Below are 55,574 nucleotides of genomic sequence, written 5' to 3'. Positions count from 1 at the left end.
TGGTGGCCCCGTTCGGCTTCGCGCCGGGCAACCGGCATCTGAAGATCTGGATCGCTTCCCAATTCGGCTTCCGCGCCGACGTGCGCGCCCTGGAGGGCTGGCTGGTGGAGGAAATGCGGGCGCTGCGGGTGCCGAGATGAAAATTAGTCGATATATTTCAACGGTCTGAGACCGGATGTCAGAATGCAATACAATAAATTTCAATGACTGGCGCCAAATATGGCTCGAGCGTTGACTTGCCCGCAGGCTTATCGCGACCGAGGGTACGCGCACTGCAATCCACCACCTCTCATCGATCGTTGCAAGCCCGGCGACAGGAAGGTGGGGCAGAAGGGGCGTGAAGATGGGGTGGGTTGCCGTGTCGACGCTGGGATGCTGCTCGATGAGAAAGCTTCTGTTTGTGATCCCGCCCTATTTCAACGCGGCGGACTATCTCGACAAGACTCGCGCGGCGGTGCTGCCGGCGTTCACGGTTCCCTATGGCATCCTGTCCATGGAGGCCTATCTCACCAAGCATTGCGAGCGTCTTGGCGAACTGCGGCTGGTGGATCTCAATGTGACGCTGAAGCGCCTGGTTGAGGAGCGTTCGGTCGAGTCCTATGAGGCCGTGTTCCGGGCCGAGCTGCATGCGGTGCTTGATGAGTTTCGGCCCGATATCGTTGGCATTTCGGCGCTGTTCAACTCGTCCTTCGGCTATATCCAGACGCTGGTTCAGGCGACGAAGGACTTTGATCCGAACATCCTGACCATTGCGGGCGGCGGCTTGCCATCCGCTGCCTTCAAGCTGATGTTGGAAAGCTGCCCGGATCTCGATGCCATCTGCAAGGGCGAGGGCGAACTGCCGCTGAAAGCGCTGATCGACGCCGATGATCCCGCCGAGGTGCTGGCGACGCACAAGTCCTGGGTGACGCGGGCGACCGCGCAGGCCGGAAAGACGCCGGCGCACACGTTCATCGCCAATCTCGATGACATTCCGCAAATGAACTACGGGATGGTGAACCTCGATCACTACAACAATCGCGGGATCGACAAGAAATACACCGACCAGCCTAAGCGCGAGATGGCGATTCATACCTCGCGGGGGTGTCCGTTCCTGTGCGTGTTCTGCTCGAACCCGTCCCTGCATGGCCAGGATGTGCGCTTCATGTCGGTGGAGCGGATCATCGAAGATGTGACGCGCATGCGCGATGAGTTCGGCATGACCGTCCTCATGCTGGAAGACGACCACTTCTTCCATGACAAGGCGCGCGCCAAGACGCTGCTGCGGGCGCTGGCCGATCTCGGGATCCGCTGCGAATTTCCCAATGGCGTCGCGGTCTATGCCATCGACGAGGAGGTGGCGGAGCTATTTTCCAAGGCCGGGGTGTCCGCCGTGGCGCTGGCGGTGGAGTCCGGCTCCGATCATGTGCTCAACCACATCATCAAGAAGCCGCTGAAGAAGAAGCTGATCCGGCCGGCTGTGGAGGCGTTGCGCAAATTCAACGTGCGCTCCCATGTGTTCATCGTCACCGGCCTGCCGGGCGAGCAGGATGAACATCGCCAGGAGACGCTGGAGATGCTGATCGAGAACGGATTCGATTGGGTCCACGTCTATCTGGCCATCCCGATCTTCGGCAGCCGGCTGTATGATATCTGTGTCGAGAACGGCTATATCGAGAACACCAACAACGCCAACTTCGTGGCCACCAAATCGGTGATCCGCGCGCCCGGCGTCGATCCCGTGAAGCTGGAGGCTTATGCCTATGAGACCCAGCTTCGCGTCAATTTCCTCGAAAACTACAATATGAAGATCGGCCGCTACGACGTGGCGCTGCATTACATGAAGAACGTGGTCGCCAAGTATGAGGACCACGCCTTCGGCCATCTCTATGTGTCGCTATGCTATCGGGCCATGGGGGACGTTGACCTCGCCGCGCACCACGCCGCGGCGGCGCTGGAGGTCTTCGGGCGCGATCCCTGGTGGCGGTCTCTGGCCGAGCGCCATGAGGTCGACTACCTCTCCATGCTGTCCGCCGCTCACACCATGCCGGCCCAACTCGCGCATTATACGGCCTGAGGCGTCGCGCCTCCGGCCGTTCGCCTTCGCGGGGCGGGGGTCGCTTTGACACCCCCGCAGCGCCCGCCGGACAGTTGCGATCCCCGGCTTGGGAATCGCGGGCGCCCGCTTTAGGTTGACGGCATGAGCGAAGACATTCCTTTTGATCGCAAGTTTGCGGTTCCGGCGGGGCAGGTGGAGCAGGTGACGCCGCGGGTGCGGCGCATCGTGGCGCCCAATCCCTCGCCCTTCACCTTCACCGGCACCTGCACCTACATCGTCGGGCACGGCACTGTGGCGATCATCGATCCCGGCCCCGATGATCCCGGCCATGTGGCGGCCCTGCTGGAGGCGGTGCGCGGCGAGACCGTCTCGCATATCGTCGTCACCCACACCCATCGCGACCATTCCCCCGCCAGCGCGGCGGTGCAGGCGGCCACCGGCGCCCGCACGGTGGGCGAGGGGCCGCATCGGCCGGCGCGGGCGCTGCATATCGGCGAGATCAATCCGCTGGATGCCTCCGGCGACGCCGCGTTCGTGCCCGACATGGCCATGGCCGATGGCGATGTCCTGTCCGGGGCCGGCTGGACCCTGACCGCGGTCGCCACTCCGGGGCACACCGCCAACCATCTCGCCTTCGCGCTGCGGGAGGATGATCTCCTGTTCTCCGGCGACCATGTGATGGCCTGGGCCACCACCATCGTCGCCCCGCCGGACGGCTCCATGGGCGATTATGTGCGCTCGCTGGAAAAGCTGCTTCAGCGCAGCGAGCCGCTCTATCTGCCCGGCCATGGCGGGCCGGTGCGTGATGCCCCGGCGTTCGTGCGCGATTATCTCGACCATCGCCATGCCCGCGAGGCCGCGATCATGCGCGGCCTGGAGCGCGACGCGCGCACCATTCCAGATCTGGTGCGCGGCATCTATATCGGCCTCGATCCCCGTCTGGTGGGCGCCGCCTCGCTGACCGTGCTGGCGCATCTGGAGGACATGGTGGGCAAGGGACTGGTGGCCACCGATGGCCTGGCGGCCATCGACGGCACCTTCAGCCCGGTGCGCTGACATGTGCGGCCGCTTCGTTCAGCATCAGGCGCCGGTGTTCTATGCGGCGCAGTTCGGGCTCGACACCCGCGACGTTGCCCTGCCCAATGCACCGGCCCGCTTCAACGTGGCGCCGACCCAGGATGTGATGGTCATCCGCCACAATCCCGAGAGCCGGCGGGCGGAGCTGTCGCTGTTGCGCTGGGGGCTGGTGCCGTCCTGGGCCAAGGATCTGAAGATCGGCGCCTCCATGATCAATGCCCGCTCCGAGACCGTGGCGGAGAAGCCGGCGTTCAAGGCCGCCTGGAACAAGCCGCGCCGTTGCGTGGTGCCGGTGGACGCCTTCTATGAATGGCAGCGCACCGACGGCGGCAAGCAGCCTTATGCCATCGCCCTCAAGGGCGGCGCGCCCATGGGGTTCGCCGGCCTGTGGGAGGGGTGGAAAGACCCCGCCACCGGCGCCTGGGTGCGCACCTTCACCATTCTCACCTGCGCCGCCAACGCGCTTATGGCGCCGCTGCATGACCGCATGCCGGTGATCCTGGCGCGGGACGACATGGATCGCTGGCTCACCGGGCCAGACCCGCGCGATCTGCTCAAGCCCTATGCGCCGGAGCAGATGGAATTGTGGCCGGTGTCGTCGCGGGTCAATTCGGTCCGCAACGAGGATGCCGATCTGCTGGTGCCGGTGGCACTGTGAGCGGGGGCGGAATTACTTGCCCTTGTCCGCCTTGGTGAGTCTGGGCTTGGCGTCGGCGGTGCAGGCGAAGGTGGGCTCTGGGCCGCACAGCGTCTTCAACTGGCTGGCGCAATTGGCCACCGCGTCATTGCCGCAGACATTCTCGCGCACGGCATTGAAGCGGCCGGTCACATAGGGCGCCCGGCCTTTGTCCACGGCGCATTCATCGCCCACGGTGTCGCCGTCGATGTGGCCGGAAATCACCGTGCGGGTCTTGCCGGTGCCGGGATCCTTCTCCTTGGTGCGCACGAAGGCCACCAAGGTGGGCTTGGCATGGCCGGCGGTGGCCGGCAGCAGGATCTCGACCCGGTCCGCCTCGGCCTTCTGCAGCGCCGGCGCGGCGAGCGCCACGGTGAGGTCGTCCCAGGGCGCGCCGTCCGCATCACCGAAGCGCAGCACGCTGATGCTCTCCGCCTTGGGCGCGATGTAATAGGGCGGCTCGATGGCGCAGGAGAGCGTGCGGTCGGACAGATCCTGCAACAGCGGCGCGGCGGTGGCCGAGCCGGCCAGCAGAGGAACGAGAACCGCAGCGGCCAGCAGGGGGGCCCGCGTCATCGGGATCACAATGCGCACGGGGCGCTCCTTTCGGGATTGGGGACTCAGTGCTTGCGCCGTTCCGTGGTCAAATCGGACATCAGGCTGGAGATGCGCATGGCGTTCTCGCCCAAGTCGTGGATGCCGTAGCGCGAGCTGGAGCGCACATCGATGCGCGAGCCCTTCGGCGTCGGCCGCACCCGGATCACCACGTCATTGCGAAAGCCCATGAGCGGGGTGGGCGCCACCGCCTCGATCTGCCCGTCGCGCAGGCCGCCGCGCGGCGGCACCGCATCCAGGATGCGCCATTTGCGCTTCTGCACCAGGGCCAGCAGCGCGTTGAACGCCTCTTCCGGGGTGGCGTCCAGGTCCACCGGCTTGATGCCGGGATAGGCCTCCCGTTGCAGCGCGGCGGCGCTCTCGCCGGGATAGGCGAGGGGATTGGCGGTGCGCGGACGGGCAAAGCCCAGGGCGCGGAAGCGCGGGGGATCCAGCGCATCGGTGGAAATGTCGGTGAGGGGCGGCAGCATGACGCCGCGCGCCAGCACTGCGGCGGGGCCGGCCACCACGCCCAGCGCGATGGCGAGAGCCCCGATGGCCCGGCCCATGCCCTGCCAGCCGCTGTCCCAGATGGTGATGCAGGCGGCGATGGCCAGCAGGGCACCGAGGCCGGCGATGGCCAGGCCCGCGGCCAGCGTCACCAACGCCGGGCGGAAATCCAGCACGCCCATGCGGTAGAGCACCGCGGCGAGCACGATCACCGGCACGGAGAACAGCGCCAGCCGGAAGCTCCAGCGCGCCAGCGGCGATTCCCGCTCCTCCACATACAGCCGGCGTTTGATCATGGCTTGGGCGTGATCCTGCAACCTGATGGCGCCCCCACAGGGGCGACCCCGCGTCTTCGCGCAAATCGCGCCCGCTGCCAAGGCCCCCGTGCGAGGGGCGCGCGCGGGCAGGGCGCCATCATCGCGGGTGCGGCCGCGCTTGGAAAGCCCGGTGCGGTCACACCATCATGGGATGGGCGAGCCGCGCCGGCAGGTCGTCGATGCTGTCCACCACCAGATCCGCCGCGTCCACCAGATGGTCCACCGGTGCCGGGCCGGTCCGCACCAGGATGAATCGGGCGCCCGCCGCCTGCGCGGCCGCCAGATCATGGGCGCTGTCGCCCACCACCGCCGCCTCATGGGGCGCGATGCCGAAGACGTCCGCGGCGGCGCTCACCATGCCGGGGCCGGGCTTGGAGCCGAAGCCGCTGTCATAGCCGTGCACCAGATCGAGAAACGGACTGAGCCCGAGGGCGTCCGCTTGGAGGCGGGCATTGGCCTCCGCATCATTGGTCACCAGCCCCAGGCGCAGGCCGCGCCCATGGAAATGCGCCAGCATGTCCGCCGGTCGGCCCAGCGGGGTGAGCGAGCGCAGGCCCTCCCGGGAGAACAGCCTGTCGATCTCGGACAGGAAGGCCGCATCCGCCGGTCGCCCCAAGGCCAGCGCCCACGCCGGTCCATAATGGGCGGAGGAGCCGGCCACCAGAGGCGAGGAGGGGAGGAAGCGTTCCTCGTCCGGCAGATATTCGCTCACCTGTTCCAGCCGGTGCAAAGCGGCGGCATCGCTGCCCGCCAGTTCCCGCATCACCGCGCCTGCGGCTGGACCCCAGGTGCGGTCGAAGTGAACCAGGGTGCCGTCCTTGTCGAACAGCAGGGCTTTCAGTTCGTGCATGGGGCCTCTCAGCGGCGGGGCAGGTCGTGGGCGGGATGATCTCAGAGGGGCAACGCCGCTCGGGCAGGGCGCGACCGCGGAGCCAGGGCGGAAAAGGGCTGGAGGCCAAGCCTTTAACGGTATCCGGGGAGCGGTTCCGCTGCGGGCGAACCTCCTCTAGTATCACGGCCGACATGCTCCCACACCCCGCCGTTCCCCATCCGCCCGCGCTTCCGCTGTTCGCGCGACACCACCTGTCGCGCCGGGTGCTGGACCTGAGGGCGTGCGCCCGCCTGTCGGCTCGTCCTGTCCTGCTGCTTCTGTTCTGGGCGGGCTGCGGCCTGGGGCCGGCCTTGGCTGCGCCGGAGCCGGCGACCCGCCCGGCCGTGAGCGGCGCCACCGGGATGCGGCTGACCGGTAATGTGCCGCTGCCGCAGCCCCGGCCCGAGGATCTGGGCGAGGAGGAGACCGAGGAACGCGAGGAGGACGCGCCGGTGATCGCCCCCTTGCCGATCTACCCGCCGATGTATTCCGCGCCCGATCGCAAATCGCCGGCCCCGAGCTTCGGCGAGCCGCCGCCGCCCGGCACCGCGCCGACCCGCTCGGCGCCTTTCCCCGGGGTGGCGGGCACCGAGAGCGAGAAGGCCGCCCCCGGCGAATTGCCGGCCATGTGCGCGGCGCTGGTGGCGCAGAACAGGATCGCCGCTGCGCCGGCCCATGCGGTGGCCACCCGTCCCGGCTGCGCCTTGCCATCCCCGGTGCAGCTGAGCGGCGTGCGGATGAAGGACGGCACGATGGTCACGTTCGCGCCCGCGGCCATCCTGCGCTGCGAGGCGGCGGCGCATATCGCTCACTGGGTGCGCGAGGATCTGGGGCCGGCCGTCGCCGCTCTGGGCAGCCGCATGGAGACGCTCAAGGTCGCGGCCTCCTACGACTGCCGCCCGCGCAACCGCATCGTCGGCGCGAAGATGAGCGAGCACGGCCAGGGCATCGCCATGGACGTGGGCGGCTTCGTGCTCGAGGACAAAAGGGTGCTGGACGTCAAGGCCAACGGCCTGCCGTTCTCGCTCCAGGCGGCCATGAAGGCCTCCGCCTGCATGAACTTTTCCACCGTGCTCGGGCCGGGCTCGGATGGCTATCACGAGGACCATATCCATGTGGACATGGCCATCCGGCGGCTCGATATCAAATTGTGCCGCTGGGGCCTGAAGCCGCAGGGGGCGCCCATGGCCAGCCCGGCTGCGCCGGTCTCCCTGGGCGCAGCGGTGCGCGCCGCCGATACCCGTGACGTCCAGCCCCCGCCGGCCGCGGCCGCGCCGCAGGCGGAAGAGGAAGAGGCCGCGGCCGCGGAGGAGGCGTCCGAGGAGGCCGTCCCGGCGCCGCCCGCTCGTCCGGCCACCGCGGCCAAACCGGCGCCCAAGCCCGCCGCCAAACCTGCGGCCAAGCCGGCGTCCACGCCGCCCAAGCCCGCGCCCAAGCCCGCGCCCACGCCAAAGCCGGGCGCCAAGAGCACCACCGCCGATGGCACCAGGGGCGACCCGAAGGAACTCATGTGGGGACCGAGCGCGGGCGGCGGGATCTACGCGCCGCGTTAGCGCATTTCCCGCCGCTCGGGACGTTTGCCCGGAGCGGCGGCCTCGCGTCTTCCGCGCCTGCGCGGCGCTGGGCATGGGCCGCCGCCTGCGCGGCGGCGGGTGGGCACACGGTCACCGTGGGGCGGTGGCAGCGCGCGAGAGCGCGGTGCCCATGGATTGGCGCCGGCGCGGGGCCGACCCGATGCCGATCGCGCCGCCGAACGGCACAAAAAAAAGGGGCGCAGCCGAAGCCGCGCCCCTCTTGAACTCACCCGAGCCGGAGGCTCAGAGCACCACCACGTTGGAGCCGACCGGCACGCGGTTGAACAGGTCGATGGCATCCTCGTTCAGCATGCGAATGCAGCCGGAGGAGATCGCCTGGCCCAGCATTTCCGGCTGGTTGGTGCCGTGGATGCGGAACAGCGTGTCCTTGTTGCCCTGGTAGAGATACAGCGCGCGGGCACCCATGGGGTTATGCGGGCCGGGGCCCACATAAGAGGGCAGGCCGGCGATGCGCTGATGGATCTCGGCGGTGGGGGTCCAGCTCGGCCATTCGGCCTTGCGACCCACCTTGGCCTCGCCACGGAACGCCAGGCTTTCCTCGCCCACGGTCACGCCGTAGCGGATCGCGGTGCCATCGCCCTGCACGTAATACAGCAGCTTCTTGTCGGTATCGACGACAATGGTGCCGGGCTTTTCCTTGCCCTCGTAAGTCACGATCTGACGGGCAAACATGCCCTCAGGCTTGACCTTGGGATACGGCGCATTGGCAAGCAGTTGCTTGTCGCGCGGCTTCAATGCCGATTCAGGGGTGGGCTGGGGCGTCGAAGAGATGCACCCACCCAACAAAAGTCCCATCAGAACAGCCGCAACCGACCGCGCCGTCATGGCCGCCTCATAGTTTCAAGAAAGGGTTCGAATCGATGTGTCTGACTTGAATTAACTGAATGCCGGGCTGCCTTGAAGGGGCCACTTGGGCACCAGGACACTGCCCCAATTCCTGTTGCAAAAATGTCTCAGGATCTGACCTATCGGCACCCGTTAACCCGGCGTTGCAAGCTTGAGGCGATGCTTGACGGGTAAGACCTTGGACTCGTCTTGCCCTCTGCACAGTTTCGACGCAGTTGGCTCCCATCTCTCGAAGGGTCTTCACGAGAAAGCGCTTCTGCTTTAGGCAGCTGCGCCGTTGGAAGGAGAGTAAAGATGTCTACGAACCCAGTGCAGGAACAGCAGGCGCGCTTGGATGCCGAGCGCAAGCACTATGCCGGTCAGGCCGCCCAGTGGCGCGACATTGGCATCACCGCGGTTGCCGCTGCTGCCCAGTATTCCCCGGCCCGCGACGAGAAGGCCAAGACCGATGCCGAGCCCCGCAAGGTGGTGACCCTGCGCGATCTCGATTTCCTCGCGGCCTGAGATCCGGCGCGTGTCTCCGGGGCGCTGACGATCGCGCGCGTGCGCCGTCGGATCTGCGTTGACGAGGGTCCGGCACAGTGCGCCCGCACCGTGCCGCGAACGGGCCAGAGCGGTTGCGACCGACGCTGACACGCATGTGACGCTTACAGGCCTGTGTGGTGCCGAGGCGCCATCCCTTTCGGGACGGTTCATGCCCGTGCTAGGTGCAGTCCAGGGGCGCGTGCCCGGTCTGGACCGCAGCGGTTGGCCGGCGGCGAGACCCTTGGCGCGAACAAGCGAGCGGACGCATGCTGGTGGCTTATGTACCGGGCGGCGGTGCCCTGCGCGCTGAGACCATCGCCATGGAGGGGGTCGCTCCCCCTGGTGCGGTGTGGATGGATCTCATCACCCCCGCCTCGCTGGAGGACGAGATCGTCGAGCGCGCGGTGGGCGTCGAAATCCCGACCCGCGACGAGATGCAGGAAATCGAAGCCTCGTCCCGGCTCTTCGTGGAGCATGACGCGCGCTACATGACGCTGTCGGTGCTGTGCGGTGGCAATACCGACGAGCCCGAGATCACACCGCTCACCTTCATCCTGACCGACAAGGCGCTGGTCACCGTGCGCTACAGCGAGCCGCGCGCCTTCGGCATGGTGTCCGAGCGCTTGCAGCGGTCCTGTCCGGTGCATATCACCGGCGAGGTGGTGCTGATGGACCTGCTGGATACGGTGGTCGATCGCATCGCCGACATCCTGGAGCAGGTCGGCATCGGCATCGAGCGTCTCTCCCGGCGCATCTTCGAGCCCACCGCCAAGGGCGCCAATGCCAACCAGCTCTATCGCGCCATTCTTAGCCAGGTGGGCCGCAAGGAGGGACTGACCTCCTATGCGCGCGAGAGCCTGTCCTCGCTCGCCCGCATGCTGGCCTTCCTGAGCACGGACGGGGAGGGCACCCCGCTGTCGCCGGCCAGCCGCGATGCCATCAAGAGCATGACCCGGGACGTGACCGGCCTGTCGGACTATGCCGCCTTCCTGGCCAACAAGCTGCAGTTCCTGCTGGACGCCACCATCGGCATGGTGGGGCTGGAGCAGAACAACATCATCAAGATTTTCGCTGTGCTCTCCGTGGTGCTGATGCCGCCGACCCTGATCGCCTCGATCTACGGCATGAACTTCCAGCACATGCCGGAGCTGGCGGACACCTACGGCTACCCGGCGGCGCTGTGCGCCATGGTGGTGTCCGGCATCCTGCCCTATCTGTTCTTCAAGTGGCGGCGCTGGCTCTAGCGCCAGCGCCGGACCGGTGCGGGCAGATCAGACGTGCTGGCCGCCGTTGATCATGATCTCGGTTCCGTTCAAATAGGACGAGGTCTCGGTGCACAGCACATAGATGATCTTGGCCACTTCGTCGGTGGTGCCGAGCCGCCGCAGCGGGATCTGCGCCACGATCTCGTCGGTGCCGGGCGAGAGGATGGCGGTGTCGATCTCGCCGGGGGCGATGGCATTCACCCGCACTCCGCGCTGGCCGAAATCGAACGCCATTTCCCGGGTCAGCGCCGCCAGCGCCGCCTTCGAGGTGCCATAGGCCGCACCGGCGAAGGGATGCACCCGCGCGCCGGCGATGGAGGTGACGTTCACCACCGAGCCCTTGGCCTTTTCCAGCTCATTGATCAGCCCGCGCGCCAGCATGATGGGCGCGAAGAAATTCACCTGGAACACCTGCATCCAGGTTTCCCGCGCGGTGTTGATGGTGCCGAGCCGCTCCCCGTCCTTGCCCTTGGGAGAGATGCCGGCATTGTTCACCAGCGCATGCAGCTCCCCATCGGGCAGCCGGCGCTTGATCTCTTCCACCGCCGCCAGGGTGTCGTCCGGGTCGGCGAGATCCACCTGGATATGATCCTCGGGGCCGGCCGCCCACGGGCACTGCTCCGGGAAGGCGTGGCGCGAGCAGGTGATGACCCGCCAGCCGGCGCTGGAGAAGCGCTTGACGGTGGCGTGGCCGATGCCCCGCGACGCTCCGGTGAGCAGCATGATGCGGGGCGGCGTGTTGGGAGCTGCGACCATAATGTCCTCGAAGCAGGGCGGGCGTCCGGCGTGGGGCAGCCCGCAGTCATTCCGGCAGGCACCACATTCGATGCCGGCCGGTCAAGGATCAGGGGTAGAGCCGGGTCTTGTCCCACGCCGCATCGGCGGCAGGGCGGGTGAAGACCACGCGGTCATGCAGGCGGAACGGGCGATCGTGCCAGAACTCCACCGCCACCGGCTTGATGCGATAGCCATTCCAGTGGGGCGGGCGCGGCACGGTGCTGACGCCGAAGCGCGCCGTGGTGCTGGCCACCGCCGCCTCCAGCGCGAACCGCCCTTCCAGTGGGCGCGACTGCTGGCTGGCCCAGGCGCCGATCTGCGACAGCCGCGGGCGGGTGGCGAAATAGGCGTCCGCTTCCTCGGCGCTCACCTGCTCCACCGGACCGCGCACCCGCACCTGGCGGCGCAGGCTCTTCCAGTGGAACACCAGCGCCGCCTTGGGCACGGCGGCCAGTTCCCGGCCCTTGTTGCTCTCGCCATTGGTGAAGAAGGTGAAGCCGCGGGCATCGAAGCCGTTGAGCAGCACCATGCGGGCATCGGGCATGCCGTCCGCATCCACCGTGGCCAGGGTCATGGCATTGGGATCGTTGATCTCGGAGGCCTTGGCCTCCGCCAGCCATTCGGAAAACAGCCGAAACGGCTCTTCCGCGGCGGTGAAATCACCAGACGTTAAGGGGTTCTGGGCTTCCATGGTGGAATCGGACATGACAGGAGCCACTCGCGTGTCGCCGCATTCGACCATCGCACGGCGCGGCCATAGGATCTGGCGCCCATATAGGCCGAATGGCGCCGCGCTGCCAGCGGCACGTTACGCGGTTGCAACGCTGTTGGCGTTATCCCTTGCGGGATGCGCCGGCACGGGCCTGCGCGATGATGACGCATTGGTCACCGGTTCCATCAAACCCCTGCCGGTGTCGCTGCCGGTGTCGCAAGGCGCCGCTCCCGCCGGAATTTCCGCCGGTGACTGGATCCAGGCGCGACTGGCGCTCGACCAGGCCCTGGCGGCCAAGGAAGCCGGGGCGAGCATTCCCTGGGACAACAAGGCCTCCGGGGCGCACGGTACCGCCACCCCGTTGGGGGCGGTGAAGGACAATAAGTGCCGGGATTTCCGCATCGGCGTGGTGGACAAGCTGGGCGAGCATTGGATCCAGGGCGAGGCCTGCACCGATGCGGGCGGGACCATTCTGTCGCAGGTGCGACTGCTGGGGCAGGCCTGAGCGCGGCGCCATGTGCCCCCCGGCGCCGACGGCCCCGAAACACCGGTTTGGCGATCCTGGCGCAAGCCTCGGGTGCGACACCAGAAATCGATAGGTCGGCAGACCGGCGACGCCAGCAATGGCCGGCGCCAGCGCCGGGTTCTATCGGCGGTCGCAGCGATGCGGCCCGGGGGGAGACGGGGCATGGGGGCGGAGCGGGGACCGGTTCGCGGACCGGGAAATTGGGGAGGGCTTGAGTTCTCCCGTTGCAATCGGGCAACATCGCACCACATGAAAGGCGCGGCCGGCCGATCAGCGCCGGCCTCGAGGTAATTTGCCCATGCGCGATCCTTACGACATCCTCGGCGTCGCGAAGACCGCCGACGAAGCCGAGATCAAGCGCGCCTTCCGGCGCCAGGCCAAGAAACTGCATCCCGACGCCAACGTGTCGGATCCCAAGGCACAGGATAAGTTCGCCGAATTGAACTCGGCCTATGAGATCCTGTCCGACAAGGACAAGCGCGGTCAGTTCGACCGTGGCGAGATCGACGGCGACGGCAAGCCGCGGATGCACGACTATGCCGGCTTCGGTGGCGCAGGCGCCCGGCCCGGCGCCCGCGGTTTCAGCGGCTTTGACGGCGACACGATTTTCGAGAGCTTCTCCTTCGGTCCCGAGGGCCAGCGTGGGCACACGCGGCGCGGCCGGCCGGAGAATTTTGACGACATCGGTGATATTTTCGGCTTCGGGCGCCAGAAGCGCGCAGCCGGCGGCGGGTTCACACCCAGAGCAGGGGCCGATGTGGAACTGACGCTGACCATCGATCTGGAAGAAGCCGCCCAGGGTGCCAGCAAGCGCTTCACGCTGCCCAGCGGCAAGCAGGTGGATCTGAAGATCGCCCCCGGCACCGCCGAGGGCCATCGCATGCGCCTCAAGGGCCAGGGCGAAGCCAGCGTGGAAGGCGGCGCGGCCGGCGATGCCTTCGTCACCATCACGTATGCCCCCCATGCCAAGTTCCGCCGCGACGGCGACGATCTGCGCACGGATCTGGCGGTGTCGCTGGAAGATGCGGTGCTGGGCGCCAAGGTGCGGGTGCCGACCCTGTCCGGCGCGGTGGAGTTGAACATCCCGGCCTGGACCTCCGGCGGGCGCACCTTCCGCCTGCGCGGCAAGGGCATGCCCAAGGCCGCGGGCGCCCATGGCGACCTGCTGGTGACCTTGACCATCGCCTTGCCGGAAACCCGCGATGCGGAGCTGGAAGCGCTGCTGCGCAAGCGGCGGGACGCCGCGGCGTCCTGAGCCGATAGAGCGTCGAATCCGACGCGATGCAGAAGGCCGTTGCCGGGAGTCCGGGGCCTTTTGCAGCGGCGTGTCCGTCGTCGGCTCACGTTTCTGCACGCTGTGATTGACCGAAAAGTGTCTCCAGACAGATCATTTGTGGGGCTGGGAAACTTGCATCCCATCCTAAGCCATGGTCTCTTCCGGAGGTACTTTTTTCCCGCCGTTTGCTGGTGTTGCCGTCCGGGGTGGCCATGACGAATTTGAATATCCAGTTGAGTGCTGGAATGCAGACGCTGCTGCAGACGGCAGCGACGACCCCGATCCCGGGTGTCACCGGCAACGGAATCAACGGCTACGCGGTCTATTTCGACAGCAGCGGTGCGCCGGTCTGGAGTCAGTTCGCCACCAACGGAAGCATCTCCAACGGCGGCCTCACGACCGTTCCGCTGCCCAGCAGCTTCAACGGCGGCAAGGTCTATATCCTGGTCCAGAGCGAAGGGACCAGCGCGCTCAGCCAGACGGCGCTCGAGACCGCCATCACGCAGCAATCGGATATCAACTGGGCCAACGCCCAGACGTATTCATTCCGCTACGACAGCTTCGAAGTGACGCTGACCGGTGGTGGCACGGCCGCCATCAACGATGTGGGCAATCTGACATCGGTGGAGGGCTTCGGCTTCCCGATGGGGTTGAGTATTACCTACTCGAATGGAACAACCGCCACGCGGGGCTATAGTAACCCGAGCTCCACAACCGGCGCGGGCGACAGCATCTTCACGCAAATCGCGGCCACGAGCTCATCCCAGACCGTGTACGGTTTTGCCGACGGCTCGACATTGCTCGCCGCGAGCTACAATCGCGCGGCCATCTCGCCGACCCAGGCTGTGGGGCTCGTGCCGGCCAATCCAGCCTATTCGGCTGATCAGTGGGCCAACTACATCACGTCGATGGAAACACCCCAAGCGGCCGATGTCACCATTACCGGCTTCTTCAATGGTGCGAAGGACGCAAACGGAATCTGGCATAACGGCGGTTTCTACAGCTATCAATTGCAGTGGAGCGCAGCGGACAACGTGTTCTGGTTGATGCCCACCGCGCAGAGCCAGATTACCGGATACATCAAAGTTACGCCGCAGGATCTGCAGAATAGCATTTACTCGACCTTGGGCAATATTCAGGTGTTCGAAAGCCTGCCGACGGCATCGAACCCGGTGACGCCTTATGTGATTGCCTACAATACCAACGACAGCGGAAATAATGCCGACATCAACACTGGTCTCAATAACCAGTGGGGCAAGGTGATGTCGCAATTTTTGACGGGATTTACCGCTGGATTTTATGGTGCGATCGGAACCCCAGAAAATTCGAACGTGAATGCGATCGATCTCAATAAAAACTACAACTGGGATCCACGCTATTCGTTCAATACGCACGTCACATATAATGAGGGGATCAGTCCCTTCAATGATGCCTATTCCAAGGTGTTTTTCTATAGCTCGAATTCATACGGCTCCGGCTATTCCGATAGCTTGATGAGCCAGTACAGTGTCGGCGGGCCGCTGATCTCGGTCTATGATCCGGGCAACGGCTCCACGGTCAGCCCGGGGGATGTGGCGACCATCAACCTGACCATCTATGCGGATAATGAGCAGACCACCGGTTATGTGACGCCGGTGATCTACAATTACCTGGCTCCCACCAGCGGCGCTCAATATTCCGCTCCGACCGTTCTCAATACCTCCACATCCGTGACCTTGAATTTTGCCAATTTGGGCATGATTCTGAGCGAATCTGTCCCGATTTATCTGGAAATTCTAACGGGATATAATGCTGGCGTGCCCGTGTGGGACACGGTGCAACTCTCTCAGGCGGGTTACAGCCCGTGGCAGGAATGGGTGGTTTCAGGCACAAGCGGAGCTTATAGTGCCACGGTCGCGCCAGGAACCGGCCAAACCGCCGGAAGCTTGGTCATCAGCTCGTTTCCGACCGCCGCTGCGGCGGCAGGCGCGAATACGACGTCCTGGTACCGGATCGTCGTCGGCGATACGCCGGAACTGACCAAGACCTACAACCTCTACATCACCACCAATTCCAGCGGCGAGTTCGTCAACGCCGCAAACAGCATCGCCATCGACGGGCTGGCCACCTTCGCACCCGGTGCGCTCTATAACGCCAGCGCGATGCAGACCTTCAGCATCAATTTCATGCCGAGTTCGACGCTCACCTTCGATCCGGCTTTCGTGACGCAGGTCGCGGACTCCAACTACTCCTCCGGCCTGCTTCCCTTTGCGCCGGTCGCCGGCACGCTCTCGTCCGGGGCCTTCAGCTATATCGCCGGCCAGACCGCCGTGGTGAACACCGCCAGCAGCGCCGCGGTCGGCGAGGGGGATGTGGTCTTCGGCTGGACCGGCGATAATCCGACCGCCAGATCCGCGATCGGCGGGGTCACCAACAAGACCATGGGCCTCAATGTGGCCTTGCTCAGCTTTTCGCAGACCGGCGGCGCGCAGCTGCCGACGATCAACCCGCTGGCGGTGGGATCAGATCTGGACGGCCAGTGGCAGAGCGCTGTCCAGAGTTTCGGCAACGGCACCTATAGCGTCACCATGCGGGAATACGCGCCGGGCGACACGACCTATGCCTCGCCGCTCTCGCCATCCAGCAGCACTCTCACTCTGACCGTCAATATGGCCTCGCTTGCGCTGCGCTCCTCGGCGCACGCGGGCGGCATCGAACTGGTGGCCGATGCCGCGGCGCCCGAGACGAAGGGCAACTGGATTCATTTCCAGTCGCTGACCGATGCCCTGCCGTCCTCAGCCACCTTGCTGCTCTATGCCACCAACGCCGCCGGGCAGATGATCGACTCCAGCGGCCAGGTGACCACCAATCTTCTCGATGCGGTGATCGGGCACGTCGGATCCGTGAAGTCCGATGCCGGGCAGATCCTGCTCGACGGCAGCCACTCGGTCCATCTCGGCGTGGGCGAGGAACTGCACTTCGCCATGCAGACCGGAGGCGGCACTCCGGTGCAGCTCGGCAATGCGAATGTGGTCACGCTTCCCGATGGCTCGCTCTCCATCGACGTCGGCGGCCTGCACCTCACCGCCACCACCAACAATACCCTCTCGTCCGATGAGCAACTGGCCAGCGCGGCGCGCACCTACGACATGCCGCTGGTCTATGCCGAGCACGGCGCCTCGTTGAAGGTGGATGTGGTGGGCAGCAGCGCCAATGTGAACACGCTGGGCTTCGTCCGCTTCGATATCGACGCGCGCACCGGAGCGATCAGCGTGGATGGCGTGGCCTATGGCAATACGGCCGATTTCGACGCCGCCGTGCGCAGTCATCTCGATCAGGGCTATCAGTCCAGCCAGGGCGGGGATTTCAACGCCTCGGCCGTGTGGACCGTGGCCGGCGGGGACGGCTTCTACGCGCCGGTTCTGCTCAATGCGAATGGCGACGTGTTCGTGGTCGGCACCGGCAATTCCGATGGGTCCGAGCACATCCGCTCGTACGGTTCCAATACCTACGGCTTCGAGGATCTCACCGCGGCGCAGGGGTCGGACTTCGACTACAACGACATGGTGATGAAGCTGAGCTTCCTGTCCCACCCGGTGGCGTGACCGGGGCGGCGCAAAAAAAGGCCCCGCTGATCGGCGGGGCCTTTTTTGTGGGAACCGGGGCCGATCCTCAGACCGCGATGCGGTCCACCACCGCATTGGGCTCGCGCAGCACATAGCCGCGGCCCCAGACGGTCTCGATGTAATTCTTGCCCGCCGAGGCGTTCGCCAGCTTCTTGCGCAGCTTGCAGATGAACACGTCGATGATCTTCAGTTCGGGCTCGTCCATGCCGCCATAGAGATGGTTGAGGAACATCTCCTTGGTGAGCGTGGTGCCCTTGCGGAGCGAGAGCAACTCCAGCATCTGGTATTCCTTGCCGGTCAGATGCACCCGCGCGCCATCCACTTCCACCGTCTTGGTGTCGAGGTTGACGATCAGGTCCGCGGTCTGGATCACCGACTGGGCATGGCCCTTGGAGCGCCGCACGATGGCGTGGATGCGCGCCACCATCTCGTCCTTGTGGAACGGCTTGGTGAGATAGTCATCCGCCCCGAAGCCGAAGCCCTTCACCTTGTCCTCGGTATTGGCGAGGCCGGAGAGGATCAGGATCGGAGTCTTGACCTTGGCGAGGCGCAGGCTGCGCAGCACCTCGAAGCCGGACATGTCCGGCAAGTTCAGATCCAGTAGGATGATGTCGTACTCGTACACCTTGCCGAGGTCGACGCCTTCTTCACCGAGATCCGTCGTGTAGACGTTGAAACTTTCCGACTTCAGCATCAATTCGATGCTTTGGGCCGTGGCACTGTCGTCCTCGATGAGCAAGACGCGCATGGCAATCCCTTTCCTCGCAACAACCCGAATGGCGGGGTGCCGCCCTTCGCGTGCTCGGCCGACGTGTGATTCGCGGTACGTGTGTAGAATCGATAACCGAAACTGATTCCGCAGGACAAGAGTCCCGGCGAAAAACTTTGTGCATCGGGACGAAGACTGAGTCTGCGCCTCGAAATTAAGTTGTTCGCATTAACCTACACCGTATCGGCACACCGCCCCTCGAGCCCTTGGAAAATCCGGATCGCCCGCCGACGACGCACGCTCCGAACCATGGGGTCATCATTAACGAAGGGGGTAAACGATTGGTTTCCAACCGGCGCCTTTCGTCGATTTTCGCCACAAACCGCGGCGGCGGTAAGAAAGGGGCAACCCTATATGCCCATTCTCCAGGCCGAGTGGAGCCGGGCGTCCGGTTTCAGCGTTCCCGCGTGTGTCTCGGAGTGTCGCGTTCATGAAATCCCGTGAGCCCCTGATCCGTGCCAAGAGGTTCAAGATCGACGATGCCCGGCGCCGTCTGGCCCAGATCGACACCATGGTCGGCGAGTTCGACCGCATGGCGTCCGAAATGGAGCGGGACATCGCCGCCGAGGAGCAGCGCTCCGGCATTACCGATCCGCGCCACTTTGCCTATCCCCCGCTGGCGGCCTCGGCGCGCCAGCGGCGCGAGAATTTGGTTCGCTCCGCCGACGACCTGCGCGTGCAGCGGGCAGAGGCCCTGGCTGCCGTCAATGAGGCCGAGGCCGAGCTTGTGCTCGCGGAAGCGGCCGGCGAGCGCGAGCGGGCCTGCGAGGGCGATGCCATCGAACGCCGGGCCGCCTGGCGACAGGGCGAACCCGCCCGCCTCTGAGCGTCCTGCTCGCGGCGCGTGCCGGATCTGTCCGGCAGCGGGTGGCGACAACGGTCGTCACGTCGTCTAGTTTCGGCGCAGGCTGCGGGCGGGCATCGGGTTCCAGGGTTGTGGCGCGGCGCCGATGTGTGGGCCACGATGTCAGCTTGGCGTCGCAGGCCCGCGGAGAGGCATTTGTGCCGCGCGCACTGGGGTGCCGGTGGCGTCTCATCGTTCCGCCGGCCTGTGCCGCACCAGGAGATCAGAGGTCCCGTGACCAGTCCAAGCCCGCTGGCCCCGTTGCTGAGCGCCATCGCCAAGGGAGATGTGGACGCGCTGGAGCGGCTGTATCGCCTCTCCAGTCCCAAGCTCTATGGCTTGGCGCTGCGCATCCTGCGCCGCCCCGAACTGGCTCAGGACGCACTGAAGGCCACCTATGTGCGCATCTGGCGCGACGCCAAGCGCATGCCCGCCGGCATGGATCCGCTGTGCTGGGTGGCCACCGTCGCCCGTGATAGCGCCCTGGATATTGCCCGCACCACGGAAGATGCGGGCGAGGCCTGGGAGCCGTTCGAGGTCGAGGAGCCCGCCGAGGATCCGCTGGCCCGCGACGGCCATTCGGACGATCTGCGGCGGTTCCTGGGGTGTCTGGGCAAATTGTCCGAAGAGCGGCGGCGGATGATCCTTCTGGCCTATTATGACGGCTGGAGCCGCGAGGCCCTGTCGGTCTATTTCGATGCCCCCATGCACACCGTGAACACCTGGCTGAAGCGCAGCGTGGTGGAGATTGACGAGCACCTCGCCCAATGACCGTCAATGAGGATGACCGCCAGTTCGTCGCGGAATATGTGCTTGGCACCTTGCCCGCTGCCCTGCGCATGATGGTGCGGGCACGGTTCGACGACGAGCCCGAGATCGCCAAGCTGGCGCAGATGTGGCAGCAGCGTCTGGCGCCGCTGCATGAACTGGCCGTTCCCATTGCCCCGCCCCGCGATCTCTGGCCGGACATCGCCGCCATCGTCGCGCCACCGGACTATACGCCGGCGGAACTGGCCAGCGGCAAGGCCGCCGCATCGGCGGCGCTGCCGGAATTCGCCATCCCCGCCTCGGAGCCCGAAGACGGGGATGCCGACGGGCCATCGTTCTCGAAGCCCGGCGCTGCCGCATCGTCCGTCCTGTCCGCCGGCCCTTCGGGATCGGTCGGCCGCGGCTGGAAACGGGGCGCCATCCTCCTGGGCGGAGCGCTGGTGGCAGTGGGCGGCACCTTCGGCTATCGGGAGTTCGACCGGGCGCAAGAGCAGCACTATCTGGCGTCGCTTCAAGATTCGCGCGCCGCCGCGGTGCTGGTGCGTCTCGATCCCCGCACCGGCGACGTGATCGTGCGCCCGCTGCTGGATCCGGCGCCCGACGACAAGACCTATCAGCTCTGGCTGGTGCCCGATGGCCAGCCGGCTCGCTCGCTGGGAACCTTCAAAGGCGCGTTCGGCGCAAAATCCGATGCGATCCGCAAGCTGGGCGTGAAGGGGGCCGCCAAGGCCATGCTGCAGGTGACTCTGGAACCGGAAGGCGGCTCACCCTTCGCCCCCACCGGCGACGTGCTGTATTCCGGGCGCCTGTTGCCGGAGTGAGGTGGCGAGGCTGACCTGGGCCGCGCGACTGGCCTTGAGCTTTCGCCTGATGCTCCGGCCTGGAGCTAACGCATCGCCGACGGCTGGATGGTCGTATCCAGCGGGGGCCCCGACCGATGCCGCCCCGGCGAGGGTGCGGCCACCACGCGATTGCGGCCACCGTCCTTCGCGGCGTAGAGCGCACGGTCGGCGGCATCGATCAGGGCATCGATGGTTTCTGGCGGCACATCATCGGGTTCGAATGTGGCAAGGCCGATGGCGACCGTCACCTGCGTCGGATGCCCTGCCACCGTGGCGAGGCGTTCCTGCGTCCGCACCCGCAGCCGCTCGGCGATGGCAACCGCGTCCAGCGTGCGGGCTCGGGGCAGGATGAAGCAGAATTCCTCTCCGCCATAGCGGCCGATCACATCGCCGGGCCGCAGGCTGGTGCGGGCCACCTGCGCGAAGGTCTCCAGCACAATGTCGCCTACGCGGTGGCCAAAGCGGTCATTGACCTGCTTGAAATGGTCGAGGTCCACCAGCAGGACCGACAGGGCGCGGCCTTGGGACGTGGCCTGAGCGAGCAGATCCTGGCCTCGGCGCAGCAGCGCGCGACGGTTGCTGAGGCCGGTGAGTTCGTCCGAGGAGGCAAGGCGATCCAGCACCATGAACAGCGCGCCGTAGTTGAGCCCGACGCCGCACACCACACTGATCATCAACGTCACCGAGATCTGCTCGGCGAGAGGTGCGGCGAAGAAAGCCGAAATCCCCATCACCGCCGCTACCAGCCGCGCCAGATGCAGCGCACTGAAGATCGACAGAAACAGAGCCACGCCCAGCCGGGAGAAGGCCGGGCCCGTTGGCGGAACCCGCGCCAGCCGCCAGGCCGATGCGCCCATCCATATGACGGTGACGAACGAAAATATCCCTCCCCGCACCATCGCGGATTTGCTCTGCATCATCAGCACAGCGGCGATGGCGGCGCTCGCGATCACGAGGGCGATCAGCCAACGGCTATTGCGGTCGCGGTCGAAGGCGCGCATGCCGAGATAGGTCATGCCGGTGCCCAGCAGGAAACAGAAATTCACGCCGGCAAACAGCGGCTGCGAGGCGCCGCCGGGCGTGGCCATGATGGCCAATCCCACGGCAAACGTCACATTGGTCGCCGCCCAGATCGCCAGCGATCCTTCGCTGCGCACATGCAGCCATGCCAGCCACTGGACGCATCCCATCACGACGCCCAGAGCCGAGGCCGTGACGATGATCGTCGTGGGGTCAAAAATCATGGTGGGTCGCAATCATTCGCGAAGCGGAAAGTCCGATCGCCAGCTTTAAATATTTACCACCATCCCAGTCAGGAGGGATTGCGGCAAGAGCCAATCCGGAGAAGCGCGCCGCCACCGCAGCACTGTGCGGGCGCGCCGCCGTTTCTGCCGCCGGGAGGCGGCTTGCAGGCTGAAGCGTGAGCGACCGTGAAGGCGGAAAGAGGGCACTTTTGGCGGCGATGGATTTCATGCCTCCGCAGGCCATGGCATAAGCTCTCACGGTGCCCGGACGCTCCCATGCGGCGCGCGGCCCGGAGCGGCAGGACACGGAGGGAGCGCGCGGCGCTCCGGAGGGGATAAGCGGACCTATGACCGTTGCCGTCGTCGTCGAACAGGCCGTCAAGCAGTTCGGTCCCCACAAGGCCCTGTCGGGCATTTCTCTGACTGTCGCACCGGGCGAACTGGTGGCGCTGCTGGGGCCATCGGGCTCGGGCAAGACCACCTTGCTGCGGATCATCGCCGGTCTGGAATCCCTGGATTCGGGCCGGGTGATCCTGGACGGCACCGATGCGTCCCATGTGCCGGTGCGGCACCGGGGCATCGGCTTCGTGTTCCAGCAATATGCGCTGTTCCGGCACATGAATGTCGCCGACAACGTCGCCTATGGCCTGCGCTCGCGGCCCCGCGCCACCCGGCCGGCGGAGGCGGATATCCGCGCCCGGGTCGCCGATCTGCTGTCCCTGGTGCAACTGGACGGGTATGGCGGGCGCTATCCGGCGCAATTGTCCGGCGGCCAGCGCCAGCGCGTGGCCTTGGCCCGCGCCCTGGCCATCGAGCCGAAGGTGCTGCTGCTGGACGAGCCGTTCGGTGCCCTGGATGCCCTGGTGCGCAAGGAGTTGCGGGCCTGGTTGCGGGACCTGCACGACCGCACCGGCCACACCACCTTGTTCGTCACCCATGACCAGGACGAGGCGCTGGAACTGGCGGATCGGGTGGTGGTGATGAGCCAAGGGCAGATCGAGCAGGTCGGCACGCCCGACGATGTCTATGACCGCCCGGCCACGCCGCGCGTGTTCGGCTTCATGGGCGAATCCAGCCAATTGGCGGTGCAGGTCCGTTCCGGTGTTGCAGAGGTGGGCGGCACCGAGGTGGCCAGCCCCCTGGCGCCGGTGCCCGATGGGGAGGGGCTGCTGTTCGTGCGGCCCCAGGACGTGGCCATAGGCCTTGCCGGAACGCCGGGGCTGGACGGGGTGGTGCGGGGCTTCCGCCGGCACGGCGCCATCCGCCGTCTGACGGTGGAAGTGGCGGGCGCGCAGGTGGAAGTGGACATCTCCCCCTCGGTCCACGCCGCCAACGGCACCAAGGTGGCGGTGCGCTTTCAGCGCGCCCGGCTGTTTCCCGCCACGGGCGGCGGGGTGGATTGCCGGCCGCCGGCCGCCCACCAGACCGGCGAATATGCCATCTGACCCCGGGCCGGTGCCCGTCGACGACGATGTGTTTCTGCCTTGCGAGGTGTTCTGCCCATGACTGCTCCCGTGACCGCTCCCCTGACCGATCCCTTGGCTCCCCGTCCGGTTGACCGCGCGCTCGATCCCGGTTTCCGTCACGGCCAGTCCACGGAGCCGAATTATTCCGGCGTCACCTCCTTCCTGCGCCGCCGCTATGCGCCCGATGGCGGCGGGGCCGAGGTGGTGGTCTGGGGGGTGCCGCTGGATGTGACGGTGTCCAACCGGCCGGGCACACGGTTCGGGCCGCGCGCCTTGCGGGCGGCGTCCGCCATTCTCGATGGCGATCCGCTCTATCCCTTCCATGCGGACCCGTTCGGACCGCTGGATGTGGCGGACGCGGGCGACGGGGTGTTCGACTATGGCCTGCCCGCAGGCATTCCCGCCGCCATCGAGGCCCAGGCGGCGCGGCACTATGCCCGCGGCGCCCATCTGGTCACGCTGGGCGGCGATCATTTCCTGACCTATCCGGTGCTCAAGGCGCTGGTGGCGCGCACCCGGGCGCCGGTGGCGCTGGTGCAGTTCGACGCCCATCAGGACACTTGGGACGACGACGGCAGCCGGGTGGACCACGGCACCATGATCACCCGCGCGGTCAAGGACGGCCTGATCCGGGTGGAGCGCTCGGTGCAGGTGGGCATCCGCACCCATGCGCCCAATGATTTCGGCATCGCCATCATCGACGGCTACAGCGCCGGCGAGATGGGGCCGCGGGCTCTCGCCGCCGCCATCACGGAGCGGGTCGGCGATGCGCCGGCCTATGTCACCTTCGACATCGATGCCCTGGATCCGGCCTTCGCGCCGGGCACCGGCACGCCGGTGTGCGGCGGGCTGAGCAGCCGCGAGGCGCTGGAGACGCTGCGCCGCTTGGGCGGGCTGGATCTCAAGGGGTTTGACGTGGTGGAGGTGTCGCCGCCCTACGACCATGCGGAGATCACCGCCCTGGCGGGCGCCTCGCTGGCGGCGTGCTATCTCGGCATCCTGGCGGGACGCAAGGCGGCGGGCGAACGCATCGCGCCCTGAGGCCGGCGGCGCGTTCAGCCGCGCGCCCGCCCGGTCCAGGCTTTCGCTTCCAGGCTATTGCGACTATTGCGCGGGGATTGCCTTGGCGCCGGACCCCGTGCGGACGGCGTTGCACATCCATTGGGAACGGCGCCATGCGGCTGACGCTTTATGCCTATCTGTTTCCCCTGGCGGCGCTGACGCTGGCCGTTCTCGGCCCGGTCTTCCATATCCCGTTCACCGGCTGGCTCGCGCTCGGGGAGACGGTGCTGCTGGTGGGCTGCTCGTTCGCCTGCGTGCACCACGCCGAATCCATCGCGAGCCGCATCGGCCAGCCGTTCGGCACCTTGGTGCTCACCCTCAGCGTGACGGTGATCGAGGTCTCGGTCCTGGTCGCCATGATGCTCAATGGCGAGAACAATCCGACCCTGGCCCGCGAGGCGGTGCTGTCCACGGTGATGTTCGTGTGCACCGGCATCGTCGGGGCCTGTCTGCTGCTCGGGGCGTTGCGGCATCGCGAACAGGAAGTGCGCCAGCAGGGGGTCAACGGCTATCTGTCGGTGATCATCGCCATCTCGGTGCTCTGCCTGCTGCTGCCGGACACCACCTTTTCCGGCCAGCGCGGCAGCTACAATCAGTTCCAGATCGCCTTCATCATGGCCGGCACCGTGCTGCTCTACGGCGCCTTCCTGTTCATGCAGACCGTCCGCCACCGCGACGACTTCCTGGCCGAGGAGAGCGAGGAGGCGGAGGACACGCGGCAGCGGCGGCTCCTGGTGCACATCCCGTGCCTGATCGCTGGCCTGGTGGGGGTGGTGGCGCTGTCCAGCGGCGTGGCCGCCGGCGTCGAGGAGGGATTGGACCGCCTGGGGCTGCGCGATCCCGATGCGGTGGTGGGCGCGGCGGTGGTGGCGCTGCTGCTGCTGCCGGAGACCATCACCGCCATTCGCGCCGCGCGCCGCAACCAGCTCCAGCGCAGCATCAACACCGCGCTCGGTTCGGCGCTGGCCACCATCGGCCTGACCATGCCCGCCATGGTCGCGGTGAGCGAACTGGTGGGCCGTCCGCTGATCCTGGGCATCGACCCGGAAGACCGCATCCAGCTGCTGCTGGTGCTGGTGCTGTCCATCGTCAGCTTCGGCACCGGGCGCACCAATCTGCTGAACGGCTTCGTCCATCTGGTGCTGTTCGCCATCTATGTGATGACGCTGTTCGTGCCGTGATCGGCTGCCGTCCCGGTCCCGTCCCCAAACTGCAGCCGGCATGGTGGAGGTTCGGGTGGACACTGGGCGGGCACGGTGGCATGTTCCGCCCGTCATCATGCGAGGCCCGGCCCGTGAAAGAGTTCCTGCTCTACGTCTTTACCTGGTGGAACAAGCAGACCCCGGGGACCTGGCTGTGGACGCGCCGCCATGGCGAACTCGTGGGCCACGACGAATTCGGCAACACCTATTACCGCACCAAGGGCGGCGCGGTGGATCCCCTGCTGGGCTTCCAGCGGCGCTGGGTGGTCTATAGCGGCTATGCGGATTCCACCACGATTCCCCCCGGCTGGTACGGCTGGATCCACCACCGCTCGGACGTGCCGCCCACGGAAGAGACCTACACCCCCAAGCCGTGGCAGAAGCCGCATCTGCGCAACTTCACCGGCTCGCCGCGGGCCTATCGCCCCAAGGGCTCGGTCCAGTCCGGCGGCCATCGTCCGCGCGTGACCGGCGACTACAACGCCTGGACCCCCGGCGAGTAGCCTTCATCCGATCTTCTGCGCCGCGCCGGTCCCGTGATTGCGGGATAACCGGCGTATCGGTTGTGCCCGATCGCGCTCCTGCCCTCGCCAAGCCGCAATGCGGATGTTAACGAGCGGGCGGCGCAGTGGGGCGCTCCGGCCGGACTGCCCGTTCGGAACTTTGCAGGTGCGCGTCTGATGCGTTTGATCCGTGTTGCCCAGGCCATGCTTGCCTCGACCCTGGTGTTCGCCGCCGTGAGCGCGCCGCTTGGGTCCGCTTGGGGCCAGAGCCGCAGCGGCATCGATTCCGCCCCCTTGCTGCCCCCGGCCGGTGTCGGCACGCCCGACTATCCCCCGCCGGCCAATCGGAACCAGCAGCGCCAGCAGCCCGCCGCCCCGCCGCCGCCGGCGCCCTACCAGGGCATCTATGGCATCGGCCCGCAGGGGCAGGCGCCTCAGGCCGCGCCACCCCAGGGACAGGCGCAGGGCCAGCCGCCCGCCGCCCGCGCGCCACGTCCCGGCCAGCCGCCGTCCACCACCATGCCGCCCGCGCCGGCGCCCGCAGCGCCCGCCGACAGCGACGTGCTGGTGGTGCAGCCGCCCGCCGAGAAGATCGCCAATCCCACCGCCGTCTATGCGGGCCTGGACAAGATCACCGGGCGCATCACCTCGTTCGAGGTGGCCATGGGGGAGACGGTGCAGTTCGGCGCGCTGCAGGTGACGCCGCGCGCCTGCTATACGCGCCCGCCCACCGAGCCGCAGAACACCACCTCCTTCACCGAGGTGAACGAGATCACCCTGAAGGGCGAGGCCAAGCGGATCTTCACCGGCTGGATGTTCGCCTCAAGCCCGGGCCTGCACGGGGTGGAGCATCCGGTCTATGACGTCTGGCTGACCGACTGCAAGGCGTCCGCGCCGCTCACCGCCAAGCCCGGCGGCCAGAAATAATAGTTCGCCGCCACCGGCAGCGCGCGTTCCAGCAGCCGGTGATATTGCCGCCGTGTGACCTCCGTGGCGCCGAAGCCCTGGAGGTGGCTGGTGACGAACTGGGTGTCCAACAGGGTGAAGCCGCCGGCCTTCAGCCGCGCCACCAGATGCACCAGGGCCACCTTGGAGGCATCGCGCTCCACATGGAACATGCTCTCGCCGAAGAAGGCGCCGCCCAGTTCCACCCCATAGAGACCACCCACCAGCCGCCCATCGCGCCAGGCTTCGATGGTGTGGCACTGGCCGCGGGCGAACAATTCGCCATAGAGGCGCCGGATGCGCTGGTTGATCCAGGTCTTGTCGCGCCCGTCCTGAGGGGCGGCGCAGCCGTCGATGACGCCGTCGAAATCGGTGTCCACGCGAATCTCGAACCGATCCGAGCGCACGGTGCGGGCGAGGCGCGTGGGGATGTGGAAGGTGTCGAGCGGAATGATGCCGCGCCGGTCCGGCTCGATCCAGAACAGGCCGGGGTCCTCCGCGCTCTCCGCCATGGGGAAAATCCCGCAGGCATAGGCCTTCAACAGGACGTCCGGGGTGATATCGACGGCGGGATCGCGGGGACGGCTCATGGCGCTATCATAATCCAGGTGCGGGCGCGGTTGCACTCCCCGCGCGCGCTGCATCGCCGATGAGTGGCGTCATTCCGCCGCGCCTCCGCAGCGGTAACGCATGGTGGGACGGCGCATTGCGGTAAAACGCCTGGACCGCCCACGACGTGCCGCTAGCAAGGGCGGCGGGTGCGTAGTCATTCTGTCATCTGGCCGCGCTACTGCCCCGAGGGGTATGCGGCTGCAGGCCCTCCTTGTCCTCGTCTTCAGCGGGTGTTCGTCATGTTTCTTCCATCCGCCGCCGGCAAGACGACCGATCCGGGCCGCCGCCCCCTGGTCAGCGCGTTCGACCTGTTTGCCTTCGTCCTGGTGTTCGGGCTGTTCGCCCTGTTTACCCAGGGCACGCAGCAGACCCTCATTCCCATTGCCGACATGGAGCAGGTGCCGATCTCGCTCAGCCCGTGGGCGCTGCCGGAATATGCGCTGCGCACCACCTTGCGGATGTTGGCGGCTATCATCGCCTCGCTGATCTTCACCTTTGCCTATGGCGCCCTGGCGGCGAAGAGCCGCCGCGCGGAAATGGTGCTGATCCCGGTGCTGGACATTCTCCAGTCGGTGCCGGTGCTGGGCTTTCTGTCCTTCACCGTGCTGTTTTTCATGAATCTGTTCCCCGGCCAGGTGATCGGCGTCGAGATGGCGGCGGTGTTCGCCATCTTCACCAGCCAGGCCTGGAACATGACCTTCAGCTTCTACCAGTCGCTGAAGACGCTGCCCCGCGATCTGGAAGAGGTCTCCCGCAGCTTCCGCCTCACCGGCTGGCAGCGCTTCTGGCGGCTGGAGGTGCCGTTTTCCATGCCCGGCCTGGTGTGGAACACCATGATGTCCATGTCGGGCGGCTGGTTCTTCGTGGTGGCCTCCGAGGCGATCTCGGTGGGCAATACCACCATCACGCTGCCGGGCATCGGTGCCTATGTGTCCACCGCCATCGCCGAGAAGGATCTGGTCGCCGTGGGCTGGTCGGTGCTGGCCATGCTGGTGATCATCCTGATCTATGATCAACTGCTGTTCCGCCCGCTGGTGGCCTGGGCCGACCGCTTCCGCTTCGAGCAGTCCGCCGGCGCGCCGCCGCCACGCTCCTGGGTGCTGGACCTGGTGAAGCGGGCGCACCTGTTCCGCCTTGTGCTCTCGCCGCTGGGCAGCCTGTTCCGGGGCGCGGCGCGCATGCCGCTGCGCAGCCCGGTGCCGGTGCCGCACCACGTCAGCCGCGCCTGGGCCAGCCGGCCCATGGATGGGGTGTGGACCGCCATGGTGATCGGCGTCGCGCTCTATGGGCTGTGGCTGATCGTCAGCTTCGTCGCCACCGAAGTGGGCTGGCGCGAAGTTCTGAACGTGGTCTGGCTCGGCTTCCTCACCTTGATCCGGGTGGCGGTGCTGATCGCGCTCGCCTCGCTGGTGTGGGTGCCCGTGGGAGTGTGGATCGGCCTGCGGCCCAAGGTGGCCAATGCATTGCAGCCGGTGGCGCAGTTCCTGGCGGCCTTTCCGGCCAACATCGTGTTTCCGTTCGCGGTGGTGATGATCGTGCGCTTCGGCCTCGATCCCAATGTCTGGCTGTCGCCGCTGATGATCCTGGGCACCCAGTGGTACATCCTGTTCAATGTCATCGCCGGGGCCAGCGCCTTCCCCAATGACATGAAGGAGGCCGCGTCCTCGTTCCATCTCAAGGGCGCGCAATGGTGGTTCAAGGTCATCCTGCCGGGGGTATTCCCCTATTATGTGACCGGCGCCCTGACCGCCAGCGGCGGCTCCTGGAACGCCAGCATCGTCGCCGAGGTGGCCAGCTGGGGCAACACCACCCTGCGCGCCGAGGGGCTGGGCTCCTATATCGCCGAGGCCACCACCGCCGCCGATTTCCCGCGCATCACGCTCGGCATCGCCATCATGTCGCTCTACGTGATGGCCTTCAACCGCACCTTGTGGCGCCCCCTGTTCACGTTTGCCTCCAAGCGCCTGCGCCTGGATTGAGGAGACGCACCCATGCTTGAAACCGCCGCGTCCAAAGCGGGCACGCCCCTGGTGGAAGTGTCCCATGTGGTGCAGTCGTTCAAAAAGAACGACAACAATCGCTTCCTGGTGCTGGACGACGTGTCGCTCAGCATCGCCGAGGGCGAGATCGTCGGCCTGCTGGGCCGCTCCGGCTCGGGCAAGTCCACCTTGCTGCGCATCATCTCCGGCCTGGTGCCGCCCTATGCGGGCGAGGTGAAATGGTGCGGCGAGGCGGTGAAGGGCCCCTGCAAGGGCCTGTCCATGGTGTTCCAGACCTTCGCGCTGTTTCCCTGGCTCACCGTGCTGCAGAATGTGGAGATCGGCCTGGAGGCGCTGGGCATCGACGCAACGGAGCGGCGGCGGCGGGCGGAGCAGGCCATCGATTTGATCGGCCTCGGCGGCTTCGAGAGCGCCTATCCCAAGGAATTGTCCGGCGGCATGCGCCAGCGGGTGGGCTTCGCCCGCGCCCTGGTGGTGCATCCGCGCCTGATGCTCATGGACGAGCCGTTCTCGGCCCTGGACGTGCTCACCGCCGAGACCCTTCGCACCGACATCATCGATCTGTGGACCGACGGCCTGCTGCCGATCAAGTCGATCCTGATCGTGACCCATAACATCGAGGAAGCGGTGCTGATGTGCGACCGCGTCCTGATCTTCTCCTCCAATCCCGGCCGGGTGGCGCATGAGATGCCCATCACCTTGCCGCATCCCCGCGACCGTCTGGCGCCGGAGTTCCGGGAACTGGTGGAGGACATCTACGCCCGCATGACCAATCGCCACGCCCCCGGCGCCACGCCGGGGCAGGGCGCCGCCAGCCATGACGCGGGCCTCGCCACGGCGCTGGAGCCGGTGTCCACCAACCTCATGGCCGGTCTGCTGGAGGAACTGGCGGACGCGCCCTACAACGGCCGCGCCGATCTGCCGGCGCTGGCGGACGGGCTGAACCTCTCCGCCGACGCGCTGTTCCCCATGGCCGAGACCCTGCAGATGCTGCGGTTCGCGGAAGTGACCGAGGGCGACATCATCCTCACCCCCGCGGGGCGCGCCTTCGTGGAGGCGGACGTGGAGCCGCGCAAGAACCAGTTCGCCAAGCAACTCCTGGGGCATGTGGCGCTGGCCGCCCACATCCGCCGGGTGCTGGAGGAGCGCCCCAGCCACCGCGCGCCCTATTCGCGCTTCTCCGAGGAACTGGAGGACCACATGTCCGAGGAGTTCGCCGAGCGCACCTTGCGCACGGTGATCTCCTGGGCCCGCTACGGCGAAGCCTTCGCCTATGACGAGAAGACCCAGCAGTTCAGTTTGGAAGACGAGGACTGAGCGGGGCTTTCCAAGCTCCGTCCGGGTCTCCCGCGTGGTCGTCATGCCCGGCCTTGTGCCGGGCATCCACGCCCCGCCGCTGGCTGGCCCTCTCAATGACGTTCCTGGCCCCACCGCGTGGATGGCCGGGACAAGCCCGGCCATGACGGCGAGAGGGCGCTGAGTGACGTCAGTGCGCCGCGTCTCTCAGGACTTGCCTTCGCCCTCGGCCAGGAAATGCTCCAGCCAGTGGATGTCATAGGCGCCGTCGGCGATGGCCTGGGTGCGCACCAGGGTGCGGAACAGCGGCAAGGTGGTCTCCACCCCGTCCACCACGAACTCGTCCAGCGCCCGGCGCAGGCGCATCAGGCACTCCTCGCGGGTGCGGCCGTGGACGATCAGCTTGCCCACCAGCGAGTCGTAATAGGGCGGGATCGTATAGCCCTGGTAGGCGGCGCTATCCACGCGGATGCCGAGGCCGCCGGGCACGTGATAGTGGGTGATCTTGCCGGGTGAGGGGCGGAAGGTGCGGGGATGTTCCGCATTGATCCGGCATTCGATGGCGTGGCCGTCCAGCACGATGTCCTTCTGGGTGAAGTTCATCGGCAGGCCGGCGGCGACGCGGATCTGCTCGTTGATCAGGTCGATGCCGGTGATCATTTCCGTCACCGGATGCTCCACCTGGATGCGGGTGTTCATCTCGATGAAATAGAAGCGCCCGTCCTCATAGAGGAATTCCACCGTGCCGACGCCGAGATACTTCAGCTCGCGCATGGCAGCGGCGACGATCTCGCCGATCTCGGTGCGCTGCGAGGCGTTGAGCGCCGGGGAGGGGGCTTCCTCCCACACCTTCTGGTGGCGCCGCTGCAAGGAGCAGTCGCGCTCGCCCAGATGGATGGCGTTGCCCTTGCCGTCGCCCAGCACCTGGACTTCGATGTGGCGCGGGGTGGACAGGTATTTTTCCAGATAGACCGAATCGTCGCCGAACGCCGCCTTGGCCTCGGTGCGGGCGGTGGAGAGCGCCTGGCTGAGGTCGTCGGCGGTCATGGCCACCTTCATGCCGCGCCCGCCGCCGCCGGAGGCGGCCTTGACCAGCACCGGGAAGCCGATCTCGGCGGCAACCCGATGGGCGTCCTCGTCATTGGTGATGCCGCCCTCGGAGCCGGGCACCACCGGAATGCCCAGGCGCTGCGCGGTCTTCTTGGCTTCGATCTTGTCGCCCATGATGCGGATATGCTCCGCCTTGGGGCCGATGAAGTGCACGTTGTGGTCCGACAGGATCTCGGCGAAGCGGGCGTTTTCCGCCAGGAAGCCATAGCCGGGATGGACCGCGTCGGCGCCGGTGATCTCGCAGGCGGCCAGCAGGGAGGGAATGTTCAGATAGCTGTCGCGGGCGGCGGGCGGCCCGATGCACACGCTCTCGTCCGCCAGGCGCACGTGCATGGCGTCCGCATCGGCGGTGGAATGCACGGCCACGGTGGCGATGCCCAGTTCCTTGCAGGCGCGCAGGATGCGCAGAGCGATCTCGCCGCGGTTGGCGATCAGGATTTTCTCGAACATCGGACCCATGCCTGCCTTGGAGCGCGACGCCGCCGCCCGGCGATGCGGGCGGATGACGGTCGGTCTCTTGCCTCGAATGCGAAGCCGGATGGGCGCCTCAGGAAAGGGGAAGGGCGCCCTGGTGTGATCCGGCGTCGTTTGTCCTCAGGCACCGCGGCGCGACTGCGCGCGCGGCGCCGGCCGATCACTCGATGATCAGCAGCGGCTCGCCATATTCCACCGGGTGCCCGTTATCCACCAGGATGCGGGTCACGGTGCCGGCGCGGGGGGCCGGAATGGCGTTCATGGTCTTCATGGCTTCGACGATCAGCAGCGACTGACCCTCGCGCACCTGGCTGCCCACATCGACGAAATTGGCCGCACCCGGCTCCGGCGCCAGATAGATGGTGCCGACCATGGGCGAGGTCACCACGCCAGGGTGCTTGGAAAAGTCGATGGCGGAGGCATCCGCCATGGTCGGCGCAAGCGCCACCGTGGCGGCAGGCGCCGCCACCGGGGCCGCGGCCACCGTGACGGTGGCCGGCGCGCGCACCACGCGGATGCGCAGGTCGTCGTTCTGAACCTCGATCTCGGTCAGGTCGCTCCCGGACAGCAGGGTGGCGATCTCGCGGATGAGGGCGGTGTCGATGGGGGGCTTGGCTGGTTTCATCATGATCATGCACACACGTGGCCGGGGCCACGCAGGAGCTCCTTGCGGATGGCGGTCGGGGTCATGCGCGGGCCTGCCGGTCAGTGGCCAGGGCCGCGATGCCGAGGGCGTAGCTCTGGGGGCCGAAGCCGCAGATCACGCCCCGGACGACCGGGGAGAGAAAGGAATGGTGGCGGAACGCCTCGCGGGCGAACACGTTCGAAAGATGCACTTCCACCGTCGGCACGCCCACCGCGGCGATGGCATCGCGCAGGGCAACCGAGGTGTGGGTATAGGCGCCGGCATTCAGCACGATGCCCACCGCGCCCGCCGCGGCCTGGATCAGATCCACCAGCACGCCTTCGTGGTTGGTCTGGTGGAACACCAGCTCCAGGCCATGGCGGCTGGCGGTTTCACGGCACAGAACCTCCACATCCGCCAGCGTCGCCGCGCCATAGATGGCGGGCTCGCGCGTGCCGAGCAGATTGAGATTGGGGCCATTGAGGACGTGGATGATGTCGGACATCCGTGACGGTTCAGCCTGCGACCCGGTCGCGCCGGGCCCGCGCGGTTATAGGGGGCCTTCCCTCGCAAGGAAAGACGCCACTTGCGAGCATTCACCGAACCGTCACCGGCCGGCAGCCGCCTCCCACCGGCCGCAGGGGCCGGGGGAGGGGCGCTTGGCATCAGTTGGTGCTGGTTTTGCCGCCGGCGGTGACCGCCTGCTGCAGCTTCTCCAGGCCCACCGCGCCCACGATCACATCATCACCGATGACGAAGGAGGGGGTGCCGTTCAGGCCCAGCGCCTGGGCGATTTTCATGCTTTCGTCCAGGGTGGCGTTCAGTTCGGGCGAGGACGCCTGCTTTTGCAGCAGCGCGGTGTCGATGCCCACTTCCTTGGCGGCGGCGAGCGCGCGGGCGCGGTCGGCCTGGCCGCGGCCGGTGAGCAGGGCCTGGTGGAAGGCCATGTATTTGTCAGGGGCCACCATGCGCACGGCCACCGCCACCTGGGCGGCTTCCACCGAGCCCGGTCCGAGCACCGGGAATTCGCGCAGCACCACCTTCAGGTTCGGATTGGCCTTCACCAGGGCATTGATGTCCGAGAGGGCGTGCTTGCAGTAGCCGCAATTGTAATCGAAGAACTCCACCAGGGTCACATTGCCCTTGGGATTGCCGATCACCACGCCGCGCGGGCTGTCGAACACCAGCGGCTTGATATCCGCCAGGGTCTTGGCGCGGGCCTGGGCTTCCGCGTCGCTCTGGCGCTTTTCCAGCACCGAGATGGCTTCCTGGAGCACTTCCGGGTTCTTGATCAGGTATTCGCGGATCACCGGGCCCAGTTCGGCCTTTTCCGCATCGGTGAAGGCGGCGGCCGGAGCCACGGCCATGGCCGTCATCCCGAGGGCGGCCACGGCGGCAAGAGCGGCGCGCAGGCCGGAGCGGGACAGCATCTGGATCTCCATGATCGGGGACATACCCTTGTTAATTGTCATTGGATTTGGGCGGCTTGCTAGTCACGATGTCGTCGGCCTTCAGCCAGCCGGGCGAATTGGGCGGAAATCCTTCCCGCGCCCGCGCCGCCAATTCCCGCGCGGTGCGGAAATCGCCGGAGGCCAAGGCGGCCTGTGACGAGGCGAGAAACGCCGCAGGCCGGTTGTTCTTGCGATCATAGGCCTTGGCGAGCGCGCGCCAGCCGCTGGCACTGTCGGGATCGCGCTGCGTCGCCTGGAGCAATTCCCGGATCGCCTCGTCCGTATAGGCCGGATTTCCCGCTTCGACGAGGGCCTGTCCCAACATGGCGCGAATCAGCGGCGCGCCATTGGTCATGGCCACCGCCTTGCGCAGGGGCGCCACCGCTTCATTGGCGCGGCCGGCTTCCAGCAGCGCCTGGCCCTTCAACTCCGGGAAATAGGGGTTGGACGGCTCGCGGGCGATCAGAGCGTCGATCTGGCTGATGGCGCCGGACATGCTGCCGAAGCGGTAGGCGGAAATGGCGCGGGCATAGAGCGCCGGCATCGAGGTGTCGGAAAGGGGATAGCGCCGGGCGACGCCGTCCGGCCGCTCCTGGAACCCCACCAACTTGGCGCGCATCATGTCGTGGCGGGCCTGGAGGGCGGGGGGATCCTTGGCGTTGTAATAGGGGCTCTTCTTGGCCAGTTCCTCCAGCGCGGCGATGCGCTCGCGGGCCATGGGATGGCTCAGCAGATAGGGATCGATGCGCTGGCTGAGGAACAATTGGTCGTTCTGGAACCGCTCGAACGTCTCCAGCATGCCCTTGGCGGATTGCTGGGTGGCGTTGAGATAGCTCACCGCCGAGCGATCCGCCGCCTGTTCCTCGCCGCGCTGGTAGGCCAGCAGGGAACGCCGGATCATCTCCTGGGGCGCGAGCACCGCGCCCGCTGCCGCATTGCCGATATTGCCGCCGCTGGCGCCGCCGGCCGCACCGGCGGCCACCCCCGCGCCGGCCATCAGCATGGCGACGATGGCCATGGTCTGGGCGCCGGCCAGTTGTTCGCGCCGCCGGGCCAGATGGCCGCCGGCGATATGGCCGGTCTCATGGGCCAGCACGCCGATGATCTGGTTCGGGGTGGTGGAATCCACCAAAGCGCCGGTGTTGATGAAGATCCGCCGCCCGTCCGCCACGAAGGCATTGAAGGACGGGTCGTTGATCAGCACCACTTCCACATTCTGCTGGGACAGGTTCGCGGCCTTGAGGATCGGCCGCGTGTAGTCGCGCAGCAAATTCTCGATCTCGGTGTCGCGGATCACCTGCGGGCCGCGTCCCGGCCCGGACTGCGCCACGGCGGGGGAGAGGGCCAGATGGCAGGCGGCCACCAGCGTCAGCACGGCACCGAGGGCCGATGCCGCGCGGCGCAGCAAGGGAACGGCAGGCGCGGCACACATGAAAAAGTCTCACTCCCCCGTTTGATGGCGGCGCCGGCCCATGTCCGCGGCGCACAGGCCCTTGGCGATGCCGGTCCATTGGGCTAGCACGCCCTTTGGTCACAGGTCACGCGCCGACGCGTCGTCGGATCGTTGCGCGCACCGGTTGCACGCACGGATTGCGCGCGGTGGACGCCGAAGCGAACCGGGTGAGCCCCACGCTCACGGTCATCACATCTGCCTTCCCGAAGGTGTGCTGACCTCTACCCACAGCGGGAATGCGGCGGCAACACGGCATGACGCTCCGGCATCCGGGGCCAAGGCGCCGGCCCCGATCACGAAAGCGAATGCGATGACTTTGCGCCCCCTCTCCCGTGGCCCCGTGCCCGCCTCCCGCCGCAGCGATGTGGCGCCGTTCATCGTCATGGACGTGATGGACCATGCGGCCCGGCTGGAGGCGCAGGGGGCGCAGGTGATCCATCTGGAAGTGGGCCAGCCGGCAGCCCCCGCCCCGCTCACCGCCCGCCGCGCCGCCGCCGCTGCGCTGGAGCGCGGGCAGGTGGGCTATACGGCGGCGCTGGGCATTCCCTCGCTGCGGGCGCGGATCGCCCGGCACTATAGGGACACCCACGGCCTGGATCTGGACCCGGAGCGGGTGGTGGTGACCAACGGCTCGTCCGGCGGCTTCATCCTGGCCTTCCTGGCGCTGTTCGAGCCCGGCGACCGGGTGGCCATCGCCGCGCCGGGCTATCCGCCCTATCGCCATGTGCTCTCCGCGCTGGGCTGCGAGCCGGTGCTGATCGAGACCCGCGCCGAAGACCGATTCGCCATCACGCCGGAGACCCTGCGCGCCGCCCATGCGGACAAGCCCTTGAAGGGCGTGCTGGTGGCCAGCCCCGCCAATCCCACCGGCACCATGATGGACCGGGCGGCGCTCACCGCGCTATACGCCGCCTCCCAGGAGATGGGCCTGCGGTTCGTCTCCGACGAGATCTATCACGGGCTCGACTATGCCTTTCCGGCGGTGAGCGCGGCGGAGGTGGCCGATGACGTGCTGGTCATCAATTCCTTCTCCAAATATTTCTGCATGACCGGCTGGCGGGTGGGCTGGATGGTGGTGCCGCCCGGCCTGTCGCGCACTATGGAGCGGTTGCAGCAGAACTTCTCCATCTCCGTGCCCACCCTGTCGCAGGTGGCGGCGGAAGCCGCGTTCGACGGCACGGAAGAGATGGAGGCGGTGAAGCGCGGCTACGAGGAGAACCGCCGCATCTTGAGCGAAGGGCTGCCCACCATCGGGCTGGACCACTTCCTGCCCGCCGACGGCGCCTTCTATCTCTATGCGGACGTGTCCCGCTTCACCGGCGATTCCCACGCCTTCGCCATCCGCCTGCTGGACAGCGCCCATGTGGCGGCGACGCCGGGGGTGGATTTCGATCCGTTCCGCGGCAAGCAGTTCCTGCGCCTGTCCTATGCCGGCTCGCCCGAGCACATGCGCGAGGCGGTGGTGCGCATCGGGGCGTTCCTCGCCAAGGAATAGGGCGCGCGGGGCGGTCGCCGCCCCGTAAAACTCCCCGGTTGCGACTTTCCGGCGCACCCCTCACACTCCCTCCCATAAAAAAGTGGGATGGAAACGAAGGGGTCGATTCATGTTGGCACTGTTGCTGATTGTCGCCTGCGGACTTTTCGCCGTGGGATATGGGGTGTGGGCCGGGCGAGCGGTCATGGCCGCCGATCCCGGAACCGCCCGGATGCAGGAAATCGCCGCCGCCATCGCCGAGGGCGCGCAGGCCTATCTCAAGCGGCAATATACCACCATCGGCATTGTGGGCGTGGTGATCTTCATCATCGTCGGCCTGCTGCTGGGCTGGCTGGTGGCGATCGGCTTTGCCATCGGCGCCATCCTCTCGGCCCTGGCCGGCTTCATCGGCATGAATGTGTCCGTGCGCGCCAATGTGCGCACCGCCCAGGCGGCCACCAAGTCGCTGGCGGGCGGGCTGGACATCGCCTTCAAGGCCGGCGCGGTCACCGGCCTGCTGGTGGCGGGCCTCGCGCTGTTGGGGGTGACGGTCTATTTCGCCGTGCTGACCCGGTCTCTCGGCTATGCGGTCACCGACCGCACCGTGGTGGATGCGCTGGTGGCGCTGGGCTTCGGCGCCTCGCTGATTTCCATCTTCGCGCGCTTGGGCGGCGGCATCTTCACCAAGGGCGCCGACGTGGGCGGCGATCTGGTGGGCAAGGTGGAGGCGGGCATCCCCGAGGATGATCCGCGCAACCCGGCCACCATCGCCGACAACGTGGGCGATAACGTCGGCGACTGCGCCGGCATGGCAGCGGATCTGTTCGAGACCTATGTGGTCACGGTGGTGGCCACCATGGTGCTGGCGATCATCTTCTTTGCCGCCACGCCGGCGGTGCTGAACGCGCTGATTCTCTATCCGCTCGCCATTGGCGCGGTGTGCATCCTCACTTCGGTGGCGGGCACCTTCTTCGTCAAACTGGGGCCGACCTCGTCCATCATGGGTGCGCTCTACAAGGGACTGGGGGCCACCGCCGGCCTGTCGGTGTTCGCCTTGGCGTTGGTGACCTGGCTGTTGCCGGGCTTCGGGCCGATCACGGGGGCCACCTTCACCGGCACCGGCCTGTTCCTGTCCGGCGTGGTGGGGCTGGCGGTGACCGGGGCCATCGTGGTCATCACCGAATATTACACCGGCACCGGCTTTCGCCCGGTGGTCTCCATCGCCCAGGCCTCGGTGACCGGGCATGGCACCAACATCATCCAGGGCCTGGCGATCTCGCTGGAATCCACCGCTTTGCCGACCCTGGCGATCATCGCCGGCATCTTGTGCGCCTATGGCCTTGCCGGCCTGTTCGGCATTGCCATTGCGGCCACCACCATGCTGGCCCTGGCGGGCATGGTGGTGGCGCTGGATGCCTTCGGTCCCGTCACCGACAATGCGGGCGGCATCGCCGAGATGGCCGGCCTGCCGCCGGAAGTGCGGCACTCCACCGATGCGCTGGACGCGGTAGGCAACACCACCAAGGCGGTGACCAAGGGCTATGCCATCGGCTCGGCGGGCCTCGGCGCTCTGGTGCTGTTTGCCGCCTATAATGCGGACCTGCGCTATTTCATCGCCCAGGCCCAGCCCGGCAGCTATTTCGCCAATGTGGTGCCGAACTTCTCGCTGGAAAATCCCTATGTGGTGGTGGGCCTTTTGTTCGGCGGCCTGCTGCCGTTCCTGTTCGCCGCCATGGGCATGACGGCGGTGGGCCGGGCGGCGGGTGCCATCGTGGAAGAGGTGCGCCGGCAGTTCCGCGAGAAGCCGGGCATCATGGCCGGCACCGACAAGCCGGATTATTCCCGCGCCGTCGACATCCTCACCAAGGCGGCCATCAAGGAGATGATCATCCCCTCGCTGCTGCCGGTGCTGTCCCCCATCGTCTGCTATTTCGTGATCTATTTCGTGGCGGGGGGCGGCGTGGCGGGCAAGTCTGCGGCCTTCTCGGCGGTGGGCGCCATGCTGCTGGGGGTGATCGTCACCGGCCTGTTCGTGGCCATCTCCATGACCTCGGGCGGCGGGGCGTGGGACAATGCCAAGAAATCGTTCGAGGACGGCTTCGTGGACAAGGACGGGGTGCGCCACTACAAGGGCTCGGACGCCCACAAGGCGTCGGTCACCGGCGACACGGTGGGCGATCCCTACAAGGACACCGCCGGACCGGCGGTCAATCCCATGATCAAGATCACCAACATCGTCGCGCTTCTGCTGCTGGCGGTGCTGGGGCACTAGACCGCCCGATGGCCGATGCTCTGGGGATGTGGCGTTTCCGATTGCAGAATCTGAAGCGCGACCATATCTGAGACCTGCGACACACCATGTGCGGCCCGCCTGCGATGCAGGCGGGCCGTGACGTGATCCTGAGGCGGGGGATAACCCGGCCTTTGTCATGCGGCGTAGCGGGCGGGTTGCCGTCCTCGCGCGGCAGCCCGCCGCCCCATGCAGGGCAGCGGACTTTCATTGCGCGGCTCGATCGTGTACGAACCGCGCGAAATTGCGCGCCCGGCCCAGGCCTTCCGGCCCAGGTCCGGCGTGAGGATGATGGAATTCATGCAGACCGTTCTGATCGTCATTCACCTGATGGTGGTGCTCGCCCTGATTGGCGTGGTGCTGATCCAGCGCTCCGAAGGCGGTGGCCTGGGCATCGGTGGCGGCGGCGGCGGGGGCGGCGGCTTCTTTACGGCGCGCGGCACCGCCAATGTCCTCACCCGTGCCACGGCGGTCCTAGCGGCGCTGTTCTTCATCACCAGCCTGTCGCTGACCATCCTGGCCGGCTGGGGCCGGACCCCGGCCTCCATCCTGGCGCCGACCAATGGCCCCTCGGGTCCCAGCGTCCCGCAGAGCACCGGCGGTTCCATTCTCGACCAGATCCGCCCGCAGGGCGCCGGCCAGGGTGCGCCCGCACCGGTCCCGGCGGCTCCGTCCGGCCCCCAGGTTCCGAAGTCGCAGTGATCGACACGCCGCGCTTCGCCGCGGCGTGAGGTTCTCCACAGGCGAGGCGATGCCCCACAGGCATCGCTGCTCGCCGAATCGTGTTTGTGCGGAGTAAGGTCGAAGCCCATGGCGCGCTATATCTTCATCACCGGCGGCGTCGTGTCCTCCCTGGGCAAGGGCCTCGCCGCCGCAGCTCTTGGCGCGCTTCTGCAAGCGCGGGGATACACGGTCCGGCTGCGCAAGCTGGATCCCTATCTGAACGTCGATCCGGGCACCATGAGCCCGTATCAGCACGGCGAGGTGTTCGTCACCGATGACGGCGCGGAGACCGATCTCGATCTCGGTCATTACGAGCGCTTCACCGGCCATCCCGCCACCCGGCAGGACAACATCACCACCGGGCGCATCTATCAGGACATCCTCACCAAGGAACGGCGTGGCGATTATCTCGGCGCCACCATCCAGGTGATCCCCCACGTCACCAACGCCATCAAGGACTTCGTGCTGGACGGCAACGAGGGCTTCGATTTCGTGCTGATCGAAGTGGGCGGCACCGTGGGCGACATCGAGGGCCTGCCGTTCTTCGAGGCCACCCGCCAGCTCAAGAACGAGCTGCCGCGCAACCACGCCATCTTCATCCATCTGACCTTGATGCCCTTCATTCCCTCGGCCGGGGAACTGAAGACCAAGCCGACCCAGCATTCGGTGAAGGAGCTGCGCTCCATCGGCATCCAGCCGGACATCCTGCTCTGCCGCACCGACCGGGCCATCCCGCGCGAGGAGCGGCGCAAGCTGTCGCTGTTCTGCAACGTGCGGGAGAGCGCGGTGATCGAGGCGCGCGATGTGGACAACATCTATGCCGTGCCCGCCTCCTATCATGCGGAAGGCCTGGACGACGAAGTCTTGTCCGCCTTCGGCATCGAGCCGGCGCCGGCGCCCAATCTGGCGCGGTGGTCCACCATCGAGCAGCGGGTGCGCAATCCCGAGGGCGAAGTCACCATCGCCATCGTCGGCAAATATACCGGCCTGAAGGACGCCTATAAGTCCCTGATCGAGGCTTTGGCCCATGGCGGCATCGCCAACAAGGTCAAGGTGAACCTCGACTGGATCGAGAGCGAGACCTTCGAGACCGAGGATCCGGCGCCGTTCCTGGAGCATGTGCACGGCATTCTGGTGCCCGGCGGCTTCGGCCAGCGCGGCGCGGAAGGCAAGATCCGGGCGGCGCAGTTCGCCCGTGAGCGCGCCGTGCCCTATTTCGGCATCTGTTTCGGCATGCAGATGGCGGTGATCGAGGCGGCGCGCAATCTCGCCCACATCAAGCACGCCAATTCCACCGAGTTCGGCGAGACCTCCGAGCCGGTGGTGGGCCTGCTCACCGAATGGCTGAAGGGCAACGAGCTGGAGCGCCGTTCGGCGGCGGGCGATCTGGGCGGCACCATGCGGCTCGGCGCCTATCTGGCCCAATTGGCCGAAGGCAGCCGCGTGGCCTCCATCTATGGCGGCTGCGAAATCTCCGAGCGCCATCGTCACCGCTATGAGGTGAACACCGCTTATAAGTCGCGGCTCGAAGATCACGGCATGCGATTCTCCGGCATGTCCCCGGACGGGCTGCTGCCGGAGATCGTGGAATATACCAATCACCCCTGGTTCATCGGCGTGCAGTTCCATCCGGAGCTGAAGTCCCGCCCGTTCCAGCCGCATCCTCTGTTCGCGTCCTTCATCGGGGCGGCCATCGAGCAGAGCCGGCTGGTCTAGGACCCAAGCGCGATGAGGCCTGCTCATCGCGCACGGGTATCAGCCCGCGCGGCGCTTGAGCGCTTCAAGGTGCGGATGCGTCAGCATCCTCGCACCTTGGTATAAAGAAGGAAGAAGTCCCATGCGTCGCGGCCTTGATCACGTCGTCCATCTGGTGCGGGATCTGGACGCGGCGGGTGAGGTCTATGATCTGCTGGGCTTCACGGTCGGTTCGCGCAACCAGCATCCCTGGGGCACCCACAATCGCATCGTGCAGGTGCCCGGCTTCTTCATCGAGCTGCTGCAAGTGGCGGAGCCGGACAAGATTCCCGGCCACGGCGCCGAGCATTTCTCGTTCGGCGCGTTCAATCGCGGCTTCCTCGCCAGCCATGGCGAGGGCCTGTCCATGCTGGCGCTGCAAGGCACCGACCCCGCCGCCGAGAAGGCGAGCTTCGATGCGGCCGGTGCCGGCGGCTTCGATGTGTTCGACTTTTCCCGCATCGCCCGCCGGTCGGATGGGACAGAAGCGGAAGTGGGCTTCTCGCTGGCCTTTGCCCGCGATCCGGTCCCGTCCGACGCGGGTTTCTTCACCTGCACCCAGCGCCAGCCGGACAATTTCTGGTCGCCGCAGATGCAGCGCCATGCCAATGGCGTCAGCGGCGTCATCGGCGTGGTGATGGTGGCCGAGAGCCCCGTCGATCATCTCAGCTTCATCGACACTTTGAGCGACTGCACCCCCCGCCGGGCCAGCGATGCCTGGTATGTGGCCCAGACCCCGCGCGGCGCCATCGATGTGATGACCCCAGGGCTGTTCACGGAGCGCTATGCGGTGCCGGCGCCGGTGGGCGAGGGCCTGCGGCTGGCGGCGGTGCGCTTCGCCTCGCCCGGCGCCGCGGACCTGCGCCGCAGCCTGCTGGCGCGGAAAATGGTGGAAGAGCAGATCCAGGGCATCGTGGTGGTGCCGCCGCGTTCCGTCATGGGTGCCACCCTGGTGATCGAGCGGCCCGACGACGCCGCGTGATCGTCCCGCGCCTGCGGCGGCCGCCTCGTGTCGTTCGGGCGGGAGGGCGGTTCGCCGGCACACCGGCGCGGTTGTGGTGTCCGGCCCTTGAAACAGGCGGGATGCGTCCCACGTAGGGCAGGCCGATGATCCGCCCCGCGGATCGGCGCTGCCATTTCCACGCGGACGACCGCGTGCGCAGTCATGAACCCGGCGCGGACGACCCCGCCATGTGCGGAGTGCGATCCCATGGCTTGGATCATCCTGTTTGCAGCCGGCCTGATGGAAGTGGGCTGGGCCATCGGCCTGAAGCAGTCTCACGGGTTCACCCGGCTGTGGCCTTCGGTGTTCACGGTGGCCAGCATCATCGTCAGCCTGTTCCTGCTGTCGCTGGCCATCAAGGACCTGCCCATCGGCACCGCTTATGCGGTGTGGTCCGGCATCGGCATGGTGGGCGTGGCGGTTGTCGGCGTCGTGGTGTTTGGCGAATCCCTCGATCCGGTGCGGCTGGTCTCCATCGGCCTGATCGGGGCCGGCATCGTCGGGCTGAATCTGGCGGGCGGGCACTGAGGGCGGCTTTTGGGGGACGCCTCCGCTTCGTCATGCGCGGGCTTGTCCCGCGCATCCACGCCGCGCCGACGGCGCCGACCTCTCAAGGCTGTACCAAGCGGTGCCGCGTGGATCCCCGGATCAAGTCCGGGGATGACGTCCGTCTGTTGGAGGGCTGCCCGCGAGACGTGGTCAGCGAATGGAGGGGGCCATCTCCTATCGTCATGGCCAGTCCCGCCGAGCCAACCCCGCAAGCCGACTGCGCCGCATCAGGTTTCCCATTGCCGGCGGTTTGGCTATGAAGCGTCCAACTGAATGCCCAGGAGAGACTATGCCCATGACTCCCGTTGACCCGCAGTCCGTGGTCGAGATGGGCAATGTGCGCATCGGCAATGCTTTGCCGCTGGCGCTGATCGCCGGCCCCTGCCAGATGGAAAGCCGCGCCCATGCGCTGGAGATGGCCTCCGCGCTGAAGGAGATCGCCACCCGGCGCGGCATCGGCCTGATCTACAAATCCTCCTTCGACAAGGCCAACCGCACCTCGGTCAATGCCGCCCGCGGCATGGGGCTTGAGGCGGCGATGCCGGTGTTCGCGGAGATCCGCGAGAGCCTCGGCCTGCCGGTGCTCACCGACGTGCATGAGATCGACCAGTGCGCCCCGGTGGGCGAGGTGGTGGATGTGCTGCAGATCCCCGCCTTCCTGTGCCGGCAGACCGACCTGCTGATCGCCGCCGCCCGCACCGGGCGGGTGGTGAATGTGAAGAAGGGCCAGTTCCTGGCGCCGTGGGACATGGCCAATGTGGTGGCCAAGCTCACCGGCGCCGGCAATGGCCAGGTGATGGTGACCGAGCGTGGCGTCTCGTTCGGCTACAACACTTTGGTGTCCGACATGCGGGCGCTGCCGATCCTGGCCCAGACCACCGGATCGCCGGTGGTGTTCGATGCCACCCATTCGGTGCAGCAGCCCGGCGGCAAGGGCTCGTCCTCCGGCGGCCAGCGGGAATTCGTGCCGGTGCTGGCGCGCGCCGCCGTGGCCATCGGCGTGGCGGCGGTGTTCATCGAGACCCACCAGGACCCCGACCACGCCCCCTCCGACGGCCCCAACATGGTCCCGCTCAACCAGTTGGAGGCGATGATCGCCTTGCTGCAGGAGATCGACGCCATCGCCAAGGCGAACCCGGTCGCGATCTGAGCGGAGGGCTCCTACCAAGGTGCGAGGATGCTGACGCATCCGCACCTTGAAACGCTCAAGCGCCGCGCGGGCTTGACCCATGTGCGATGAGACAGCCTCATCGCACATGGGTCTCAGTTCGGCTCCACCAGCACCCGGCGGCTGCGGTCATAGCGCCACATGCTGCCGGGGTGGATGTGGGTGCCGCCCAGCCAGCGATCCAGCGCATTCTCGCTGGCGTGGTCGAACTGGCCCTTGAGCGCGGCAGCGCCGGCGCGGGTCAGCGTCAGGCTGGAGCCGGCGAAGGCGTGATAGCTGATCTCATGTCCCTGCGGCTGGGTGCGCGCGGGATCGAACGCCTTGCACTCGCTGGAGGGGAAGGGAAGCCCCTGGATCAGCGGCTCATGGGCGAAGGCCAGGCCATCCAGGCGCAGGAAGAACGGCAGGTCCGCCAGGAACTGGGCATCCTCCTGCCGATGCACGGCGGTGAACACCTCATGAGCCTTGCGCGGCCCCTCGGCCAGACAGTGCAGGATGCGCTCCTCGGTGAGCGACAGGCCGGTATAAGGCGCCGGCAATTCCGCCAGGGCGCGGCGCAGCGCCGGCGCGAGGAAGGGCAGGGCGCCGTGCGCGCGGCCGGCAAGGGCGGCCAGCGCCTTGGGGGTGGGGGCGGTGAAGGCGGCCCAGGCCTCGCGGGCGGTCTCCAGTTGCAGGCTGGACACCGGGACCGAGGACTCGGCCAGCGTGGTGATCGCCTCCGGCGCCAGGGTGCCGAGATAGTCCGCCGCCTGGATCAGGCGGACGCCGTGACGGTCCGGCTCATGGGCGAAATAGTCCAGCAGCTGGATCAGCTGGAGCTGGTCATAGAGATCATGCTCGAACCACAATTCCACCTCGCGGAACGCGATGTGGATTTCCAGCTGGCCATCGCGCTCGGCAAAGTCCGCCCGCACGGAATCGAACGGCAGGCCGAACGCCTCGGCCAGGAATTCCGCCCGCGTATCGGCGACGATGGCCAGCGAGCGGCTGGCCGGCACCGGACCGTCATGGAGCATGTCCCGCCAGGGCAGGAAATGGCCGGCCACACCGCCGGCCTGCAACCGCGTCACGGCGCTGTCCCCATTGGTGATGACCAACTTGGCCATGGCTATCCCCTTCCGCGATAGGGCGCGACACCGGTATCCGGCAACCAGATGCCACTGGGCAGATCGCCGGATTGAAAGAAGACGTCGATGGGAATGCCGCCGCGCGGATACCAATATCCGGCGATGCGGAAGAAACGCGGTGTCAGAAGCTGTATGAGACGTTTGCCGATGGCCACGGTGCAGTCCTCGTGAAAGGCGCCGTGGTTGCGGAAACTGGCCAGATAAAGCTTGAGCGACTTGGATTCCACCAGATGCGCATCGGGCACATAGTCGATCACCAGATGGGCGAAGTCCGGTTGTCCTGTGACAGGGCACAGCGAGGTGAATTCCGGAGCGGTGAAGCGTGCCACATAGTTCACATCGGGATGGGGATTGGGCACGCGGTCCAGCACCGCCTCCTCCGGAGAGGCGGGCAAGGCGGTGTCCCGCCCGAGCTGGAGCTTGGCTTGCGTCATCGGTCGTCCTTGGACTTGCGGGCGTTGGACTTGCGGGCGTTCCTCGGAGCGGCGGGGCGATGCCTGCGCTGCATTTTTAAGCAGCTTAGCGCAATTTCGCGCCCTGTCGCGGGGAACCTGTTCTGCGCCCAGACCCCTTACCAGCCGCCGCCGGACGCGGTAGAAGCTGCCCGCCCCGTTCAACGATCGCCGCCGGGCGGTCGCAAGCTTTGGGCAGAATGAAGGGAAGGACGTTCCATGACAGCCATCGTCGACATCATCGGCCGTGAAATCCTCGATAGCCGCGGCAATCCCACGGTGGAAGTCGATGTGCTGCTGGAAGACGGCGCGCTCGGTCGCGCCGCGGTGCCCTCCGGCGCATCCACCGGCGCCCATGAGGCGGTGGAACTGCGCGACGGCGACACCACCCGCTATCTGGGCAAGGGCGTGCGCAATGCCGTGGACGCGGTGAATGGCGAGATCTTCGATGCCATCGGTGGCTTTGACGCCGAGGATCAGGTCAAGATCGATACCACCATGATCGCTTTGGACGGCACGTCCAACAAGGCCCGGCTCGGCGCCAATGCCATTCTCGGCGTCTCGCTGGCCGCGGCCAAGGCGGCGGCCATCTCCAACAATCTGCCGCTCTATCGCTATGTGGGCGGCGTCAATGCCCGCACCCTGCCGGTGCCGATGATGAACATCATCAATGGCGGCGCGCATGCGGACAATCCCATCGATTTCCAGGAATTCATGATCCTGCCCGCCGGCGCGCCCACCTTCGCCGAAGGCCTGCGCTGGGGTGCGGAGATCTTCCACACCCTGAAGAAGGGCCTGAAGGACGCCGGCCACAACACCAATGTGGGCGACGAGGGCGGCTTCGCCCCCAATCTCGCCTCCGCCGAGGCGGCGCTGGATTTAGTCCTGAAGGCCATCGAGAAGGCCGGCTTCAAGCCTGGCGAGGACGTGTTCCTGGGCCTGGATTGCGCCGCCACCGAATTCTTCAAGGACGGCGCCTATCATTATGAAGGCGAAGGCAAGGTGCGCGATATCGAGGCGCAGGTGGCCTATCTCGCCAGCCTCGTCTCCAGCTATCCCATCGTCACCATCGAGGACGGCATGTCCGAGGACGATTGGGCGGGCTGGAAGCAGCTCACCGACGCCATCGGCGCCAAGTGTCAGCTGGTGGGCGACGATCTGTTCGTGACCAATGTGGAGCGCCTGGGCCGCGGCATCAAGGCCGCCACCGGCAACGCCATCCTGGTGAAGGTGAACCAGATCGGCACGCTGACCGAGACGCTGGAGACGGTGCAACTGGCCCACACCTCCGGCTATCGCGCGGTGATGTCCCACCGCTCGGGCGAGACCGAGGATTCCACCATTGCCGATCTGGCGGTGGCCACCAACTGTGGGCAGATCAAGACCGGCTCGCTGGCCCGTTCGGACCGCACCGCGAAGTACAATCAGCTCCTGCGCATCGAGGAAGAGCTGGGCAGCGCGGCCAAATATGCCGGCAAGGCAGCGCTGAAGGCGTTCGCCTGAGCTTTGCCCGGACGCGCCTGTGGGTGCGCAAGGTACTGAAAGCGTGAAAATGCCCCGGCTGGTCCGGGGCATTTTTGTATCTGCCGCCCGGTCTATGGCTTGCGCTTGAAAAGTCCGGCCGCGCAGGGGGGGCGAATCGCCCTTAACGGCGCTTCAACCTTGTCGGGTCAAGATGGGTGACCATGCAGACCCGCTCTCGCCTCCGCGCCTTTTTCTTCGCTTTGCTGCTGTATCTCGTGGCAGGCGGAGCCATCGGCTATTTCGCTTATCACGCCTACAATGGCGACCATGGCCTGATGGCCAAGCGCAATTATGAGCTGGAAGTCGAACGCCTCCAGGGCGAACTGGCCACGCTCAAGGCCCAGCGTCGCGAGATCGAGAACAAGGTCTCTCTCCTCGACGCGCGCAATCTCGATCCCGACATGCTCGATGAAGAGGGGCGGCGCGAGCTGGATTTCGTCCACGCCAAGGACCTAGTGATGATCAAATCACATAATTGAACCTGTTGTCAGTTCATGAGGTGAATGAACCGTATTCGAGTTCAAGTGAGTGAAATCAAGTGTTTGCAACGTGTTGCGCTGCAACACGACGCTTTTTTCCCTTTTGGTGGTTCCCCAGGTGCGCTAGAGGATGTGCAGGTCTAGAGTTTCCTGAGGAAGTCGATGGCAGCGAAGAAACCGTCCGCCCGGACAGAGGCGGTTCCGGCCGGCGTACCGAACTTCACCAAAGAGCAGGAATTGCTCGCCTACCGCGAAATGCTCCTCATCCGCCGCTTCGAGGAGAAGGCCGGCCAGATGTATGGCATGGGCCTGATCGGCGGTTTCTGCCACCTCTACATCGGCCAGGAAGCCGTTGTGATCGGCATGCAGATGGCCATGAAGCCGGGTGACGAGGTGATTACCGGTTACCGGGATCACGGCCACATGCTCGCCACCGGCATGGAATCCCGCGGCGTGATGGCCGAGCTGACCGGACGTCGCGGCGGCTATTCCCGCGGCAAGGGCGGCTCGATGCACATGTTCAGCACCGAGAAGCGCTTCTACGGCGGCCATGGCATCGTCGGCGCCCAGGTGTCGTTGGGCACGGGCTTGGCTTTCGCAAACCACTATCGCGACAATGGCGCCGTCTCGGTCACCTATTTCGGTGACGGCGCGGCCAACCAGGGCCAGGTCTATGAGAGCTTCAACATGGCCGAGCTGTGGAAGCTGCCGGTCGTGTATGTGATCGAGAACAACAAGTACGCCATGGGCACCGCGGTCAGCCGCGCCTCTGCCCAGACCGACTTCTCCAAGCGCGGCACCTCCTTCAACATCCCCGGCGAGCAGGTGGATGGCATGGATGTGCGCGCGGTGAAGGCGGCCGGCGAGCGGGCTCTAGCCTTCGCCCGCGAAGGCAAGGGCCCCTACATCCTGGAAATGCAGACCTACCGCTATCGCGGCCACTCCATGTCCGATCCGGCGAAATACCGGTCGAAGGAGGAGGTGCAGAAGATGCGGACCGAGCATGATCCCATCGAGCAGGTGCGCGCGCGCCTGTTGGAGGGCAATCTCGCCACGGAAGAGGATCTGAAGAAGGTGGACGCGGAAATCCGCGACATCGTCAATGAGGCCGCGGACTTCGCGACCCATGACCCAGAGCCCGATCCCGCCGAGCTGTACACCGACATCCTGCGCTGAACGAGGTGCCCGTGGCGGTCATCGCGCTCATCGTCCTGTTTCTCTGCCTGGCGGGTGCCGCCGCCAGCTGGGGCGTCGCCGTGACCGAGGGGTTGAAGGCGAAGGGGGCCGCGCAGGCGGCCGGCGGGGGCCGCGGCTCCGTCAACACCGTGCTTCTGGTGCTGTGGCCCTTCTCAGCCCGTCTTATGGAAGGCCCTGCCGCAGGCCATGCGGCCCGGGTCAGCAAGGCCCTGGTGGCCTTCATCACTGCCTTGATGCTCGCGGTCGCCGCGGTCTCCGTCTACACCAACCTCACGGTCGTGCGCCCGCCCCTAGCCGCTCCGGCGGGCCAGGGCACGGCCGCGCCCAGCAAGAGCTGACAGCCATGCCCATCGATATCCTCATGCCGGCCCTGTCTCCGACCATGGAGAAGGGCAACCTCACGAAATGGGTGAAGAAGGAAGGCGACACGGTCAAATCCGGCGACGTGCTCGCCGAGATCGAGACCGACAAGGCCACCATGGAAGTGGAGGCCGTGGATGAGGGCATCCTCGGCAAGATCCTGGTGCCGGAAGGCACCCAGGATGTGCCGGTGAATACCCCCATCGCCACCATTCTCGCCGAGGGCGAGGATGCCAACGCCGCCCCGGCACCGCAGGCCGCCGCGAGCGCTCCGGCCGCTGCTCCGCAGCCTTCGCCAGCCACTGCCGCCGCGCCCGAGCCGCAGAAGACGGTGCCGTCCGCGGTTGCGTCCCCGCCCATCGTCACCTCGCAGCCGGACCCGGAAGTGCCTGCCGGCACCGAGATGGTCACCATGACCGTACGCGAAGCGCTGCGCGACGCCATGGCCGAGGAAATGCGCCGCGACGGCGACGTGTTCGTGATGGGCGAGGAGGTCGCCGAATATCAGGGCGCCTACAAGATCACTCAAGGGTTGCTGCAGGAATTCGGCGCCAAGCGCGTGGTGGACACGCCCATCACCGAGCACGGCTTTGCCGGCCTCGGCGTCGGCGCGGCCATGGCCGGCCTGAAGCCCATCGTGGAGTTCATGACCTTCAACTTCGCCATGCAGGCGATTGACCAGATCATCAATTCCGCCGCCAAGACGCTCTATATGTCGGGCGGCCAGATCCATTGCTCCATCGTGTTCCGCGGTCCCAACGGCGCCGCCGCCCGCGTGGGTGCGCAACACAGCCAGGACTATGCCTCCTGGTACAGCCACGTGCCCGGCCTCAAGGTGGTGGCGCCCTATAGCGCCGCCGATGCCAAGGGCCTGCTCAAGGCGGCGATCCGCGATCCCAACCCGGTGATCTTCCTCGAGAATGAAATCCTCTACGGTCACTCGTTCGAAGTGCCGAAGCTGGACGACTACGTCCTGCCCATCGGCAAGGCCCGCATCGCCCGCGCCGGCAAGGACGTGACCCTGGTGTCCTGGTCCATCGGCATGACCTATGCGCTGAAGGCGGCCGAGGAACTGGCCAAGCAGGGCATCGAGGCCGAGGTCATCGACCTGCGCACCATTCGCCCCATGGACGTTCCCGCGATCATCGAGTCGGTGAAGAAGACCGGCCGCTGCGTCACGGTGGAAGAGGGCTGGCCGCAGTCCGGCGTCGGCGCCGAGATCGTCGCCCAGCTGATGGAGAAGGCGTTCGACTATCTGGATGCCCCGGTGCTGCGGGTGACCGGCAAGGATGTGCCCATGCCCTACGCCGCAAATCTCGAAAAGCTCGCTCTGCCCTCGGTCGCCGATGTGATCGAGGCGGTCCGCGCGGTCACCTATCGCTGAGGGGAGAGACCCATGCCCATCGAGATCCTGATGCCGGCCCTGTCTCCCACCATGGAGAAGGGCAACCTCGCCAAATGGCTCAAGAAGGAAGGCGATAGCGTCAAGTCCGGCGACGTGCTTGCCGAGATCGAGACCGACAAGGCCACCATGGAGGTGGAGTCCATCGATGAGGGGATCATCGCCAAGATCCTGGTGCCGGAAGGCACCCAGGACGTGCCAGTGAACCAGATCATCGCGCTGCTCGCCAGCGAAGGCGAGGACGTGAAGGCGGTTGCCGCCGGCGGCGGGTCCAAGCCCGCGCCTGCCGCTGCCGCGGCCCCGGCGCCCGCCGCCGAAGCTGCACCGGCCGCTCCCGCGCCGCAGGCGGCCCCCGCCGCCGCGCCGGCTCCAGTCGCAGCCGCTCCCGTCGCGGCGCCTGCGTCCGCCGCCAATGCCGGGCGCGTGTTCGCTTCGCCGCTGGCCCGCCGTATCGCCAAGGACAAGGGCCTCGATCTGGCGGCTGTCGCCGGTTCCGGTCCCCATGGCCGCATCGTTGCCCGCGACGTGGAAGCAGCTCAGCCCGGCGCCAAGCCGGTCGCCGCCGCCGCTTCACCTGCGGCGGCTCCCGCCGCTGCTGCGCCCGCACCCAAGGCAACGGTGGCGTCCGCCCCGGGTGTCGATCAGGTCAAGGCGCTGTTCGCGGAAGGCTCCTATGAGGAGATCCAGCTCGACGGCATGCGCAAGACCATCGCCAAGCGGCTGGTGGAAAGCGAGCAGGTCACGCCCACCTTCTATCTGACGGTGGATTGCGACATCGACGAACTGATGAAGCTGCGCGAGACGGTCAACGCCTCCGCCGCCAAGGACAAGGATGGCAAGCCGGTCTTCCGCGTCTCGGTGAACGACTTCATCATCAAGGCGCTGGCGCTAGCGCTGCAGAAGGTGCCGTCCGCCAACGCGGTGTGGGCGGAGGATCGCATCCTGCGCCTCAAGCATTCGGATGTGGGCGTGGCGGTGGCCATCGATGGCGGCCTGTTCGCGCCCATCGTCAAGAAGGCGGAGACCAAGACCCTCTCCACCATCTCCAACGAGATGCGCGATCTGGCCAGCCGCGCCCGCACCAAGAAGCTGAAGCCCGACGAATATCAGGGCGGCTCCACCTCGGTGTCGAACCTGGGCATGATGGGCGTGCGCGACTTCGTGGCCATCATTAACGCCCCGCAGTCGTCCATCCTCGCCGTGGGCGCCAGCGAGCAGCGGCCCGTGGTGCGCGGCGGCGAGATTAAGATCGCCACCCAGTTCACCGCCACCATCACCTGCGATCACCGGGTGATGGACGGTGCGCTGGGCGCCGAACTCCTGGCGGCGTTCAAGGAGTTCATCGAGAAGCCCATGTCCATGCTGGTCTGAGGCATGGCGCGGAGGGCTTCGGGGCCGATCGGATCGAACCGGTCGGCGCCCGAGAGACCTCGGCGGTGGATCGCTGCGGCAGATCAAATCGCGGGACGCTGCTTGGGTGTAGCTGCACAGATGGGCGGGTTGTGAACCGCCCATCGCATCTGGAGGATACCCTATGAGCCATACGCCCCACGAGATCCTGGCCGAGTTTCCCGAGCATGCGGAGAAGATCCACGCATTGCGTCAGTCCAACGCGCATTTTGCGAAGATTTATGAGGCCTACCACGAGGTCAATCGCGCCGTTCATCGCGCCGAGACTGATGTAGAGCCCCGCGCTGATGAGGATCTGGAGAACCTGCGCAAGGAGCGGGTTCGCCTGAAGGATGAAATCTACGCCCTGATCGTGCACTAGGCGGGCCGAGCCGGGAGGCACTGCTTCCCGGCACTCCCCCTGGGTGCCTCCGGCCCTGCCGGCAGGGATACCACCATCGACCCACCGGCCCCTCGCGGCGGGGAGGGGAAGGAGAGACCCATGGCAGAGACTTCCTACGACGTGATCGTCATCGGCGGCGGGCCGGGCGGCTATGTGGCAGCCATCCGCGCCGCCCAGCTTGGCCTCAAGACCGCCGTGGTGGAGAAGAAGCACCTGGGCGGCATCTGCCTCAACTGGGGCTGCATCCCCACCAAGGCCCTGCTCCGCTCCGCCGAAGTCTATCACTATATGGAGCATGCCAAGGACTACGGCCTGACCGTCGAGAAGATCGGCTTCGATATCGCCGCGGTGGTGAAGCGCTCGCGCGGCGTCGCCAGCCAGCTGGCCACCGGCGTCGGCTTTCTGCTCAAGAAGAACAAGGTGGACGTGATCTGGGGCTCGGCCACGCTCACCGCGCCCGGCAAGCTCAAGGTGGTAGCGTCCGAGAATGCGCCGAAGGGCGCGCTGGGCGGGGGCGACTATCAGTCCAAGAACATCATCGTCGCCACCGGCGCCCGTCCGCGGGTGCTGCCGGGCATCGAACCGGACAAGAAGCTGATCTGGACCTATTTCGAGGCCATGGTGCCCGAGAAGATGCCCAAGTCGCTGCTGGTGATGGGCTCGGGCGCCATCGGCATCGAGTTCGCCTCTTTCTACAAGACCATGGGCGCGGATGTGACCGTGGTGGAAGTGCTGCCGCAGATCCTCGCCGTCGAGGATGAGGAAATTGCCGCCCACGCCCGCAAGCGCTTCGAGAAGCAGGGCATGAAGATCCTCTCCGGCGCCAAGGTGAATGGCGTGACGAAGCAGGCCGACAGCGTCACTGTCCATGTGGAAGACGCCAAGGGCGCCAAGCAGGATTTCACCGTCGAGCGGATGATCTCCGCCGTGGGCGTGGTGGGCAATGTGGACGGGCTCGGCCTGGAAGCGGTGGGCGTGAAGATCGAGCGCGGCATCGTCGTGACCGACGGCTTCGGGCGCACGAACGTGCCCGGCGTCTGGGCGATCGGCGACGTGGCCGGCGCGCCCATGCTGGCGCACAAGGCGGAGCATGAGGGCGTGATCTGCGTCGAGACCATCAAGGGTCTGCACACCCATCCCCTCGACAAGGGCAAGATCCCCGGCTGCACCTATTGCGTGCCGCAGATCGCCTCCGTGGGCCTCACCGAGAAGAAGGCCAAGGAACTGGGCCGCGAGATCCGCGTCGGCCGCTTCCCCTTCATCGGCAATGGCAAGGCCATCGCTTTGGGCGAGCCCGAGGGGCTGGTGAAGACCATCTTCGACAAGAACACCGGCGAGTTGCTGGGCGCGCACATGGTGGGCGCGGAAGTCACCGAACTGATCCAGGGCTTCGTGGTGGCCATGAATTTGGAAACCACGGAGCAGGAACTGATCGAGACCATCTTCCCGCATCCCACCCTGTCCGAGACCATGCACGAGAGCGTGCTCGACGCCTACGGGCGCGTCATCCACACCTGACCGGCGCGGGCTCAGCCCGGCCAGCGGAGCGACCATGGACGACCAGACCTATGCGGTTCTGAGCCAGCCCGGCGTCGGCATCTTCACCATGATCCTGATCGGCCTCATTGCCGGTTGGGTGGCGGAGCGGATCACCGAGAGCAATCACGGGCTGCTCACCAATCTGGTGGTGGGCATCATCGGCGCCTTCGTGGGGGCTAAGCTGGCGGAATGGGTGAATATTCCGGTGTTCGGTTTTTTCCGCACCCTGGTGGCGGCGATCGTCGGCGCCATCTTGGTGCTGTGGATCTGGCGCGCGGTGCGCCAGCGCTAAGGGCGCGCCGGACGCAAGGCAGTGCTGCGGCAGGCTGGCTCGACGCGATCGGCGCCGGACGCTAAGACAGATGTGACATGATGCGCGTCATCGCGCGCTCAACCTGAATGCGGAACCCATGGTCACCGTTCTCAATACGCTGAACCGGCCCCGCCACCCCGAGAAGGCGAACCGCCCCGAAACCGAGGTGCTGCGCAAGCCGGAATGGATCCGCGTCAAGGCGCCGGGGTCCGCGGGCTGGTCGAAGACCGCCGAGATCGTGCGGGCCAACGGCCTGCATACGGTGTGCGAGGAAGCCGGCTGCCCCAATATCGGTGAGTGCTGGGAGAAGAAGCACGCCACCTTCATGATCATGGGCGACACCTGCACCCGCGCCTGCGCCTTCTGCAACGTGCGCACCGGCCTGCCCAAGGCGCTGGATGCGGACGAGCCGGAGAAGGTGGGCACGGCGGTGGCCAAGCTCGGCCTGTCCCACGTGGTCATCACCTCCGTGGATCGGGATGATCTGTCCGATGGCGGCGCGGAGCATTTCGCCCAGACCATCGGGGCGATCCGCAAATTGAGCCCCGGCACCACCATCGAAATCCTGACCC

55 protein-coding genes (2 of these 55 cut by a window edge) are annotated in these 55,574 nt (G+C 66.7%); 37 read left to right on the top strand and 18 right to left on the bottom strand.

From position 1 onward, the window contains the following. The 4 genes from AAG816_RS05495 to AAG816_RS05480 form a co-directional block, all read left to right on the top strand. Nucleotides 1-140 carry the end of a LysR substrate-binding domain-containing protein gene (locus AAG816_RS05495; RefSeq protein WP_341988531.1) on the top strand. The gene continues 760 nt to the left of window position 1, outside the view, so the window shows 140 of its 900 coding nt (coding positions 761-900); its start codon lies off the left edge, out of view; the stop codon is at nucleotides 138-140. 242 nt (nucleotides 141-382) lie between these two features. Next, on the top strand, nucleotides 383-2,056 hold the full coding sequence (locus AAG816_RS05490; RefSeq protein WP_341988530.1) for a radical SAM protein: 1,674 nt from the start codon (nucleotides 383-385) through the stop codon (nucleotides 2,054-2,056). A 123-nt stretch (nucleotides 2,057-2,179) separates the two neighbouring features. Further along, entirely contained in the window at nucleotides 2,180-3,094 is a 915-nt protein-coding gene (locus AAG816_RS05485) for an MBL fold metallo-hydrolase (RefSeq protein WP_341988529.1), read from the top strand. A 1-nt stretch (nucleotide 3,095) separates the two neighbouring features. Continuing rightward, nucleotides 3,096-3,773, top strand: a complete 678-nt coding sequence (locus AAG816_RS05480; RefSeq protein WP_341988528.1) for an SOS response-associated peptidase — start codon at nucleotides 3,096-3,098, stop codon at nucleotides 3,771-3,773. 12 nt (nucleotides 3,774-3,785) lie between these two features. Here AAG816_RS05480 and AAG816_RS05475 read toward each other — a convergent pair whose 3' ends face one another. The 3 genes from AAG816_RS05475 to AAG816_RS05465 all read right to left on the bottom strand — a co-directional run bounded on the left by AAG816_RS05475 (nucleotide 3,786) and on the right by AAG816_RS05465 (nucleotide 6,062). After that, nucleotides 3,786-4,385: a hypothetical protein gene (locus AAG816_RS05475; protein WP_341988527.1), complete on the bottom strand. Its 600-nt coding sequence runs from the start codon at nucleotides 4,383-4,385 to the stop codon at nucleotides 3,786-3,788. Nucleotides 4,386-4,411: 26 nt separating this feature from the next. Continuing rightward, nucleotides 4,412-5,191, bottom strand: coding sequence for a DUF1499 domain-containing protein (locus AAG816_RS05470; protein ID WP_341988526.1), 780 nt, complete (start codon nucleotides 5,189-5,191; stop codon nucleotides 4,412-4,414). A 157-nt stretch (nucleotides 5,192-5,348) separates the two neighbouring features. Continuing rightward, complete coding sequence (locus AAG816_RS05465) at nucleotides 5,349-6,062, bottom strand: HAD family hydrolase (protein ID WP_341988525.1); 714 nt, start codon at nucleotides 6,060-6,062, stop codon at nucleotides 5,349-5,351. A gap of 173 nt (nucleotides 6,063-6,235) precedes the next feature. Between AAG816_RS05465 and AAG816_RS05460 the strand changes: the two genes are divergently transcribed. Then, nucleotides 6,236-7,636, top strand: coding sequence for an extensin family protein (locus AAG816_RS05460; protein ID WP_341988524.1), 1,401 nt, complete (start codon nucleotides 6,236-6,238; stop codon nucleotides 7,634-7,636). A 264-nt stretch (nucleotides 7,637-7,900) separates the two neighbouring features. Here the strand turns inward: AAG816_RS05460 and AAG816_RS05455 are convergent, their stop codons facing one another. After that, nucleotides 7,901-8,503, bottom strand: coding sequence for a L,D-transpeptidase (locus AAG816_RS05455; protein ID WP_341988523.1), 603 nt, complete (start codon nucleotides 8,501-8,503; stop codon nucleotides 7,901-7,903). A gap of 315 nt (nucleotides 8,504-8,818) precedes the next feature. Between AAG816_RS05455 and AAG816_RS05450 the strand changes: the two genes are divergently transcribed. Then, a complete protein-coding gene (locus AAG816_RS05450) occupies nucleotides 8,819-9,028 on the top strand; it encodes a hypothetical protein (protein ID WP_341988522.1) in 210 nt (69 codons plus the stop codon). Between the two features lie 287 nt (nucleotides 9,029-9,315). Continuing rightward, nucleotides 9,316-10,293 (top strand): magnesium transporter CorA family protein, encoded by a 978-nt coding sequence (locus tag AAG816_RS05445; protein WP_341988521.1) that lies wholly within the window; start codon nucleotides 9,316-9,318, stop codon nucleotides 10,291-10,293. Nucleotides 10,294-10,320: 27 nt separating this feature from the next. On the opposite strand, the gene AAG816_RS05440 is transcribed toward AAG816_RS05445, so the two are convergent. Both AAG816_RS05440 and pdxH read right to left on the bottom strand, forming a co-directional pair. Beyond that, complete coding sequence (locus AAG816_RS05440) at nucleotides 10,321-11,037, bottom strand: SDR family oxidoreductase (protein ID WP_341988542.1); 717 nt, start codon at nucleotides 11,035-11,037, stop codon at nucleotides 10,321-10,323. Between the two features lie 121 nt (nucleotides 11,038-11,158). Beyond that, nucleotides 11,159-11,797: a pyridoxamine 5'-phosphate oxidase gene (gene pdxH, locus AAG816_RS05435; RefSeq protein ID WP_341988520.1), complete on the bottom strand. Its 639-nt coding sequence runs from the start codon at nucleotides 11,795-11,797 to the stop codon at nucleotides 11,159-11,161. 121 nt (nucleotides 11,798-11,918) lie between these two features. Here pdxH and AAG816_RS05430 point away from each other — a divergent pair, with 121 nt between their 5' ends. The 3 genes from AAG816_RS05430 (at nucleotide 11,919) to AAG816_RS05420 (ending at nucleotide 17,189) form a co-directional block, all read left to right on the top strand. Continuing rightward, complete coding sequence (locus AAG816_RS05430; RefSeq protein WP_341988519.1) at nucleotides 11,919-12,308, top strand: RT0821/Lpp0805 family surface protein; 390 nt, start codon at nucleotides 11,919-11,921, stop codon at nucleotides 12,306-12,308. A 319-nt stretch (nucleotides 12,309-12,627) separates the two neighbouring features. Next, complete coding sequence (locus AAG816_RS05425; RefSeq protein WP_341988518.1) at nucleotides 12,628-13,584, top strand: J domain-containing protein; 957 nt, start codon at nucleotides 12,628-12,630, stop codon at nucleotides 13,582-13,584. A gap of 233 nt (nucleotides 13,585-13,817) precedes the next feature. Beyond that, the gene (locus tag AAG816_RS05420) at nucleotides 13,818-17,189 is read left to right on the top strand and encodes a hypothetical protein (RefSeq protein ID WP_341988517.1); all 3,372 of its coding nucleotides are present in this window, start codon (nucleotides 13,818-13,820) and stop codon (nucleotides 17,187-17,189) included. 67 nt (nucleotides 17,190-17,256) lie between these two features. On the opposite strand, the gene AAG816_RS05415 is transcribed toward AAG816_RS05420, so the two are convergent. Then, complete coding sequence (locus tag AAG816_RS05415) at nucleotides 17,257-17,958, bottom strand: response regulator transcription factor (protein WP_341988516.1); 702 nt, start codon at nucleotides 17,956-17,958, stop codon at nucleotides 17,257-17,259. A 451-nt stretch (nucleotides 17,959-18,409) separates the two neighbouring features. On the opposite strand from AAG816_RS05415, the gene AAG816_RS05410 reads away from it, so the two are divergent. From AAG816_RS05410 to AAG816_RS05400, 3 genes are all read left to right on the top strand, one after another. Next, entirely contained in the window at nucleotides 18,410-18,805 is a 396-nt protein-coding gene (locus AAG816_RS05410) for a flagellar export protein FliJ (protein ID WP_341988515.1), read from the top strand. Between the two features lie 252 nt (nucleotides 18,806-19,057). Continuing rightward, nucleotides 19,058-19,594, top strand: a complete 537-nt coding sequence (locus AAG816_RS05405; protein ID WP_341988514.1) for a sigma factor — start codon at nucleotides 19,058-19,060, stop codon at nucleotides 19,592-19,594. Next, nucleotides 19,591-20,412: an anti-sigma factor gene (locus AAG816_RS05400; RefSeq protein WP_341988513.1), complete on the top strand. Its 822-nt coding sequence runs from the start codon at nucleotides 19,591-19,593 to the stop codon at nucleotides 20,410-20,412. Before AAG816_RS05405 ends, AAG816_RS05400 begins: the two co-directional genes overlap by 4 nt. A 65-nt stretch (nucleotides 20,413-20,477) precedes the next feature. Here the strand turns inward: AAG816_RS05400 and AAG816_RS05395 are convergent, their stop codons facing one another. Beyond that, nucleotides 20,478-21,677, bottom strand: a complete 1,200-nt coding sequence (locus AAG816_RS05395) for a GGDEF domain-containing protein (protein WP_341988512.1) — start codon at nucleotides 21,675-21,677, stop codon at nucleotides 20,478-20,480. Further along, complete coding sequence (locus AAG816_RS05390; protein ID WP_341988511.1) at nucleotides 21,667-21,906, bottom strand: hypothetical protein; 240 nt, start codon at nucleotides 21,904-21,906, stop codon at nucleotides 21,667-21,669. Before AAG816_RS05390 ends, AAG816_RS05395 begins: the two co-directional genes overlap by 11 nt. Before the next feature lie 118 nt (nucleotides 21,907-22,024). Here AAG816_RS05390 and AAG816_RS05385 point away from each other — a divergent pair, with 118 nt between their 5' ends. The 5 genes from AAG816_RS05385 (at nucleotide 22,025) to AAG816_RS05365 (ending at nucleotide 26,837) form a co-directional block, all read left to right on the top strand. Then, the gene (locus AAG816_RS05385; RefSeq protein WP_341988510.1) at nucleotides 22,025-23,122 is read left to right on the top strand and encodes a sulfate/molybdate ABC transporter ATP-binding protein; all 1,098 of its coding nucleotides are present in this window, start codon (nucleotides 22,025-22,027) and stop codon (nucleotides 23,120-23,122) included. A gap of 57 nt (nucleotides 23,123-23,179) precedes the next feature. Beyond that, nucleotides 23,180-24,184, top strand: coding sequence for an agmatinase (speB, locus tag AAG816_RS05380; RefSeq protein ID WP_341988509.1), 1,005 nt, complete (start codon nucleotides 23,180-23,182; stop codon nucleotides 24,182-24,184). Between the two features lie 134 nt (nucleotides 24,185-24,318). Next, nucleotides 24,319-25,386, top strand: coding sequence for an ionic transporter (locus tag AAG816_RS05375; RefSeq protein WP_341988508.1), 1,068 nt, complete (start codon nucleotides 24,319-24,321; stop codon nucleotides 25,384-25,386). A 113-nt stretch (nucleotides 25,387-25,499) separates the two neighbouring features. Continuing rightward, a complete protein-coding gene (locus AAG816_RS05370; protein WP_341988507.1) occupies nucleotides 25,500-25,910 on the top strand; it encodes an NADH:ubiquinone oxidoreductase subunit NDUFA12 in 411 nt (136 codons plus the stop codon). A 177-nt stretch (nucleotides 25,911-26,087) separates the two neighbouring features. Next, the gene (locus tag AAG816_RS05365; protein ID WP_341988506.1) at nucleotides 26,088-26,837 is read left to right on the top strand and encodes a DUF2155 domain-containing protein; all 750 of its coding nucleotides are present in this window, start codon (nucleotides 26,088-26,090) and stop codon (nucleotides 26,835-26,837) included. On the opposite strand, the gene aat is transcribed toward AAG816_RS05365, so the two are convergent. Then, the gene (gene aat / locus AAG816_RS05360) at nucleotides 26,768-27,445 is read right to left on the bottom strand and encodes a leucyl/phenylalanyl-tRNA--protein transferase (RefSeq protein ID WP_341988505.1); all 678 of its coding nucleotides are present in this window, start codon (nucleotides 27,443-27,445) and stop codon (nucleotides 26,768-26,770) included. The two genes, AAG816_RS05365 and aat, sit on opposite strands and share 70 nt — an antisense overlap. 261 nt (nucleotides 27,446-27,706) lie before the next feature. Between aat and AAG816_RS05355 the strand changes: the two genes are divergently transcribed. Then, a complete protein-coding gene (locus tag AAG816_RS05355) occupies nucleotides 27,707-29,446 on the top strand; it encodes an ABC transporter permease subunit (protein WP_341988504.1) in 1,740 nt (579 codons plus the stop codon). 12 nt (nucleotides 29,447-29,458) lie between these two features. Beyond that, nucleotides 29,459-30,784 (top strand): nitrate/sulfonate/bicarbonate ABC transporter ATP-binding protein, encoded by a 1,326-nt coding sequence (locus AAG816_RS05350; protein ID WP_341988503.1) that lies wholly within the window; start codon nucleotides 29,459-29,461, stop codon nucleotides 30,782-30,784. 186 nt (nucleotides 30,785-30,970) lie between these two features. On the opposite strand, the gene accC is transcribed toward AAG816_RS05350, so the two are convergent. The 5 genes from accC to AAG816_RS05325 all read right to left on the bottom strand — a co-directional run bounded on the left by accC (nucleotide 30,971) and on the right by AAG816_RS05325 (nucleotide 35,855). Beyond that, nucleotides 30,971-32,323 (bottom strand): acetyl-CoA carboxylase biotin carboxylase subunit, encoded by a 1,353-nt coding sequence (accC, locus tag AAG816_RS05345; protein ID WP_341988502.1) that lies wholly within the window; start codon nucleotides 32,321-32,323, stop codon nucleotides 30,971-30,973. A gap of 184 nt (nucleotides 32,324-32,507) precedes the next feature. Beyond that, a complete protein-coding gene (accB, locus tag AAG816_RS05340; protein ID WP_341988501.1) occupies nucleotides 32,508-32,975 on the bottom strand; it encodes an acetyl-CoA carboxylase biotin carboxyl carrier protein in 468 nt (155 codons plus the stop codon). A 58-nt stretch (nucleotides 32,976-33,033) separates the two neighbouring features. After that, nucleotides 33,034-33,477, bottom strand: coding sequence for a type II 3-dehydroquinate dehydratase (aroQ, locus tag AAG816_RS05335; RefSeq protein ID WP_341988500.1), 444 nt, complete (start codon nucleotides 33,475-33,477; stop codon nucleotides 33,034-33,036). A 160-nt stretch (nucleotides 33,478-33,637) separates the two neighbouring features. Continuing rightward, nucleotides 33,638-34,402 (bottom strand): DsbA family protein, encoded by a 765-nt coding sequence (locus tag AAG816_RS05330; RefSeq protein WP_341988499.1) that lies wholly within the window; start codon nucleotides 34,400-34,402, stop codon nucleotides 33,638-33,640. Nucleotides 34,403-34,433: 31 nt separating this feature from the next. After that, nucleotides 34,434-35,855: a M48 family metalloprotease gene (locus tag AAG816_RS05325; protein ID WP_341988498.1), complete on the bottom strand. Its 1,422-nt coding sequence runs from the start codon at nucleotides 35,853-35,855 to the stop codon at nucleotides 34,434-34,436. Nucleotides 35,856-36,186: 331 nt separating this feature from the next. Between AAG816_RS05325 and AAG816_RS05320 the strand changes: the two genes are divergently transcribed. Both AAG816_RS05320 and AAG816_RS05315 read left to right on the top strand, forming a co-directional pair. After that, a complete protein-coding gene (locus AAG816_RS05320) occupies nucleotides 36,187-37,371 on the top strand; it encodes an aminotransferase class I/II-fold pyridoxal phosphate-dependent enzyme (protein WP_341988497.1) in 1,185 nt (394 codons plus the stop codon). A 109-nt stretch (nucleotides 37,372-37,480) separates the two neighbouring features. Continuing rightward, on the top strand, nucleotides 37,481-39,622 hold the full coding sequence (locus tag AAG816_RS05315; RefSeq protein ID WP_341988496.1) for a sodium-translocating pyrophosphatase: 2,142 nt from the start codon (nucleotides 37,481-37,483) through the stop codon (nucleotides 39,620-39,622). A gap of 155 nt (nucleotides 39,623-39,777) precedes the next feature. Here the strand turns inward: AAG816_RS05315 and AAG816_RS05310 are convergent, their stop codons facing one another. Next, the gene (locus AAG816_RS05310) at nucleotides 39,778-39,942 is read right to left on the bottom strand and encodes a hypothetical protein (RefSeq protein WP_341988495.1); all 165 of its coding nucleotides are present in this window, start codon (nucleotides 39,940-39,942) and stop codon (nucleotides 39,778-39,780) included. Here AAG816_RS05310 and secG point away from each other — a divergent pair. From secG to kdsA, 5 genes are all read left to right on the top strand, one after another. Beyond that, nucleotides 39,941-40,342 carry a preprotein translocase subunit SecG gene (gene secG / locus AAG816_RS05305; RefSeq protein WP_341988494.1) on the top strand — a complete coding sequence of 134 codons (402 nt, stop codon included), beginning with the start codon at nucleotides 39,941-39,943 and terminating at the stop codon, nucleotides 40,340-40,342. The two genes, AAG816_RS05310 and secG, sit on opposite strands and share 2 nt — an antisense overlap. A gap of 108 nt (nucleotides 40,343-40,450) precedes the next feature. Next, the gene (locus AAG816_RS05300) at nucleotides 40,451-42,079 is read left to right on the top strand and encodes a CTP synthase (RefSeq protein ID WP_341988493.1); all 1,629 of its coding nucleotides are present in this window, start codon (nucleotides 40,451-40,453) and stop codon (nucleotides 42,077-42,079) included. A 121-nt stretch (nucleotides 42,080-42,200) separates the two neighbouring features. Beyond that, complete coding sequence (locus tag AAG816_RS05295) at nucleotides 42,201-43,079, top strand: VOC family protein (protein WP_341988492.1); 879 nt, start codon at nucleotides 42,201-42,203, stop codon at nucleotides 43,077-43,079. A 228-nt stretch (nucleotides 43,080-43,307) separates the two neighbouring features. Further along, nucleotides 43,308-43,628, top strand: a complete 321-nt coding sequence (gene sugE, locus AAG816_RS05290; protein ID WP_341988491.1) for a quaternary ammonium compound efflux SMR transporter SugE — start codon at nucleotides 43,308-43,310, stop codon at nucleotides 43,626-43,628. 316 nt (nucleotides 43,629-43,944) lie between these two features. Continuing rightward, entirely contained in the window at nucleotides 43,945-44,799 is an 855-nt protein-coding gene (gene kdsA, locus AAG816_RS05285; protein ID WP_341988490.1) for a 3-deoxy-8-phosphooctulonate synthase, read from the top strand. 113 nt (nucleotides 44,800-44,912) lie between these two features. Here the strand turns inward: kdsA and AAG816_RS05280 are convergent, their stop codons facing one another. Both AAG816_RS05280 and queF read right to left on the bottom strand, forming a co-directional pair. Beyond that, entirely contained in the window at nucleotides 44,913-45,923 is a 1,011-nt protein-coding gene (locus AAG816_RS05280; protein WP_341988489.1) for a hypothetical protein, read from the bottom strand. A gap of 2 nt (nucleotides 45,924-45,925) precedes the next feature. Beyond that, entirely contained in the window at nucleotides 45,926-46,378 is a 453-nt protein-coding gene (gene queF, locus AAG816_RS05275; RefSeq protein ID WP_341988488.1) for a preQ(1) synthase, read from the bottom strand. 237 nt (nucleotides 46,379-46,615) lie between these two features. Between queF and eno the strand changes: the two genes are divergently transcribed. The 10 genes from eno to lipA form a co-directional block, all read left to right on the top strand. Then, the gene (eno, locus tag AAG816_RS05270) at nucleotides 46,616-47,899 is read left to right on the top strand and encodes a phosphopyruvate hydratase (RefSeq protein ID WP_341988487.1); all 1,284 of its coding nucleotides are present in this window, start codon (nucleotides 46,616-46,618) and stop codon (nucleotides 47,897-47,899) included. A 182-nt stretch (nucleotides 47,900-48,081) separates the two neighbouring features. Next, on the top strand, nucleotides 48,082-48,399 hold the full coding sequence (locus tag AAG816_RS05265; RefSeq protein ID WP_341988486.1) for a septum formation initiator family protein: 318 nt from the start codon (nucleotides 48,082-48,084) through the stop codon (nucleotides 48,397-48,399). Between the two features lie 162 nt (nucleotides 48,400-48,561). Continuing rightward, a complete protein-coding gene (pdhA, locus tag AAG816_RS05260; RefSeq protein WP_341988485.1) occupies nucleotides 48,562-49,575 on the top strand; it encodes a pyruvate dehydrogenase (acetyl-transferring) E1 component subunit alpha in 1,014 nt (337 codons plus the stop codon). Between the two features lie 11 nt (nucleotides 49,576-49,586). Continuing rightward, a complete protein-coding gene (locus AAG816_RS05255) occupies nucleotides 49,587-49,934 on the top strand; it encodes a hypothetical protein (protein ID WP_341988484.1) in 348 nt (115 codons plus the stop codon). Nucleotides 49,935-49,939: 5 nt separating this feature from the next. Continuing rightward, nucleotides 49,940-51,340 carry a pyruvate dehydrogenase complex E1 component subunit beta gene (locus AAG816_RS05250; RefSeq protein ID WP_341988483.1) on the top strand — a complete coding sequence of 467 codons (1,401 nt, stop codon included), beginning with the start codon at nucleotides 49,940-49,942 and terminating at the stop codon, nucleotides 51,338-51,340. Nucleotides 51,341-51,352: 12 nt separating this feature from the next. Continuing rightward, nucleotides 51,353-52,729 (top strand): pyruvate dehydrogenase complex dihydrolipoamide acetyltransferase, encoded by a 1,377-nt coding sequence (locus tag AAG816_RS05245; RefSeq protein WP_341988482.1) that lies wholly within the window; start codon nucleotides 51,353-51,355, stop codon nucleotides 52,727-52,729. A 163-nt stretch (nucleotides 52,730-52,892) separates the two neighbouring features. After that, nucleotides 52,893-53,129, top strand: coding sequence for a DUF465 domain-containing protein (locus AAG816_RS05240; protein ID WP_341988481.1), 237 nt, complete (start codon nucleotides 52,893-52,895; stop codon nucleotides 53,127-53,129). Between the two features lie 120 nt (nucleotides 53,130-53,249). Next, on the top strand, nucleotides 53,250-54,668 hold the full coding sequence (lpdA, locus tag AAG816_RS05235) for a dihydrolipoyl dehydrogenase (RefSeq protein WP_341988480.1): 1,419 nt from the start codon (nucleotides 53,250-53,252) through the stop codon (nucleotides 54,666-54,668). Nucleotides 54,669-54,702: 34 nt separating this feature from the next. After that, on the top strand, nucleotides 54,703-54,981 hold the full coding sequence (locus AAG816_RS05230) for a GlsB/YeaQ/YmgE family stress response membrane protein (protein WP_341988479.1): 279 nt from the start codon (nucleotides 54,703-54,705) through the stop codon (nucleotides 54,979-54,981). Between the two features lie 118 nt (nucleotides 54,982-55,099). Continuing rightward, a protein-coding gene (lipA, locus tag AAG816_RS05225) for a lipoyl synthase (RefSeq protein ID WP_341988478.1) crosses the window boundary here: on the top strand, nucleotides 55,100-55,574 show its beginning. Its footprint extends 479 nt past the window's final position; 475 of the gene's 954 nt are visible here — the first part of the coding sequence; it begins with the start codon at nucleotides 55,100-55,102; its stop codon lies beyond the right edge, outside the window.

The sequence above is a fragment of the Azorhizobium sp. AG788 genome, from assembly GCF_943371865.1.
Classification (GTDB): Bacteria; Pseudomonadota; Alphaproteobacteria; order Rhizobiales; family Xanthobacteraceae; genus Azorhizobium.
This window is presented reverse-complemented; position numbering and strand designations above follow the sequence as displayed.

Bases quoted from the DNA above. Each gene is read 5' to 3' on its own strand.
- AAG816_RS05390 (WP_341988511.1), bottom strand. From the start codon at position 21,906: ATGAAATCCATCGCCGCCAAAAGTGCCCTCTTTCCGCCTTCACGGTCG.
- AAG816_RS05395 (WP_341988512.1), bottom strand. From the start codon at position 21,677: ATGATTTTTGACCCCACGACGATCATCGTCACGGCCTCGGCTCTGGGC.
- AAG816_RS05490 (WP_341988530.1), top strand. From the start codon at position 383: ATGAGAAAGCTTCTGTTTGTGATCCCGCCCTATTTCAACGCGGCGGAC.
- AAG816_RS05315 (WP_341988496.1), top strand. From the start codon at position 37,481: ATGTTGGCACTGTTGCTGATTGTCGCCTGCGGACTTTTCGCCGTGGGA.
- sugE (WP_341988491.1), top strand. From the start codon at position 43,308: ATGGCTTGGATCATCCTGTTTGCAGCCGGCCTGATGGAAGTGGGCTGG.
- AAG816_RS05420 (WP_341988517.1), top strand. From the start codon at position 13,818: ATGACGAATTTGAATATCCAGTTGAGTGCTGGAATGCAGACGCTGCTG.
- AAG816_RS05450 (WP_341988522.1), top strand. From the start codon at position 8,819: ATGTCTACGAACCCAGTGCAGGAACAGCAGGCGCGCTTGGATGCCGAG.
- AAG816_RS05375 (WP_341988508.1), top strand. From the start codon at position 24,319: ATGCGGCTGACGCTTTATGCCTATCTGTTTCCCCTGGCGGCGCTGACG.
- pdxH (WP_341988520.1), bottom strand. From the start codon at position 11,797: ATGTCCGATTCCACCATGGAAGCCCAGAACCCCTTAACGTCTGGTGAT.
- AAG816_RS05330 (WP_341988499.1), bottom strand. From the start codon at position 34,402: ATGCTGTCCCGCTCCGGCCTGCGCGCCGCTCTTGCCGCCGTGGCCGCC.
- AAG816_RS05310 (WP_341988495.1), bottom strand. From the start codon at position 39,942: ATGAATTCCATCATCCTCACGCCGGACCTGGGCCGGAAGGCCTGGGCC.
- AAG816_RS05230 (WP_341988479.1), top strand. From the start codon at position 54,703: ATGGACGACCAGACCTATGCGGTTCTGAGCCAGCCCGGCGTCGGCATC.
- AAG816_RS05465 (WP_341988525.1), bottom strand. From the start codon at position 6,062: ATGCACGAACTGAAAGCCCTGCTGTTCGACAAGGACGGCACCCTGGTT.
- AAG816_RS05250 (WP_341988483.1), top strand. From the start codon at position 49,940: ATGCCCATCGATATCCTCATGCCGGCCCTGTCTCCGACCATGGAGAAG.
- AAG816_RS05320 (WP_341988497.1), top strand. From the start codon at position 36,187: ATGACTTTGCGCCCCCTCTCCCGTGGCCCCGTGCCCGCCTCCCGCCGC.
- AAG816_RS05445 (WP_341988521.1), top strand. From the start codon at position 9,316: ATGCTGGTGGCTTATGTACCGGGCGGCGGTGCCCTGCGCGCTGAGACC.
- accC (WP_341988502.1), bottom strand. From the start codon at position 32,323: ATGTTCGAGAAAATCCTGATCGCCAACCGCGGCGAGATCGCTCTGCGC.
- AAG816_RS05240 (WP_341988481.1), top strand. From the start codon at position 52,893: ATGAGCCATACGCCCCACGAGATCCTGGCCGAGTTTCCCGAGCATGCG.
- pdhA (WP_341988485.1), top strand. From the start codon at position 48,562: ATGGCAGCGAAGAAACCGTCCGCCCGGACAGAGGCGGTTCCGGCCGGC.
- AAG816_RS05455 (WP_341988523.1), bottom strand. From the start codon at position 8,503: ATGACGGCGCGGTCGGTTGCGGCTGTTCTGATGGGACTTTTGTTGGGT.
- speB (WP_341988509.1), top strand. From the start codon at position 23,180: ATGACTGCTCCCGTGACCGCTCCCCTGACCGATCCCTTGGCTCCCCGT.
- AAG816_RS05355 (WP_341988504.1), top strand. From the start codon at position 27,707: ATGTTTCTTCCATCCGCCGCCGGCAAGACGACCGATCCGGGCCGCCGC.
- AAG816_RS05460 (WP_341988524.1), top strand. From the start codon at position 6,236: ATGCTCCCACACCCCGCCGTTCCCCATCCGCCCGCGCTTCCGCTGTTC.
- lpdA (WP_341988480.1), top strand. From the start codon at position 53,250: ATGGCAGAGACTTCCTACGACGTGATCGTCATCGGCGGCGGGCCGGGC.
- AAG816_RS05400 (WP_341988513.1), top strand. From the start codon at position 19,591: ATGACCGTCAATGAGGATGACCGCCAGTTCGTCGCGGAATATGTGCTT.
- AAG816_RS05350 (WP_341988503.1), top strand. From the start codon at position 29,459: ATGCTTGAAACCGCCGCGTCCAAAGCGGGCACGCCCCTGGTGGAAGTG.
- AAG816_RS05265 (WP_341988486.1), top strand. From the start codon at position 48,082: ATGCAGACCCGCTCTCGCCTCCGCGCCTTTTTCTTCGCTTTGCTGCTG.
- AAG816_RS05410 (WP_341988515.1), top strand. From the start codon at position 18,410: ATGAAATCCCGTGAGCCCCTGATCCGTGCCAAGAGGTTCAAGATCGAC.
- AAG816_RS05415 (WP_341988516.1), bottom strand. From the start codon at position 17,958: ATGCGCGTCTTGCTCATCGAGGACGACAGTGCCACGGCCCAAAGCATC.
- AAG816_RS05470 (WP_341988526.1), bottom strand. From the start codon at position 5,191: ATGATCAAACGCCGGCTGTATGTGGAGGAGCGGGAATCGCCGCTGGCG.
- AAG816_RS05245 (WP_341988482.1), top strand. From the start codon at position 51,353: ATGCCCATCGAGATCCTGATGCCGGCCCTGTCTCCCACCATGGAGAAG.
- aat (WP_341988505.1), bottom strand. From the start codon at position 27,445: ATGAGCCGTCCCCGCGATCCCGCCGTCGATATCACCCCGGACGTCCTG.
- AAG816_RS05300 (WP_341988493.1), top strand. From the start codon at position 40,451: ATGGCGCGCTATATCTTCATCACCGGCGGCGTCGTGTCCTCCCTGGGC.
- AAG816_RS05325 (WP_341988498.1), bottom strand. From the start codon at position 35,855: ATGTGTGCCGCGCCTGCCGTTCCCTTGCTGCGCCGCGCGGCATCGGCC.
- AAG816_RS05280 (WP_341988489.1), bottom strand. From the start codon at position 45,923: ATGGCCAAGTTGGTCATCACCAATGGGGACAGCGCCGTGACGCGGTTG.
- eno (WP_341988487.1), top strand. From the start codon at position 46,616: ATGACAGCCATCGTCGACATCATCGGCCGTGAAATCCTCGATAGCCGC.
- queF (WP_341988488.1), bottom strand. From the start codon at position 46,378: ATGACGCAAGCCAAGCTCCAGCTCGGGCGGGACACCGCCTTGCCCGCC.
- AAG816_RS05480 (WP_341988528.1), top strand. From the start codon at position 3,096: ATGTGCGGCCGCTTCGTTCAGCATCAGGCGCCGGTGTTCTATGCGGCG.
- AAG816_RS05440 (WP_341988542.1), bottom strand. From the start codon at position 11,037: ATGCTGCTCACCGGAGCGTCGCGGGGCATCGGCCACGCCACCGTCAAG.
- AAG816_RS05485 (WP_341988529.1), top strand. From the start codon at position 2,180: ATGAGCGAAGACATTCCTTTTGATCGCAAGTTTGCGGTTCCGGCGGGG.
- kdsA (WP_341988490.1), top strand. From the start codon at position 43,945: ATGACTCCCGTTGACCCGCAGTCCGTGGTCGAGATGGGCAATGTGCGC.
- AAG816_RS05425 (WP_341988518.1), top strand. From the start codon at position 12,628: ATGCGCGATCCTTACGACATCCTCGGCGTCGCGAAGACCGCCGACGAA.
- aroQ (WP_341988500.1), bottom strand. From the start codon at position 33,477: ATGTCCGACATCATCCACGTCCTCAATGGCCCCAATCTCAATCTGCTC.
- AAG816_RS05295 (WP_341988492.1), top strand. From the start codon at position 42,201: ATGCGTCGCGGCCTTGATCACGTCGTCCATCTGGTGCGGGATCTGGAC.
- AAG816_RS05365 (WP_341988506.1), top strand. From the start codon at position 26,088: ATGCGTTTGATCCGTGTTGCCCAGGCCATGCTTGCCTCGACCCTGGTG.
- accB (WP_341988501.1), bottom strand. From the start codon at position 32,975: ATGATGAAACCAGCCAAGCCCCCCATCGACACCGCCCTCATCCGCGAG.
- AAG816_RS05385 (WP_341988510.1), top strand. From the start codon at position 22,025: ATGACCGTTGCCGTCGTCGTCGAACAGGCCGTCAAGCAGTTCGGTCCC.
- secG (WP_341988494.1), top strand. From the start codon at position 39,941: ATGCAGACCGTTCTGATCGTCATTCACCTGATGGTGGTGCTCGCCCTG.